This window comes from Caulobacter sp. GW821-FHT11A05, assembly GCF_058809015.1.
Map to the genome: position 1 here is coordinate 168,906 of NZ_JBXASF010000003.1, position 56,073 is coordinate 224,978.

51 protein-coding genes and 1 tRNA gene (2 of these 52 running past the window's edge) are annotated in these 56,073 nt (G+C 67.8%); 23 read left to right on the top strand and 29 right to left on the bottom strand.

Annotation, left to right across the window (positions count from 1 at the left end; translation table 11 throughout):
- Window positions 1-935: the 5' portion of a bifunctional UDP-N-acetylglucosamine diphosphorylase/glucosamine-1-phosphate N-acetyltransferase GlmU gene (glmU, locus tag AC1RSK_RS06760; protein ID WP_492906725.1), read on the bottom strand. The gene continues 403 nt to the left of window position 1, outside the view; the window shows 935 of its 1,338 coding nt (coding positions 1-935); it begins with the start codon at window positions 933-935; its stop codon lies beyond the left edge, outside the window.
- A 57-nt stretch (window positions 936-992) separates the two neighbouring features.
- Here glmU and AC1RSK_RS06765 point away from each other — a divergent pair, with 57 nt between their 5' ends.
- Both AC1RSK_RS06765 and AC1RSK_RS06770 read left to right on the top strand, forming a co-directional pair.
- A complete protein-coding gene (locus tag AC1RSK_RS06765) occupies window positions 993-1,703 on the top strand; it encodes an HAD hydrolase-like protein (RefSeq protein ID WP_492906727.1) in 711 nt (236 codons plus the stop codon).
- A 30-nt stretch (window positions 1,704-1,733) separates the two neighbouring features.
- Window positions 1,734-1,808 (top strand) — tRNA-Val (locus AC1RSK_RS06770).
- 21 nt (window positions 1,809-1,829) lie between these two features.
- On the opposite strand, the gene AC1RSK_RS06775 is transcribed toward AC1RSK_RS06770, so the two are convergent.
- Window positions 1,830-3,380, bottom strand: coding sequence for a winged helix-turn-helix domain-containing tetratricopeptide repeat protein (locus AC1RSK_RS06775; RefSeq protein ID WP_492906728.1), 1,551 nt, complete (start codon window positions 3,378-3,380; stop codon window positions 1,830-1,832).
- Window positions 3,381-3,513: 133 nt separating this feature from the next.
- Here AC1RSK_RS06775 and AC1RSK_RS06780 point away from each other — a divergent pair, with 133 nt between their 5' ends.
- The 6 genes from AC1RSK_RS06780 to AC1RSK_RS06805 all read left to right on the top strand — a co-directional run bounded on the left by AC1RSK_RS06780 (window position 3,514) and on the right by AC1RSK_RS06805 (window position 7,405).
- A complete protein-coding gene (locus tag AC1RSK_RS06780; RefSeq protein WP_492906730.1) occupies window positions 3,514-4,341 on the top strand; it encodes an alpha/beta fold hydrolase in 828 nt (275 codons plus the stop codon).
- Window positions 4,342-4,368: 27 nt separating this feature from the next.
- Window positions 4,369-5,124 (top strand): SDR family oxidoreductase, encoded by a 756-nt coding sequence (locus AC1RSK_RS06785; RefSeq protein WP_492906732.1) that lies wholly within the window; start codon window positions 4,369-4,371, stop codon window positions 5,122-5,124.
- 36 nt (window positions 5,125-5,160) lie between these two features.
- Window positions 5,161-5,808: a glutathione binding-like protein gene (locus AC1RSK_RS06790; protein ID WP_492906733.1), complete on the top strand. Its 648-nt coding sequence runs from the start codon at window positions 5,161-5,163 to the stop codon at window positions 5,806-5,808.
- A 251-nt stretch (window positions 5,809-6,059) separates the two neighbouring features.
- Window positions 6,060-6,386, top strand: coding sequence for a hypothetical protein (locus AC1RSK_RS06795; protein WP_492906734.1), 327 nt, complete (start codon window positions 6,060-6,062; stop codon window positions 6,384-6,386).
- A 38-nt stretch (window positions 6,387-6,424) separates the two neighbouring features.
- Window positions 6,425-7,105 carry a metallophosphoesterase family protein gene (locus tag AC1RSK_RS06800; protein ID WP_492906736.1) on the top strand — a complete coding sequence of 227 codons (681 nt, stop codon included), beginning with the start codon at window positions 6,425-6,427 and terminating at the stop codon, window positions 7,103-7,105.
- 39 nt (window positions 7,106-7,144) lie between these two features.
- Entirely contained in the window at window positions 7,145-7,405 is a 261-nt protein-coding gene (locus AC1RSK_RS06805) for a hypothetical protein (protein WP_492906737.1), read from the top strand.
- On the opposite strand, the gene AC1RSK_RS06810 is transcribed toward AC1RSK_RS06805, so the two are convergent.
- Both AC1RSK_RS06810 and AC1RSK_RS06815 read right to left on the bottom strand, forming a co-directional pair.
- Window positions 7,359-8,663 carry a glucoamylase family protein gene (locus AC1RSK_RS06810; protein ID WP_492906739.1) on the bottom strand — a complete coding sequence of 435 codons (1,305 nt, stop codon included), beginning with the start codon at window positions 8,661-8,663 and terminating at the stop codon, window positions 7,359-7,361. The genes AC1RSK_RS06805 and AC1RSK_RS06810 overlap by 47 nt on opposite strands.
- A 1-nt stretch (window position 8,664) precedes the next feature.
- A complete protein-coding gene (locus AC1RSK_RS06815) occupies window positions 8,665-9,852 on the bottom strand; it encodes an aspartyl/asparaginyl beta-hydroxylase domain-containing protein (protein ID WP_492906740.1) in 1,188 nt (395 codons plus the stop codon).
- An 80-nt stretch (window positions 9,853-9,932) separates the two neighbouring features.
- On the opposite strand from AC1RSK_RS06815, the gene AC1RSK_RS06820 reads away from it, so the two are divergent.
- Window positions 9,933-11,345 carry a Mur ligase family protein gene (locus AC1RSK_RS06820; protein ID WP_492906742.1) on the top strand — a complete coding sequence of 471 codons (1,413 nt, stop codon included), beginning with the start codon at window positions 9,933-9,935 and terminating at the stop codon, window positions 11,343-11,345.
- Here the strand turns inward: AC1RSK_RS06820 and AC1RSK_RS06825 are convergent.
- Window positions 11,322-13,091, bottom strand: a complete 1,770-nt coding sequence (locus AC1RSK_RS06825) for a DUF4153 domain-containing protein (protein ID WP_492906743.1) — start codon at window positions 13,089-13,091, stop codon at window positions 11,322-11,324. The genes AC1RSK_RS06820 and AC1RSK_RS06825 overlap by 24 nt on opposite strands.
- A 151-nt stretch (window positions 13,092-13,242) precedes the next feature.
- On the opposite strand from AC1RSK_RS06825, the gene AC1RSK_RS06830 reads away from it, so the two are divergent.
- Genes AC1RSK_RS06830 through AC1RSK_RS06845 form a run of 4 tightly spaced genes read left to right on the top strand, consistent with a single transcriptional unit; the run spans window position 13,243 to window position 16,740 of the window.
- The gene (locus AC1RSK_RS06830) at window positions 13,243-14,358 is read left to right on the top strand and encodes an MlaE family ABC transporter permease (protein ID WP_492906744.1); all 1,116 of its coding nucleotides are present in this window, start codon (window positions 13,243-13,245) and stop codon (window positions 14,356-14,358) included.
- On the top strand, window positions 14,355-15,197 hold the full coding sequence (locus AC1RSK_RS06835) for an ABC transporter ATP-binding protein (RefSeq protein ID WP_492906746.1): 843 nt from the start codon (window positions 14,355-14,357) through the stop codon (window positions 15,195-15,197). The genes AC1RSK_RS06830 and AC1RSK_RS06835 overlap by 4 nt, the downstream gene beginning before the upstream one ends.
- Window positions 15,197-16,135: an MlaD family protein gene (locus AC1RSK_RS06840; RefSeq protein ID WP_492906748.1), complete on the top strand. Its 939-nt coding sequence runs from the start codon at window positions 15,197-15,199 to the stop codon at window positions 16,133-16,135. The genes AC1RSK_RS06835 and AC1RSK_RS06840 overlap by 1 nt, the downstream gene beginning before the upstream one ends.
- Window positions 16,132-16,740 (top strand): ABC-type transport auxiliary lipoprotein family protein, encoded by a 609-nt coding sequence (locus AC1RSK_RS06845; protein WP_492906750.1) that lies wholly within the window; start codon window positions 16,132-16,134, stop codon window positions 16,738-16,740. The genes AC1RSK_RS06840 and AC1RSK_RS06845 overlap by 4 nt, the downstream gene beginning before the upstream one ends.
- Window positions 16,741-16,793: 53 nt before the next feature.
- Here the strand turns inward: AC1RSK_RS06845 and AC1RSK_RS06850 are convergent, their stop codons facing one another.
- The 3 genes from AC1RSK_RS06850 to folD all read right to left on the bottom strand — a co-directional run bounded on the left by AC1RSK_RS06850 (window position 16,794) and on the right by folD (window position 20,035).
- Window positions 16,794-18,200, bottom strand: a complete 1,407-nt coding sequence (locus AC1RSK_RS06850; RefSeq protein WP_492906751.1) for a D-arabinono-1,4-lactone oxidase — start codon at window positions 18,198-18,200, stop codon at window positions 16,794-16,796.
- Entirely contained in the window at window positions 18,200-18,544 is a 345-nt protein-coding gene (locus AC1RSK_RS06855) for a c-type cytochrome (RefSeq protein ID WP_492906752.1), read from the bottom strand. The genes AC1RSK_RS06850 and AC1RSK_RS06855 overlap by 1 nt, the downstream gene beginning before the upstream one ends.
- A gap of 597 nt (window positions 18,545-19,141) precedes the next feature.
- Window positions 19,142-20,035, bottom strand: coding sequence for a bifunctional methylenetetrahydrofolate dehydrogenase/methenyltetrahydrofolate cyclohydrolase FolD (gene folD / locus AC1RSK_RS06860; protein ID WP_492906753.1), 894 nt, complete (start codon window positions 20,033-20,035; stop codon window positions 19,142-19,144).
- A gap of 137 nt (window positions 20,036-20,172) precedes the next feature.
- Here folD and AC1RSK_RS06865 point away from each other — a divergent pair, with 137 nt between their 5' ends.
- The 3 genes from AC1RSK_RS06865 to ligD all read left to right on the top strand — a co-directional run bounded on the left by AC1RSK_RS06865 (window position 20,173) and on the right by ligD (window position 25,092).
- Entirely contained in the window at window positions 20,173-21,354 is a 1,182-nt protein-coding gene (locus tag AC1RSK_RS06865; RefSeq protein WP_492906754.1) for a vWA domain-containing protein, read from the top strand.
- Window positions 21,355-21,480: 126 nt separating this feature from the next.
- Window positions 21,481-22,356, top strand: a complete 876-nt coding sequence (locus AC1RSK_RS06870; protein ID WP_492906755.1) for a hypothetical protein — start codon at window positions 21,481-21,483, stop codon at window positions 22,354-22,356.
- 51 nt (window positions 22,357-22,407) lie between these two features.
- Complete coding sequence (gene ligD, locus AC1RSK_RS06875) at window positions 22,408-25,092, top strand: DNA ligase D (RefSeq protein ID WP_492906756.1); 2,685 nt, start codon at window positions 22,408-22,410, stop codon at window positions 25,090-25,092.
- 123 nt (window positions 25,093-25,215) lie between these two features.
- Here ligD and ku read toward each other — a convergent pair whose 3' ends face one another.
- The 3 genes from ku to AC1RSK_RS06890 all read right to left on the bottom strand — a co-directional run bounded on the left by ku (window position 25,216) and on the right by AC1RSK_RS06890 (window position 31,528).
- Window positions 25,216-26,022: a non-homologous end joining protein Ku gene (ku, locus tag AC1RSK_RS06880; protein WP_492906757.1), complete on the bottom strand. Its 807-nt coding sequence runs from the start codon at window positions 26,020-26,022 to the stop codon at window positions 25,216-25,218.
- Window positions 26,023-26,074: 52 nt separating this feature from the next.
- Window positions 26,075-28,459: a TonB-dependent receptor gene (locus tag AC1RSK_RS06885; protein ID WP_492906758.1), complete on the bottom strand. Its 2,385-nt coding sequence runs from the start codon at window positions 28,457-28,459 to the stop codon at window positions 26,075-26,077.
- Window positions 28,460-28,690: 231 nt separating this feature from the next.
- A complete protein-coding gene (locus AC1RSK_RS06890; protein WP_492906759.1) occupies window positions 28,691-31,528 on the bottom strand; it encodes a calcium-binding protein in 2,838 nt (945 codons plus the stop codon).
- Window positions 31,529-31,631: 103 nt separating this feature from the next.
- Between AC1RSK_RS06890 and AC1RSK_RS06895 the strand changes: the two genes are divergently transcribed.
- Window positions 31,632-32,465: a hypothetical protein gene (locus tag AC1RSK_RS06895; protein WP_492906760.1), complete on the top strand. Its 834-nt coding sequence runs from the start codon at window positions 31,632-31,634 to the stop codon at window positions 32,463-32,465.
- Window positions 32,466-32,542: 77 nt separating this feature from the next.
- The gene (locus AC1RSK_RS06900) at window positions 32,543-33,202 is read left to right on the top strand and encodes a TetR/AcrR family transcriptional regulator (protein WP_492906761.1); all 660 of its coding nucleotides are present in this window, start codon (window positions 32,543-32,545) and stop codon (window positions 33,200-33,202) included.
- 7 nt (window positions 33,203-33,209) lie between these two features.
- On the opposite strand, the gene AC1RSK_RS06905 is transcribed toward AC1RSK_RS06900, so the two are convergent.
- Window positions 33,210-34,004, bottom strand: coding sequence for a Coq4 family protein (locus AC1RSK_RS06905; RefSeq protein WP_492906762.1), 795 nt, complete (start codon window positions 34,002-34,004; stop codon window positions 33,210-33,212).
- 84 nt (window positions 34,005-34,088) lie between these two features.
- Between AC1RSK_RS06905 and AC1RSK_RS06910 the strand changes: the two genes are divergently transcribed.
- A complete protein-coding gene (locus tag AC1RSK_RS06910) occupies window positions 34,089-34,301 on the top strand; it encodes a ribbon-helix-helix domain-containing protein (protein ID WP_492906763.1) in 213 nt (70 codons plus the stop codon).
- On the opposite strand, the gene AC1RSK_RS06915 is transcribed toward AC1RSK_RS06910, so the two are convergent.
- Entirely contained in the window at window positions 34,279-34,503 is a 225-nt protein-coding gene (locus AC1RSK_RS06915; protein ID WP_492906764.1) for a hypothetical protein, read from the bottom strand. The genes AC1RSK_RS06910 and AC1RSK_RS06915 overlap by 23 nt on opposite strands.
- 245 nt (window positions 34,504-34,748) lie before the next feature.
- Between AC1RSK_RS06915 and AC1RSK_RS06920 the strand changes: the two genes are divergently transcribed.
- Window positions 34,749-37,088: a UvrD-helicase domain-containing protein gene (locus AC1RSK_RS06920; RefSeq protein WP_492906765.1), complete on the top strand. Its 2,340-nt coding sequence runs from the start codon at window positions 34,749-34,751 to the stop codon at window positions 37,086-37,088.
- Between the two features lie 63 nt (window positions 37,089-37,151).
- On the opposite strand, the gene AC1RSK_RS06925 is transcribed toward AC1RSK_RS06920, so the two are convergent.
- The 4 genes from AC1RSK_RS06925 to AC1RSK_RS06940 form a co-directional block, all read right to left on the bottom strand.
- Window positions 37,152-37,484, bottom strand: coding sequence for a DUF3850 domain-containing protein (locus AC1RSK_RS06925; protein WP_492906766.1), 333 nt, complete (start codon window positions 37,482-37,484; stop codon window positions 37,152-37,154).
- 2 nt (window positions 37,485-37,486) lie between these two features.
- On the bottom strand, window positions 37,487-40,438 hold the full coding sequence (locus AC1RSK_RS06930) for a hypothetical protein (protein ID WP_492906767.1): 2,952 nt from the start codon (window positions 40,436-40,438) through the stop codon (window positions 37,487-37,489).
- 7 nt (window positions 40,439-40,445) lie between these two features.
- Window positions 40,446-41,048 (bottom strand): class IV adenylate cyclase, encoded by a 603-nt coding sequence (locus AC1RSK_RS06935; RefSeq protein ID WP_492906768.1) that lies wholly within the window; start codon window positions 41,046-41,048, stop codon window positions 40,446-40,448.
- A gap of 99 nt (window positions 41,049-41,147) precedes the next feature.
- Complete coding sequence (locus AC1RSK_RS06940; RefSeq protein WP_492906769.1) at window positions 41,148-41,651, bottom strand: SDR family NAD(P)-dependent oxidoreductase; 504 nt, start codon at window positions 41,649-41,651, stop codon at window positions 41,148-41,150.
- A gap of 125 nt (window positions 41,652-41,776) precedes the next feature.
- On the opposite strand from AC1RSK_RS06940, the gene AC1RSK_RS06945 reads away from it, so the two are divergent.
- Window positions 41,777-44,716, top strand: a complete 2,940-nt coding sequence (locus AC1RSK_RS06945; RefSeq protein WP_492906770.1) for a hypothetical protein — start codon at window positions 41,777-41,779, stop codon at window positions 44,714-44,716.
- Between the two features lie 61 nt (window positions 44,717-44,777).
- On the opposite strand, the gene AC1RSK_RS06950 is transcribed toward AC1RSK_RS06945, so the two are convergent.
- The 3 genes from AC1RSK_RS06950 to AC1RSK_RS06960 all read right to left on the bottom strand — a co-directional run bounded on the left by AC1RSK_RS06950 (window position 44,778) and on the right by AC1RSK_RS06960 (window position 47,099).
- Complete coding sequence (locus AC1RSK_RS06950) at window positions 44,778-45,227, bottom strand: anthrone oxygenase family protein (RefSeq protein WP_492906771.1); 450 nt, start codon at window positions 45,225-45,227, stop codon at window positions 44,778-44,780.
- Window positions 45,228-45,452: 225 nt separating this feature from the next.
- Window positions 45,453-45,941 carry a hypothetical protein gene (locus tag AC1RSK_RS06955; protein ID WP_492906772.1) on the bottom strand — a complete coding sequence of 163 codons (489 nt, stop codon included), beginning with the start codon at window positions 45,939-45,941 and terminating at the stop codon, window positions 45,453-45,455.
- Window positions 45,942-46,298: 357 nt separating this feature from the next.
- Window positions 46,299-47,099, bottom strand: a complete 801-nt coding sequence (locus AC1RSK_RS06960; protein WP_492906773.1) for an esterase/lipase family protein — start codon at window positions 47,097-47,099, stop codon at window positions 46,299-46,301.
- A 164-nt stretch (window positions 47,100-47,263) separates the two neighbouring features.
- On the opposite strand from AC1RSK_RS06960, the gene AC1RSK_RS06965 reads away from it, so the two are divergent.
- Window positions 47,264-48,757 (top strand): WS/DGAT/MGAT family O-acyltransferase, encoded by a 1,494-nt coding sequence (locus AC1RSK_RS06965; protein WP_492906774.1) that lies wholly within the window; start codon window positions 47,264-47,266, stop codon window positions 48,755-48,757.
- On the opposite strand, the gene AC1RSK_RS06970 is transcribed toward AC1RSK_RS06965, so the two are convergent.
- The 7 genes from AC1RSK_RS06970 to AC1RSK_RS07000 form a co-directional block, all read right to left on the bottom strand.
- Window positions 48,754-49,926 (bottom strand): acetyl-CoA C-acyltransferase, encoded by a 1,173-nt coding sequence (locus AC1RSK_RS06970; protein ID WP_492906775.1) that lies wholly within the window; start codon window positions 49,924-49,926, stop codon window positions 48,754-48,756. The genes AC1RSK_RS06965 and AC1RSK_RS06970 overlap by 4 nt on opposite strands.
- Before the next feature lie 216 nt (window positions 49,927-50,142).
- Window positions 50,143-51,882, bottom strand: coding sequence for an N-acyl-D-amino-acid deacylase family protein (locus AC1RSK_RS06975; protein WP_492906776.1), 1,740 nt, complete (start codon window positions 51,880-51,882; stop codon window positions 50,143-50,145).
- A gap of 213 nt (window positions 51,883-52,095) precedes the next feature.
- Complete coding sequence (locus AC1RSK_RS06980; protein WP_492906777.1) at window positions 52,096-52,716, bottom strand: ATP-dependent Clp protease proteolytic subunit; 621 nt, start codon at window positions 52,714-52,716, stop codon at window positions 52,096-52,098.
- Entirely contained in the window at window positions 52,704-53,102 is a 399-nt protein-coding gene (locus AC1RSK_RS06985) for an SRPBCC family protein (protein WP_492906778.1), read from the bottom strand. Before AC1RSK_RS06985 ends, AC1RSK_RS06980 begins: the two co-directional genes overlap by 13 nt.
- Window positions 53,099-53,413, bottom strand: a complete 315-nt coding sequence (locus AC1RSK_RS06990) for an ArsR/SmtB family transcription factor (RefSeq protein ID WP_492906779.1) — start codon at window positions 53,411-53,413, stop codon at window positions 53,099-53,101. Before AC1RSK_RS06990 ends, AC1RSK_RS06985 begins: the two co-directional genes overlap by 4 nt.
- 53 nt (window positions 53,414-53,466) lie before the next feature.
- Window positions 53,467-53,988 (bottom strand): GlcG/HbpS family heme-binding protein, encoded by a 522-nt coding sequence (locus tag AC1RSK_RS06995; RefSeq protein WP_492906780.1) that lies wholly within the window; start codon window positions 53,986-53,988, stop codon window positions 53,467-53,469.
- A 74-nt stretch (window positions 53,989-54,062) separates the two neighbouring features.
- Entirely contained in the window at window positions 54,063-54,533 is a 471-nt protein-coding gene (locus AC1RSK_RS07000; protein WP_492906781.1) for a hypothetical protein, read from the bottom strand.
- A 126-nt stretch (window positions 54,534-54,659) separates the two neighbouring features.
- On the opposite strand from AC1RSK_RS07000, the gene AC1RSK_RS07005 reads away from it, so the two are divergent.
- Entirely contained in the window at window positions 54,660-55,562 is a 903-nt protein-coding gene (locus tag AC1RSK_RS07005; RefSeq protein ID WP_492906782.1) for a sulfotransferase domain-containing protein, read from the top strand.
- On the opposite strand, the gene AC1RSK_RS07010 is transcribed toward AC1RSK_RS07005, so the two are convergent.
- Window positions 55,549-55,728, bottom strand: coding sequence for a hypothetical protein (locus AC1RSK_RS07010; protein ID WP_492906783.1), 180 nt, complete (start codon window positions 55,726-55,728; stop codon window positions 55,549-55,551). The genes AC1RSK_RS07005 and AC1RSK_RS07010 overlap by 14 nt on opposite strands.
- A 224-nt stretch (window positions 55,729-55,952) precedes the next feature.
- Window positions 55,953-56,073, bottom strand: the end of a protein-coding gene (locus tag AC1RSK_RS07015) for an SDR family NAD(P)-dependent oxidoreductase (RefSeq protein ID WP_492906784.1). The gene runs 653 nt beyond the window's last position; 121 of the gene's 774 nt are visible here — the last part of the coding sequence; its start codon lies off the right edge, out of view; the stop codon is at window positions 55,953-55,955.

A 56,073-nucleotide genomic window follows, 5' to 3' on the forward strand; every position in this document is an offset into this window, starting at 1 on the left:
CGGGCATAGGGACCGACGATGGCGCCCGGCCGCACCACGGCCCCTTCGACATGGCTGAAGGCGCGGATGGTCGCGCCGGCTTCAATGACGGCCTTCGGTCCAAACACCACGTTCGGCTCGATCACCGCCCCGCCGGCGATCTGCGTATCCCAGGACAGGAACACCGTCTCCGGCGCCGCCATCGACACGCCCTGGGCCATCAGCTCGGCCCGCCGCCGCTGCTGCCAGAGGTATTCGGCCCGCGCCACGCCCATCTGGTCATCGGCGCCCATGACCGCCGTCTCGCTGACGAAGGCGACGCCGACCCGCGCGCCGTCCGCGTTGGCCACGCCGACGACGCCGGTGATGTAGTACTCGGACTTGACGTTGTCGTTGTCGACCCGGGCCAGCCAGTCGAACAATCGCCCCGCCGGCCCGACCAGCATGCCGCTGTAGCAGGCCCGCACGGCCAACTCCTCCGGCGTCGCGTCCCGCGCCTCGACGATGCGCAGCAGGCGGCCGTCAGCGTCCTGGATCATCCGGCCGTACAGCGCCGGGTCGGCCGGCTCGAAGGCCAGCATGGTCAGCGCGCCCGCGCCGAACAGCGGCTCCAGGTCGGCGGCGGTCAGCAGCGGGCAGTCGGCGTTGGTGACCAGCACTTCGCCCTCGAACCCGGCCAGGGCGTCCCTGGCGCAGAGCACCGCATGGGCCGTGCCCATCGGCGGGTCCTGGATGGCGACGGCGGCCTCGCCCAGCCGCGCCGCCACATGGGCATTCACCGCCGGACTGTGGGTCCCGCAGACCACCACGATCGTCTCGCAGCCAGCGCCCTGCGCCGCATCGATGGCGCGGTCCAGCATGGTGCGGCCGCCCACCTTGTGGAGCACCTTGGGGGTCGGCGATTTCATTCGCGTCCCCTGGCCGGCGGCCATGATCACGGCGGCGCGCTTGCTCATTGAGTCGTCCTGGAAGCCCGTTGCATTGGAGAGCGGTTTAGCCGAAAGCCCGTCGCGATGCATAACCCGAATGACCTGACCGGCTGGACGATCGTCTTCGACCTCGACGGCACCCTGATCGAGACCGCTCCCGACCTGGTCGGCTCCCTGTCGAAACTGCTGATCGAAGAGGGCCTGACGCCACCACCCTACGCCCAACTGCGGACGCTGATCGGGCGCGGCGGCCGCTGGATGGTGCAGCAAGCCCTGGAGAAGGTCGGCGTGCTGCCGACCACGACCCAGCTGGACGGCCTGTTCGAGCGGTGGGTGACGCTCTACCGCGCCGGCATCGCCAACGAGAGCCACCCCTTCCCTGGCGCCCTCGCGGCCCTGGACGCCCTGTCCGCGCGCGGCGCCACCCTGGCGATCTGCACCAACAAGCGCACCGCGCTGTCGGTCGCCCTGTTCGACGCCCTGGGCCTGACCTCGCGATTCGCCGCCATCATCGGCGCCGACCTCGCCCCCGCCCCCAAGCCGGACCCGCGCCACCTGCTGCTGGCCATCGCCGAGGCCGGCGGCGATCCGGCCCGCTCGATCCTGGTCGGCGACACCGAGAGCGACACCTTTGCCGCCCAGGCGGCCGACGTCCCCTGCATCGTCGTCGACTTCGGCTACAGCCAGACGCCGGCCGCCGAACTGGGCGCCGCGGTGGTGATCAGCCACTTCGACCAGCTGGCGGCCACCGTCACCGACCTTGCCGCTTGCACGGCTTCGGCCGGGTCGCTATAGACCCCGCCTTCCTGGCCCAATCTGTTTTGGGGATGCGTAGCTCAGCGGGAGAGCACCTCGTTCACACCGAGGGGGTCACAGGTTCAATCCCTGTCGCATCCACCATTCCCCGTCCCGTTCAAGAGATCACTCCGGCAGGCCGGCCTTGCGCAGGCCGTCGGCGAACAGGCTGGCGTCTTCCGGCCGCCGGAAGGGCAGCCAGACATTGAGGCCGGCCAGCCGCATCGCCGGATTGAACGCCCGCGCCTGCCGTAGCGCGATCTCGGCCTCGTCCACGCGCCCACCAAGCGCATGGCTGGCGGCGACCACGGCGCCGGGCAGGACCAGGGCCGGCGCGTCACGAACCCCTTTCGCCGCCCAGGCCGTCGCCTCATCGAAGCGTCCCGCGATCAGGTGCGCCAGGCCGACCCCGGTCTTCATGCGAAACAGCTCGGAATCGAGCGGGCTCAGCCGCATCGCATGCTCGAAACGCCGGATGGCCTCGTCGGGCTCGCCCCTGAACAGACGCAGATAGCCGCTGAGAAACCAGGCCGTGGCCAGGTTGGGGTCGAGCGCCAGCGCCCGGTCCAGAAAATCGACCCCGGCGTCCAGGTCGCGGTTCAGATGGGCCAGCGCATGACCGCCACGGGCCAGGGCGACGGCGTCGCCCCGTCCCAGATCCACCGCGCGGCGGGCCAGGACTGGCGCTTCTAAGGCCTCCCCCGGGCGATCGTCCATCCAGCCGTTGAGACCCAGGGTGAACAGGCACCAAGCGGCCATGGCGTAGGCGGATGCGTACCCGGGATCGAGCGCGATCGCCTGGCGGAAACAGGCCAGGGCATGGTCCAGGTCTTCCCGGCCGCCGGCATGGAAGCCGGCCATGCCGCGCAGGTAGTGGTCGTAGGCGTCGAGGCTCTCGGTCGGCTTGCGCTTGGAGCGCTCGATCTCGGCGCGCTCCAGCTGCGGTTCGATCGCGCCGACGACGCTGGCCGTGATCTCGTCCTGAAGCTGGAAGATGTCGTCGAGCGCGCCTTCATAGCGCTCGGCCCACAGGTGGCCGCCGGTCGCCGCATCGATCAGCTGTCCGGTGATGCGCACGCGGTTACCCGCCCGGCGCACGCTGCCTTCGAGCACATAGCGGACGCCCAGGTCGCGGCCGACCTGCGTCAGGTCGACGGCGCGGCCCTTGTAGGCGAAGCTGGAATTGCGGGCGATCACGAACAGCCAGCGGATGCGCGACAGGGCGGTGATGATGTCCTCGACCATGCCGTCGGCGAAATAGTCCTGCTCGGTATCGCCGCTCATGTTGGCGAACGGCAGGACGGCGATCGAAGGCTTGTCCGGCAGAGCCAGGGTGGGCGCCGGAGCTGCATCCGCCGGACCCGCCGACGCCTCGGTGACCTCGCCAACGAAGCGGAAGCCCTTGCGGGCCACGGTGCGGATGAATTTCTGGTCCTGGCCGTTGTCGCCGATCGCCGTGCGGGCGGCGTTGATATGGCTGGTGATCGTCGACTCGCTGACGATGCGTCCGCGCCAGACCGCGTCCAGCAGGTCGTCCTTGCTGACGACCCGCGCGCGGTTCTCGATCAAGTAGGCCAGGAGGTCGAAGACCTGCGGGCCGACGGCGATAGCGCCGGTCGGTCGCCTGAGCTCCCGCCGCTCCAGGTCGAGCCGGCAATCTCCAAACAGCCACTGCATCGGCGCTCCCTAGCATGGCCGCGCCAAGCATTTGGACGAATTTTGGACCTTGCTTCAAGGCCGGCGCAAGGACCGTCCCGCGTTCCCGGCGCAACCTCCCGCATCGAAGGCAAACCACTGCGGAGAGTGTTTCGTGAGCACCATTCAGACCCAGGACGGCGCGGAGATCTTCTACAAGGATTGGGGTCCCAGGACCGCGCAACCCATCGTCTTCCACCACGGCTGGCCGCTCTGCGGCGACGACTGGGACACGCAGATGCTCTTCTTCCTGAAGCAGGGCTACCGCGTCATCGCCCATGATCGCCGCGGCCACGGCCGGTCCAGCCAGACCGCCGACGGCCACGACATGGACACCTACGCCGCCGATGTCGCGGCGCTGGTCGCCGCCCTTGACCTGCGGGACGCCATCCACGTCGGCCACTCGACGGGCGGCGGCGAGGCGGCGCGCTATGTGGCGCGCCATGGAGCCGAGCGCACCGCCAAGCTGGTGCTGATCGGGGCGGTGCCGCCGGTCATGGTCAAGTCGGCCTCGAACCCTGACGGCACGCCCATCGAGGTCTTCGACGGGGCCCGCGCCGGCGTCGCGGCCAACCGCGCCGACTTCTATTGGGGCTTCATTGTCCCCTTCTACGGCTTCAACCGCGAGGGCGTCGCCGTGAACGAGCAGCTGCGCCTCAACTGGTGGCGCCAGGCCATGATGGGCGGCGCCTTGCCGCAATACGAGTGCATCAAGGCCTTCTCGGAAACGGATTTCACCGAGGACCTCCGCGCCATCGAAGCGCCCGTCCTCATCCTGCACGGCGACGACGACCAGATCGTGCCGATCGCCGACTCGGCGCTGCTGACCGCGGAACTGGTGAGGCGCGGCACGCTGAAAATCTACCCCGGTCTGCCGCACGGCCTCTGCGCCACCCACCCGGACCGGGTCAACGCCGACCTGCTGGCCTTCTTCCAGGCCTGATCACCCCAAACCGCAAAGGAGACTGACATGAAAATCGTCGTCATCGGAGGCAGTGGCCTCATCGGCTCGAAGCTCGTCGCCCTGCTGCGCGAGCGTGGAAACGAGGTCATCGCCGCCTCGCCGAACTCGGGCGTCAACACCCTCACCGGCGAGGGCCTGGCCGAGGTGCTCAAGGGCGCTGACATCGTGGTCGACGTCGCCAATTCACCGTCGTTCGAGGACCAGGCCGTGATGGACTTCTTCACCACCGCCGGCCGCAACCTGCTGGCGGCGGAAGCGGCGGCGGGCGTGAAGCATCACGTGGCGCTGTCGATCGTCGGCACGCAGCGGGTCACCGACAGCGGCTATCTGCGGGCCAAGGCCGCGCAGGAGACCCTGATCAAGGCCTCGCCCGTCCCCTACTCGATCCTGCAATCGACGCAGTTCTTCGAGTTCGTCGAACGGATCGCCCAGGGCGGCCTGGCCGACAACGTCTATCGCCTGTCGCCGGCGTTGATGCAGCCGATTGTCTCGGACGAGGTCGTCGCGGCCCTGGCCGACGTCACCCTCGGCCCACCGCTGAACGGCACGGTCGAGGTCGGCGGTCCCGAGGCCATTCCGCTGGACGAGCTGGCCCGCGAGGTTCTCGCCGCCCGCCAGGACCCGCGCCAGGTCATCGCCGACGCCCACGCCCGCTATTTCGGCGCCGAGCTGAACGACCAGTCGCTCGTCCCCGGCCCCGGCGCCCGCCTCGGCTCGCTGAAGTTCGCCGACTGGCTGCGCCAATCCATCAGCCCCGACTGACCCCCTCAACCCGCGCGACCGCGCCGGAGACCCGTCATGAAACTCTATTTCGCCCCTATGGCCTGCAGCCTGGCAGACCACATCGCCCTGCTCGAATCCGGGCGGCCCTTCGAAACCGAAGCCGTCGATATCCACAGCAAGCGCACCGCCTCCGGCGGCGACTTCCGCGACATCAGCCCCAAGGGCTATGTGCCGGCGCTGATCCTCGACGACGGCCAGCTGGTCACCGAGAACATCGCCCTGCTGGACTGGATCGCCGATCAGTATCCGGCTCTGCGGCCGCCCGGCGCCCTGGGCCGCACCTGGCTCCTGGAGATGCTGACCTACGTCTCGACCGAGATTCACGGCGCCTACAAGCCGCTGTGGCACGGCGGGACGGAGGCGGAAAAGGCCAAGGCCCGCGAGGCCGTCGCCAGCCGGTTCCAGTTCGTCGCCACGCAGCTGCGCGGAGACTATCTGTTCGGCGACACCCTCAGCGCCGCCGACTGCTACCTCTTCGTCATGCTCCGCTGGGCCGACCGGTTCGACATCGCCATGCCGGAGACCCTGCGCGCCTTGAAGGCCCGCATGGAGCAGCGCCCCTCGGTGCAAGCGGCCCTCGCCCAAGAGGAGCCCGGCAAGCACGCGCCGGATCAGCCTTTCTCCGTAACCCATCCGGAGTACGCGGACGTCGTCGACGGTTGACGCCGATCGGTTGACGAGAGGGAGCTGTGTCAACCGGACGAGACAGGGATGGCGAACGCGGGGTTTTTTCCGGTTTCACCCCGCGGCCAACGAATAGGCAGGCGAGCGTCCCACCTGTGCGGCTTTCTCCCAGCGGCGTGCATGCCCCATGCGCGCCGCTGTCGGCCGCTTCGTCGCAGCGACGCAACGTCACGTTCCCAGGTTCCCGCGCTGGCCTACAATGCGCTTCGGATTGGATCGGGGGACCCAGGGTGCTGCAGTGGTATTGTGTCATTCGTCATCCGGCCGGTCCGACGCCGGTTATCGGCAATGATGAAGCGCGCCACTGGTTTGGCCTGTCGCGGGTGCTGATCGACCGCACCGCCAGGGACAGCCGCACGCTGATCGAGGTCCGCGCCTACCGCGATCGCCGCCAGGCCGAGACCGACGCCATCGCCGGCAGCGCTCAACGCCGCGCCGCCGCGACCGCCTCCCTGGTCGAGGTCACCGCCTGGTTCCCCTTCCGCGCCTGCCTGCGCAGCCTGAAGCCCGCCTTCCGCCGCCCGATCAGGCTGCCGTCGGACCGGCTCGCCGCCTAGCCAACCCGTCGGCCGGGGCGCAGAATAGCCTCTGGCCCATGCGCGTCCTCGACCTGCCCGCAACAGAGATCACCTACGCCATCGGCGACATCCATGGCCGGCTGGACCTGTTGCAGCGCGCCTTCGACTGGATCCGGGCCCACGCCGGGTCGCGAAGCTTCCAGGTCGTCTGCCTGGGCGACTACGTCGATCGCGGACCCGACAGCCGGGGCGTCATCGACTTCCTCAGGCTCAATGCCAGCGGGGCCACGCTGACCTGCCTGAAGGGCAACCATGAGACCATGATGCTGGAAGCCTTCGAGGAGGGTGAGTGGTCCTTCTGGCTGACCAACGGCGGCCACGAGACGATGGTCTCCTATTCGGACACCGTGCCGCCCGAACATCTGGACTGGGCGCGGAACCTGCCGATCTGCGCCCGCGACGCCGACCGGCTCTATGTCCATGCCGGCCTCATGCCGGGGCTCGACCTGAGGGACCAGGACGAGGACGTCTGCCTGTGGATTCGCGGCCGGTTTCTCAATGCCGAGGCCGACGACCTGCCCGGCCACGTCGTCCACGGCCACACGCCCCAGCATGCCGACAAGCCCCAGATGGCTGAGCCCGAGCGCCTGCCCCACCGCACCAACCTCGACACCGGCGCCTGCTGGACCGGCGTGCTCGGCGTTGGGGTGTTCGAGCCCGGCCGTGCGCCGCCGATCACCGTGATCGGCATCCGCTAACCGGCGGAAACATCCGCGCCCGGATGGCGTTGAGCCTGGATGAGCGACCATGGCCCCTCCCCCTTCGTCCTGAAGACCACCGGTTATCTGATCTCCAGCTTCAGCGTCCTGGCGCTCGGCGTCGCTGCCTGGCCGGGCGCCGAGGAAGCGGGCCTGCTGCCCTGGCTGGTGCTGGGCATGGCCGGCTCCGCCGTCGGCATGGCCTGCCGCTGGACCAGCTACCTGCTCGACAAGCAACGCGCCGAGCGGGAGGCTAGAGCCAGCCCCCCTGGAAGCCGGCCCGTTCCAGGCCCCGTCTGACCACCGGCTCCTCGCGCATCAGCCGCCAGATCAGGCCGCTGCGATGGTTCTCGATCATCGCCACGATCGGCCCCTGGTCGATGCCCAGCATGTCGCGGCTGACCCAGCCGGTCAGCGGCTTGACCTCGCCATGGTCGGGCGGCGCGCGGTCGACCGAGGGGTTGAAGGCGTCCTGGAAACCGTGCGGGCCGTAGATGGCCGCCCCATGGTCCTCGATCATCCGCCGCAGGGCCGGCGTCACCGCCTCCGGCGCGAACGGCAGCGAGGCGGCCACCGCCGTCGGGGCCAGGGTGCCGTCGTCGAAATCCCAGGCCCCGCGCGCCCAATAGGCCTTGAACGCCTTGAGGCTGAAGCCGCGCAACCGCTGAAACTGGCCTGGCCCGTCGCAGGCGGTCAGGCCCCAGGCGTCCTCGCCATAGCCGTTCCAGCGGCCGGGATTGTCGCGGGCGTAGGCCTGCTGGGCCAGCACGGCGCGGCGGCTGTTCTCGAAATAGTCGAGCCCGGCCTCGCGCATGAAGCGGTCCTGGACGCCCCGGAAGTCGATCCACAGCTGGCTGTACTGGTGTCCGAACATCGGGCCGAAGGCCAGATGCGGCGCGGGATTGCCGGTCCAGCTCTTCGGGTAGCTGGCGCACCAGGCTTCCCAGGCGCTGGCCGGGACCGGCGAATCCTCCGCCCCCAGCGCCAGCACATAGAGCAGCATCGCCTCGTTGTAGCCGCCCCACTCATGGGAGATGAACCCCGCCTCCGGCCGCCACCCCATGCCGAACCGGCCCGACGGCCGCAGGAGAAAGCCCCAGTCGACCCGGGCCATCAGCCGCCCGGCCCGCTCGCGGATCTCGACCTCGGCCGGAACGGGCCCGTCGAAGTAGCGGGCCGCCGTCAGCGCCCCGGCCAGCATCAGGGCGGTGTCGATGGTCGAGAGCTCGCAGGTCCCGGCCCGCAGGCCCGTCTGCATGTTGAGGAAGTGGTAGAACCAGCCCCGCGTCCCCGACACGCCATCGGCGGCGTCGCCCTGCGGCGCGCTCTCCAGGGTGCGCAGGGCCCGCATCGTCATGTCGGCGGCATTGGCCCTCGGCAGCCAACCCCGCGACGCGCCCACCGTCCAGCAGGTCAGGGCGAAGCCGACGGCGGCGATGGAACAAGCCGAGGGCGTCGGCCAGCGGTCGGCGGTCAGGCCCGAGGTGCGGTCGGTGGCCGCCACCAGCCCGGCGAAGGTGCGGGCCTGGATCTGGGCGATCAGCTCCTCGTCGGTCACCTCAGACGCCCCATCCTTGACGAGAGGGGCCCGCTGGCCCGCCGCCGTAGGCGTCAACGGCCGCGAACAGGCCGGCGACCATGGCCCGCTCGGCTTCGCTCAGCTCGGGGCGCCAGACGTCGAAGATCAGGATGATGCGGTCCTCGCCGCTGTCGTTCCAGGCCTCGTGCTCAATGGTGTCGTCGAACAGCCAGGCCTCGCCTTCCCGCCACTCTCGCGTCTCATTGCCGACCCGAAAGCCGCATTGGCCGGGCACAATCAACGGCAGATGGCCGATCAGGCGGGTGTTGATGAAGCCGTTGTGCGGCGGAATCTTCGCCCCCGCCGCCAGCCGCGAGAACAGGATCGACGGCGTCCGGCCGGCGATGCCGCAAAGGGGCAGCCTCTCCATCGCCGCCATGGTCGCCGGGCAGCGGGCGACGATGTCCGCCACCGGCTCGCCGTCGCGCCACAGGTAGAGGGCGCTCCAGTCGGCGTTGTCGCGCATGCCGTGGCCGTCGTCGAAAGGCCGGTCGGACTGGCTCTTCACATAGGGGCTGAAGGCCGCTCCATCCTTGAGCAGCGCCACGAGCTCCGCGCGGATGGCCGGCGCCGCCGCCTCCAGGCCCTCCAGCCAGGGAAACGGTTCGCGGCCATAGAACTGGATCTGCGGCAGGCCTGGGAAATAGTAGTGCCGCGGCTCCTGCAGATAGACCCGCTTGCGGCCCAGCATCAGCTCGACCGACTCCCGGAAGCGCTCCCCGCCCGGCCCCTCGGCGGCTGGGCCAACGGCGCCCAGCAGATGGCGTTCGTAGTCGGCGGCGTAGGCGTCGCTCATCGCCTGGGCGCGGCGCAGCTCGGCGGCCAGCTCCGGCGGCAGCCGCTCGGCCGGCGGCGACATCCGCAGGGCCTGGCGGCAGAAGGCGGCGGCGGCGCGGGCGTCGCCGGCCTCGGCGAAATGGTCGGCCTTCATCATCAGGCCGCGCAGGTGACGCGGATCGAGCGCCAGCAGCCGGTCCAGCGCCGCCAGCTTGCCCTCGCCGTCGCCCAGCCCCCGGCAAGCCACCGCCAGTCCCAGCCAGACCGGCCCGTCGGCCCGGCCGGTGGCGACGATCTTCTCGAACAGATCGCGTGCCCCGGCGAAGTCGCCCCGGCCCAGGGCCTGGGCGCCGGACTGGGTCAGCAGGCGGGGATCGATGGTCGACGACATGGGCCGATAAAGCGGAGCCACGGCCGTCCGGTCAACGGCCAAGGTTTGACATCGACGTCGGCTGGTCCGACATCCCTCCCATGACGACCGACACCCCTCGCCATATCCACTTCATCGGCATCGCCGGGGCCGGCATGAGCGCCGCCGCCCTGATGATGCGCGACGCCGGCCATGTCATCGGCGGCTCCGACGAGGAAGCCTTCCCGCCGATCAGCACCTATCTCGAGACCATGGGCATCCCCTTCCGCCGCACGCTCTCGGCCGACAACATCGGGCCGGAGATCGATCTGGTCGTACTGGGCGGCAGCGCCAAGCTGGCCGGCCAGGGCAATCCCGAGTTCGTCGAGACCCGCCGACGCGAGATCGAGATGACCGGCTTCCCGCAGCTGGTCGCGCAGCAGACCCAGGACCGCGACGTCACCCTGGTGGCTGGCAGCTTCGGCAAGTCCAGCTGCACCGCCCTCCTCGCCCACATCCTGCGCGAGGCCGGCAAGGACCCGGGCTACATGATCGGCGCCATCCCGGCCGGCGGCGGCCCGACCGGGGCCTGGGGCACGGGCCCGATGATCATCGAGGGCGACGAATACATCGTCAGCCAGTCCGACCGCCGCTCGAAGTTCATGCTCTACGACGTCGACCACCTGCTGCTGACCTCGCTGGTGCACGACCACCTCAACGTCTTCCCGACCTATCCGGAGTACGAGGCGCCGTTCCGCGCCCTGCTCGCCCGCCTGGACGCCGGCGCCACCCTGGTCCTGCGCGACAGTCCCGCCCTGCGCGCCATCGTCGGCGAAAGCAAAGCTGCGCCGGTCTGGTACGGCACCGCGCCCGGCGAGGGCTGGTACTGCCAGGACGTCACCTTCGGCGAGACCTCGCGCTTCACCCTGGTCTCGCCGGCGGGGCGCCGTCTGGCGCTGGAGACCCAGCTTCTGGGCGCTCACAACATCGAGAACGTGGTCGGCGTCGCCGCCTTCCTGCTGACCCGCGAGCTGGTCACCGAAAGCGAGCTGCAGTCCGCCGTCGCCTCCTTCCTCGGCATCCGCCGCCGGCTCGACCGCCTGACCACTGTCTCCAAGGTCCCGGTCATCGAAGGCTTCGGCTCCTCCTACGAGAAGGCCCGCTCGGCCATCGAGGCCATGCTGCTGCACTATCCCGGCCGGCCGCTGGTGGTGATCTTCGAACCGCATACCTTCAGCTGGCGCAACGCCGAGGGCCTGGCCTGGTACGACACCGTCTTCGACGACGTCACCCGTGTCATCGTCATCCCGCCCCCGACCCACGGCGCCGGCACCCACGAACAGCTGACCCACGCCCAGATACTGGCCCGCATCAACGCCGCCGGGGTTGCCGCCGTCGGGGCGACGACGCCCAGCGAATGCGAGGCGGCGCTTTCAGAGCTGACTGGCGAGGAGGTGGTGTTGCTGCTGTCCTCCGGGCCGCTACTCGGACTTCCCGCCAGCCTGCCAGCGCTATTGGACGGGCGGTTTGGCTGACAAGGGCGGCGTGACCGGGCAGGCGTTGTCGGGCTCGACCGTCAGCACCAGCCCGTTCACCACCATCTCCCGCCAGGGGCTCGACCGGGTTTCAACCTGGCCGCCCCGGAGAGCCGCCCAGACTCCCTTGTCATCTTTGCAGTAGGGCGCCTCGACGTCGCCGCGCTTCTGCCAGCCCTTGGCCGGGTCGAATTCCAGCACATCAACCCGACGGCCATAGTATCGGATCAGAGCCTCGTCCCGGCCATCGCCGTTGATATCGTACAGGAAGAGCTCGCAAGGTTCGTTGTCCCTGGCACAGCCGGCGTCGACCAGTTCGAACCATTTCGGCTTGAGGGTCTCGGGCATGATCTTGCCGGCCGGCCAGACCTTGATGTCGGCCAGCGGCTGCTGGTTCTCCGGCTGGACCACTTTGGGCGTGCCTTTGAACTTCTGGACCTGCACGGCCCGGGCGAACCGGCCGATGTCGCCGGGGTCCTTGGCAAGCTTGGCCATCGCCTTCTCGCCGAACCGCCCGGCTGAGAACTTCAGATACTCGAAGTCGAAGTCCGCCGGCTTGACCTTGCCCGCCTGCAGCCGCGCCACCTGGCTGTCGACCGACAGCCGCACCGGATCGGCCAGCGGCGTCAGCAGGGCCAGCAGCACCGCCAGACCGACGAAGCTGGTCGCCACATTGGTCGGCTCCAGCCGGCGCATGACCGGGCCGGGCATGACGGCGGCCAACGCATAACCCACCGCATAACAGGCGCCGACCACCACGAAGGCGACGGCGATGATCCGCTCGATGGTCAGGCCGTACTGGCCGATCCGCAGCCACAGGGCGTAGGCCGCCAGCACCGTCAGCGGCAGCAGCAGCACACTCGCCAGCCGCATGGCCCAGCGTAGCGCCGCCGGTAGCGGCTTTTCGCGTCCGCCGTCCTGGTAGGCGGCATTGATCAGCAGGATCAGGCTGGCCCCAGCCCCGATCAGGATCATCGAGGCGTTGCCGGTGTTCCACAGGGGTTTGAGGCCCGTGAACGGCAGGGCCAGCAGGAAGGCCAGCGTCAGCCCGGCCAACAGCGGCAGCAACCAGCCCAGCAGGGTCAGGGCCACCGTCCGCACCCCCTGGATCAGGCCAACCCGCACATCGGTCAGATGCACGGCCGCCGCAAAGGCCAAGGCGGTTGCGGGAATGGCGAACCAGCGCTCGCCGATGATCTCGGAGACCAGCTTGACGCCGATCATGCTGAACAGCGCCGCCCCCAGCTGCAGCACGCCCCAGAAGATGCCGGTGAAGGCCCCGGCCAGGGCCAGCTGCACGCCATGCTTCCAGGCGACGTCGAAATAGGTCGGATAGCTGGCGATCCGGCCGCGATCCCGCGCCGCCGCCACGATCAGGCTATGGGCGACGAACAGGCCGACCAGGACCGCCAGCATGACCAGCGGCGAGGGAATCGTCTCGAATCCCTTGAGCCCGCGATAGCCCTCGACCCAGCCGATGGCGGCGATGACCAGGGCGGCGGCAGTCGCCCAGACGATCAGGGCGTTGCGCTTCAGCGCGCCCAGGCCGCTGAGCACCACCGGCCCGACGCCCAGCGCCATGACCAGCAGGGCGATGAACAGCGGCCGGTCGGTCGCCGGCCAGATCTTCTGCTCGGCCGCCTCCGACAGCCCGAACAGCGCCCCACCCTGCACCAGCCCAACCGCCAGCCGCGTCAGCAGCAGCCGGCGGCCGGCCGCGGCGTCATGCTCGCCATCCATGCTCATTTTCGCGTATCCCCTGTGTCCCGCGAGCCTCTCCCGGCGCTCGCCTACGAGCAAGTGCGCATTCCGTGCAGACCCTTTGGCGCGAAAGCCTTTGCGGCGAGCCCGGCGCATGGCACTTTCCGGCGCCCTAGGGAAAACCGCTAAACCGTCCATGCCCAACCCCGCCGAATTCACGATGCAGCAGGGTGAGCATGGGTCGACGGCCGTGCTGACCGGCGACTGGATCGCCGAGGCGCTCGACGACGCCGGCCTGCGGCTGGCCGAGACCCTGGCGCATTCGAAAGCCGTCTCCCTGGACATGATGCGGATCGGCCGCTGCGACACGGCTGGCGCCTACGCCATCATCCGCGCCGCCGACGGCCGCGAGAGCGCCGGCAAGCTGCTGGCCCGGCCCGAGACCGAACGCCTGCTGCACCTGGTCGGCGAGGCGGTTCAGGCCGAACCCAGCCCGCCCCGCCAGCACCGCGGCTTCTACGACCTGCTGGTCCGCATCGGACGTGGCGTGGTCAACATCGGCCGCGACCTCTACGAGACCCTGGTCTTCCTCGGCCACCTGCTGACCTCGGCCGGGCGGGCCATCACCAACCCCCGCAAGTTCCGCGTCGCGCCGTTCGTCTCGCTATGCGAGCGGGCCGGCCTCGACGCCATTCCGATCGTCGCCACCACCACCTTCTTCATCGGCGCCGTCGTCGCCCTGCTCGGCATCAACACCCTGCGGGCCTTCGCCGCCGAGGTGCTGGTCGTCGAGGCCACCGGCATCTCGGTGCTGCGCGAGTTCGGCATCGTCATCACCGCCGTGCTGCTGGCCGGCCGCTCGGCCTCGTCCTTCGCCGCCGAGATCGGCTCGATGAAGATGAACCAGGAGATCGACGCCATGCGGGTGATGGGGGTCGACCCGTTCGACGCCCTGGTCCTGCCGCGCTTTCTGGCCCTGCTGGTGACCATGCCGCTGTTGACCTTCGTCGCCGACCTGGCCGGGCTGGTCGGCGGGCTGGCCGTCACCTGGGGGCTGCTGGACCTGTCGCCGACCTTCTTCTGGCAGCGGATCGTCGACAACGTCGGGGCCACCCATTTCTGGGTCGGGGTCTCCAAGGCCCCGGTCATGGCCATCGTCATCGCCGGCATCGGCTGTCGCCAGGGCATGGAGGTCGAGGGCGACGTCGAGAGCCTTGGCCGCCGGGTCACCTCGGCGGTGGTCCAGGCCATCTTCGCCATCATCCTGCTCGATGCCCTGTTCGCGCTCCTCTACATGGAGCTGAACATATGAGCGACCAGACCACCACCGACGCCAACGACGCCTCCCTGGTCGAAGACGGCCTCGACGCCGGCGCGCCGCCGATCGAGGTGCGCGGCCTCTATTCGGCCTTCGGCGACAACGTCGTGCACGAGGACCTCGACCTCATCGTCAAGAAGGGCGAGGTGCTGGGCGTCGTCGGCGGCTCGGGCACCGGCAAGTCGGTGCTGCTCAACACCATCATCGGGCTGAAGGAGCCGGACGGCGGCGCGGTCCGCATCTTCGGCCAGGACATCCAGCACGCCAGCCGCCGCAAATGGTCGGCCATCGAGCGCCGCTGGGGCGTGCTGTTCCAGCAGGGCGCCCTGTTCTCCTCGCTGACGGTGAAGGAGAACGTCGCCGCCCCGCTGCATGAGCACACCGACCTGTCCCGCTCGGAGATCGACGAGCTGGCCGAGCTGAAGATCGCCCTGGTCGGCCTGCCGCCGCGGGCCGGCGCCCTCAAGCCGTCCGAGCTGTCCGGCGGCATGCGCAAGCGGGCGGGCCTGGCCCGCGCCCTGGCCTTCGATCCGGAGCTGTTGTTCCTCGACGAACCGACCGCCGGCCTCGATCCGATCGGCGCCGCCGCCTTCGACGACCTGATCAAGGACCTCACCCACAGCCTGGGGCTGACGGTGTTCATGATCACCCACGACCTGGACAGCCTCTACACGATCACCGACCGCGTCGCCGTGCTGGCCGACAAGAAGGTCGTGGCCGTTGAACCGGTCCATACACTTGAGCATTCCGAACACCCCTGGATTAGGGAATACTTCCTGGGTCCACGCGGGCGCGCCGCGCAGGCGGCCCGGCAGGGGGGCACGAGGGTCTGATGGAAAGAAACGCCAACTACGCTCTGGTGGGCGCGGCCTCGCTGCTGCTGTTCATCGCGGCGATCGTCTTCGTCTTCTGGCTGGCCCGCCTGGGGTTCAACAAGAACTTCGACGAGTACGATGTGCTGTTCGTCGGCCCCGTGCGCGGCCTGACCGAGGGCGGCGAGGTGCATTTCAACGGCATCAAGGTCGGCGACGTCTCCCGCATCGCGCTCGACAAGCGCGACCCCAACCGCGTCATCGCCCGGGTCAAGGTGACCAGCGACGTGCCGATCCGCGAGGACAGCTACGCCACCCTGGAGCCGCAGGGCATCACCGGCATCAACTACATCCAGATCACCGCCGGCGACCCGGCCAAGCGCCTGTTGAAGGACACCGTCTCGCCCGGCGAGGTGCCGGTCATCCGCACCCAGCGCAGCGCCCTTTCCGACCTGCTGGCCGGCGGCGGCACCGTGCTGACCCGCACCATCGAGGCCCTGGACCGCATCAACCGCGTGCTCGGCGATGAGAACATCAAGACCTTCGGCGCCGCCCTCGACGACCTGCAGGCGGTCACCGCCGAGGCCCGCGAGCAGAAGGAAATCCTCGCCGACGCCCGCCGCGCCCTGGCCACCTTCGAGGAGACGGCCAAGGCCTATACCGCCCTGGCCAAGGACGGCCAGACCTTCATCAACGGCGACGCCAAGCAGTCGATGGCCAACATCGACGAGGCCGCCAAGAAGGTCGACAAGGCCGCCGCCGACGTCTCGGCCGTGCTGCAGAAGCTGGACGGGCCGGTGAACGACTTCGCCACCGAGGGCCTGCCGCAGCTGACCAACGCCATCACCACCCTGCAGGGGGCCGCCGAGTCCCTCGACCGGCTGGTGACGGAAGCCGAGAAGAGCCCGCAGAACCTGGTCGGCAAGCCGCCCGCCGAGAAGAAAAAGGTGAAGCCGTGAGGATCAACCTGCTCCGCGCAACAGCCGTCGCGGCCGTCGCCGTGGCCCTGTCGGGCTGCATCACCCTGTTCCCGGAGGCCGAGCCGGCCAAGCTCTACCGGTTCGAGATCAGCGCCCCGTCGGAGGTCTCCGCCAAGACCTTCGACGTGACGCGGGGCCCGATCGCCTTTGACCGCGCCGCCGCCAGCGACGGCATCGTCACCGTCACCAACGGGGCCATCGCCTACATCGACAGCGCCCGCTGGGTGGCGCCGGCCCAGCAGATCTTCGAGGAAGAACTGGTCCGCGCCTTCCAGGCCGGTCCCGCCCGGCTGATCGGCCGTGGCGAGATGGGCCAGAGCGACTGGCTGATGCGCCTCGACGTCCAGCGCTTCGAGGCCGACTACCGCAACGGGCCGGAGGGCGCGCCGGTGGTGCTGGTCGAGATCAAGGTCGCCCTGACCCGCAACGTCCGCGGCGGCCAGACCTATGAAACGGTGCTGAAGAGCGAGGTCCAGGCCAGCGAAAACCGCGTCAGCGCGATTGTGCCGGCCTTCAACCAGGCGGTGACGAAGACGCTCACCGACCTCAACACCTGGGTGGTGATGACGGGCGGCGGGCGCTGACGGAAACAGGGACACATTGAATTTGCGAGCAAATTCAATGTGTCCCTTCTTGCTCACGCCAGATCAAACAACCCCGTCAGGTACGGATTAAGCATCCGTCCCTTCGGATCCAGCTCCCGCCGCACCGCCAGGAAATCCTTCCAGCGCGGATACAGCGCCGCCAGCCGTTGGCCCTTCAGGCTATGCAGCTTGCCCCAGTGCGGCCGGCCACCGGCCCGCTGGAAGATCGGCTCGATCAGTTCGAAGAAGAAGGCGTAGTCGTCCTTGTACCAGGCATGGACGGCGACCGAGCCGCGCGGGCCGCTGCTGAACGGCGACAGCCAGGCGTCGTCGGCGGCGATGCGGCGCGCCTCGATGGGGAAGAAGACGTCGCGGCGCTCCTTCTCGATGACTGCCTGCACCTCTTTCAGCGCCGCCAGCTGGGTCTCCGGCGGCAAGTGGTACTCCATCTCGTTGAAGCGCACCGGCCGCTCGGTCGACAGCAGCTTCCAGCCCTCGTCGATCGCCGTTTCGGGCTTTGTGCCGCCCAACAGCAGGCCGGCCACGGATTTGCGCACCCCGTTCGACCAGCCGAAGGTGTTGCGCAGCATCTTCAGCGCCTCGAGGAAGGCGTCGTCCTGGCTGGGCGGCGGGGCCAACGCAGGCTCGTCGGTCTCGTCATGGGTGACGTTGGCGGCCAGGCCCGTGAACGGGATGGCGAAGAACTCGTAGTTGCGATGCGCCTTCCAGCGTTCCTCCGCCTTGCCCAGCGTCTCCTCGAACGGCTCCAGCCAGACCCGGCGGCGCAGGCGGCGGTTGGGGCCGGTGCGCAGCTTGGCCTGGGTGATGATCCCCAGCGCCCCCAGCGACACCCGGGCGGCGTCGAACACCTCCGGCCGCCTCCTCGCGTCGCACTCGACCGTCTCGCCGTCGGCGGTGACCAGGGTCAGGCCGGTGACGTCGCCATGGATGGCCGGCAGGCTGATCCCCGTGCCGTGCGTCGCGGTCGAGATCGCCCCGGCCACCGACTGCTTGTTGATGTCCGGCAGGTTGGCCATCGCCCGGCCCCTGGCGGCCAGCGCCGGGCCGAGCGCGCCCAGCCGCGTCCCCGCCTTCACGACCGCCGTATCGCCCTCCCAGCCAACCACCCCGGCCAGGGCGTCGAGCGACACCAGCGTGCCGTTGGTCGCCGCCAGGGCGGTGAAGCTGTGCCCCGCCCCGACCGCCCGGATCGGCCCCTCGGCGGCTTTCAGCCCCACCGCCAGCTCGACCTCGTCCTTGGGGGCCAGCCGCTGGGCCGGATAGGCGTTCTGGATGCCCGACCAGTTGCGCCACAGCATCCGCCCCTGCGGGTTGACGGCGTCCGGCGACGGCGGCTCTGGCTTGTCGCGGTTGGCGACGACCGCCGCCCCGCCGGCAGCCAGCACCGCGCCGCCGACCCCGGCCGCGCCGATCACGATCGCCTTGCGCCGCGTGACCATCACCTGGCTCCGGACATGAACTGGATCAGCGCCTCATAGTCCGCCGCCGTACAGCCGGCGCACTGCCCGCCGGCCGGCATCGCCTTGAAGCCCTGCACCGTGTGGCCCACCAGGGTCGGCATCCCCTGCTTCATCCGCGGCGCCCAGGCGGCGGCGTCGCCGGTCAGCGGCGCGCTGGAGGCCTTGATGGTGTGGCAGGTCTTGCAGGAGGTCTCATACAGCGCCGCCAGCCTGGCGTCGGACGGAACCAGCGCCGCCGACTGCTCCGGCGTGACCGGCTTGGCCTCTGGGGAACAGGCGCACAGGGCGAGGCCGGCGGTGGCGATAGCGAGAAGTCTGATCATGCCGTCCCCTTGGGCGTGTGAGTCCACCCTTGAGCGATGGTGACACCAGCGTCGGCGGTTTTGGCAAGTGTTCCGCTAGGAGCCAGGACTATCGCGGATGCCGACAGCTGGCCAAGGCTCGGTCAGCCGCCGTGAGTGTCCCTTCTCCCGCGAGGGGAGAAGGGAGCCCAGAGGCGAACTCACAAACATCCCGGCGCGGTCATATGCGATAGCCCTGCCTCCAGGGGGAAGGGAGCGAAGGGGGGCGGCGACAGATTAAAAGCTCGCTTACTCAAAGACTTAGGCAATATGTCTAGACATATTCACCACCTCTTCGCCCCATCAGAGGCCCTCCACCGCCGCAGCGGCAGGAAGCGTTGGTCACCGTGGCGCGCTTTCGACCAACAAACCCCGCACGTCGACCAACACACCGACCAACGCCCCGGACCACATCCACACACCCCGAACCCACGCAAAAGCCAACAGGCCATGGGATTCAGCCCGTTTTTTCACAGCCCCCGGCAGACGTCGGGTTTTTCCGTTGGTCGGCGCCCCGCAGTATAATGGCTTGCCGCTTCGATAGCCGGATCGGCGAGCCACAAGGAGCGACGGTTGCCCCTAGGCGATCCCGCGCAGCCGCTTGGCCGCCGTCAGGGTGTTCTGCAGCAGGCAGGCGATGGTCATCGGCCCCACCCCGCCTGGCACCGGCGTGATCCAGCCGGCCACCTTGACCGCCTCGTCGAAGGCCACGTCGCCGACCAGCCGCGTCTTGCCCTGCGCCGCCTTCTCCGGGTCGCGCGACGGCAGGCGGTTGATGCCGACATCGATCACCGCCGCCCCCGGCTTGATCCAGTCGCCGCGCACCATCTCCGTACGCCCGACAGCGGCGACCAGGATATCGGCCTCGCGGCAGACCGCGGCCAGATCGACGGTGCGGCTGTGGGCGATGGTCACCGTGCAGTCGGCGGCCAGCAGAAGCTGCGCCATCGGCTTGCCCATCAGGTTGGAGCGCCCGATGACCACCGCCCGCTTGCCCTTCAGGTCGCCCAGGGCGTCCTTGAGCAGCATCATGCAGCCGACCGGCGTGCAGGCCGTCAGCGCCGGCAGGCCGCTGGCCAGCCGGCCGGCGTTGGTCACGGTCAGCCCGTCGACGTCCTTGTCCGGCGATATCCGCGCCACGATGCGGTCCTGGCTCAGATGCGCCGGCACGGGGAACTGCACCAGGATGCCGTGGATGGCCGGGTCGCTGTTCAGCTGGTCGATCAGCCCGAACAGCTCGGCCTCGGTGACATCGGCCGCCAGCCGGTGGGTCTCCGAATACATGCCGGCGGCTGTCGTCTGCTCGCCCTTGTTGCGCACATAGACCTGGCTGGCCGGATCCTCGCCGACCAGCACCACCGCCAGCCCGGGCGTCAGGCCGTGGCTTTCCTTGAGCGCCGCCACCTCGACCGCCACCCGTTCGCGCACCCCGGCGCCGAAGGCCTTGCCGTCGATGATGGTCGCTTCGCTCATGGGGGTCTCCGCCGGTTGGCGCGGACCTACCCCCTGGCCCGCCCGCTGGCAACGGCTGGTGCGACCTTGCGTTACGCTGGACAGCGCGGCCGCAAACCCTCATCTTCACGGTTCAAACACCCGTTCGGACGCCGCCCATGTTCATGACCTTCTTCTCAGAGCTGCGCCAGGCCAAGGTGCCGGTGACGCTCAAGGAGTACCTCGTGCTCATGGAGGCGCTCGACAAATCGGTCATCGACCGCTCCGTCGAGGATTTCTACTACCTGTCCCGCGCCACCCTGGTGAAGGACGAGAAGAACCTCGACAAGTTCGACCGCGTCTTCAGCCATGTTTTCAAAGGCCTGGAGATGGTCGGCGATGGCCTGACCTCCGAGATCCCGGCCGAGTGGCTGAAAGCCCTGACCGAGAAGTTCCTCACCGACGAGGAGAAGGCCGCCATCGAGGCCATGGGCGGCTTCGAGGAGCTGATGAAGACGCTGCAGGAGCGCCTGGCCGAACAGAAGAAGCGCCACGAGGGCGGCAACAAGATGATCGGCACCGGCGGCACCTCGCCCTTCGGCGCCAACGGCTACAATCCCGAAGGGGTGCGCATCGGCCAGGACAAGGGCCGCCACGGCCGGGCCGTGAAGGTCTGGGACAAGCGCGAGTACAAGAACCTCGACGACTCTGTCGAACTGGGCACCCGCAACATCAAGATCGCCCTGCGCCGCCTGCGCAAGTTCGCCCGCGAGGGCGCACCGGACGAGCTGGACCTGGACGGCACCATCAAGGGCACCAGCCGCAAGGGCTACCTCGACATCGTCATGCGGCCCGAGCGGCGCAACAAGATCAAGGTGCTGATCTTCTTCGACATCGGCGGCTCGATGGACAGCCACATCAAGCTCTGCGAGGAGTTGTTCAGCGCTGCCCGCACCGAGTTCAAGAATCTCGAATTCTACTACTTCCACAACTGCCTGTACGAGAGCGTCTGGAAGGACAACCGCCGCCGCGCCCAGGAAAAGACCAACACCTGGGACGTGCTCCACAAGTTCCCCAGCGATTACAAGGTCATCTTCGTCGGCGACGCCACCATGAGCCCCTACGAGATCACCTATCCGGGCGGCAGCGTCGAACACTGGAACGAGGAGCCCGGCGCCATCTGGATGGACCGGGTCACCCAGATCTACCACAGCTGCATCTGGCTCAACCCGACGCCCGAGCGCCACTGGGACTACACCCAGTCGATCGGGGTGATGAAGCAGCTGGTCGGCGACCGCATGTTCCCGCTGACCATCGAAGGCCTCGACAAGGCGATGAAGGAGCTGGTGCGGGGGCACTAATCTTCTCCCGCTCCGCGGGAGAAGATGGCCCGCGCAGCGGGCCGGATGAGGGGACCCCGCCCTTGCACCGCCTCCCAAATCCCGCGATGGTCCGCGCCAACCAATTGTAACGGGGGGCTTTTCGCCGTGGACGCAACGACCATCATCATCATTTCCATCGTCGTCGGGGTGCTGGTCGGCGCGGTCGGCGGCTTCGTGCTGTCCAGGGCCCTGTCGATGCAGGGCGCCCTGATGATCGTCTTCACGGCGGTGATTGGCGCGGCCGGCGGCGGTCTCGGCTGGTTCTTCGCCGACCACGACCTGGTTCCCAACCAGAAGTTCGCCCTAGCCCGCAAGCAGGCCGAGACCCTGCCCGAGGTGAAGACGCTGCGGGAGCACTACCCGGCCGACTACGCCAAGATGCAGAACGACATGGAGATGGTGAAGGGCAAGCGGCTTGGCGCCGCCGGCATCGCCCAGCTGGTCCATTCCAACGCCCGCACCGTGCTCAGCCGCGAGATGAAGAAGGCCAGCGACGAGAACCTGATCGCCCTGGTGAAGATCCGCCGCGACAAGGCCGAGGCGCTCGGTAAGGTCTCGCCCGCCTACTGCTACGACTTCACCCGCGGCGCCCGCCTGACCTTCGACCCCGACACCGTGGTCAGCGCCGACCTGGTCAAGCGCGAGCGCGACGCGACCGCCGCCATCCTGGAACAGGTGGCTGTCAATCCGGTCAAGGACGCCGCCGGCGCCAACCTCAACCCCGAGGACGGCGGCAAGCTGGTCGACCTCTGGTACGACGTGCAGATGAAGAACCAGATCGGCGACCAGGCCCTGGCCGGCTTCACCCCCGACGACGCCAAGATCGTCCGGCAGCTGACGGGCCGCAACATCTCGGTCAGTGACGCCAGGCGCCAGGCCCTGCTCTGCCGCTACAACATCGCCCTGCTCGACGAGACTCTGAAACTGCCCCCGGCCAAGGCCGCCACGGTGGCCCGGCTGAACGTCGGCAAGGGGCTTTAGCCAACTGCGCTTCGCCCGGGAGCAACAGCGGCTCCCGGGCGTTGTCCCGCCATGGCAAAGCGGGACCTCAAGACCTACGACAGCATGCGCGACTTCGGCGTCACCGCCGAGCCGAGCAGCCAGTCGGCGGTGCAGCCTTCCAAGGCGCTGCGCTTCGTCATCCAGAAGCACGCCGCCACCCGGCTGCACTATGATCTGCGGCTCGAATGGGAGGGCGCCTTCCTCTCCTGGGCCGTCACCCGCGGCCCCTCGCTCGACCCCGCCGACAAGCGCCTCGCCGTCGAGGTCGAGGACCACCCGCTGGCCTACGGCGACTTCGAGGGGACCATCCCCAAGGGCCAGTACGGCGGCGGAACCGTCATGCTGTGGGACCGCGGCTACTGGGCGCCGGAGCCCGGCTTCGACGTCGCCAAGGGCCTCAAGAAGGGCGAACTGAAGATCGTCTTCGCCGGCGAGCGGGTGAAGGGCGGCTATGTCCTGGTCCGGCTGCGCGGTGACAAGTTTGGACGGGGGAAGCGTAACAACTGGCTGCTGATCAAGCACCGCGACGACTGTGTGAAGGAGGGCGACGGCGAGGGCTTCCTGGAGCGCAACGCCACCTCCATCGCGTCGGGTCGGAGCATGGAGGAGATCGCCGCCGGCAAGGGCAGGCGGCCCACCGCCTTCATGACCCGCAAGGCCCCCAAGGCCGACGCCGTCTGGCGGTCCGACCCCGATCCGGAGGCCAGCGCCGAGACCGCCGCCAAGCAGGCCGGCGCGCCCAAGGCCTCGACGTCCAAACAGAAGGCCAAGGCGTTGAAAACCCTGCCGGACTTCATCGAACCCCAGCTCTGCAAACTGGTCGACCGGCCGCCGCAAGGCGCGACCTTCGGCCATGAGATCAAGTTCGACGGCTATCGCATGCAGATGCGCGTCGAGGGCGGCAAGGCGACCCTGCACACCCGCAAGGGTCTCGACTGGACGGAGAAATTCCAGGCCATCGCCAAGGACGCCACCGCCCTGCCCGACTGCATTATCGACGGCGAGATCTGCGCCCTGGACGATGACGGCTCGCCGAGCTTCGCCGGCCTGCAGGCGGCCCTGTCGGACGGCAAGACCGACAGCCTGATCTTCTTCGCCTTCGACCTGCTGGCCGCCAAAGATGAGGACCTGCGCCCCCTGCCCCTGGCCGATCGCAAGGCCCGGCTACAGACCCTGCTCGGCGAGCGCACGACGCGCCTGCGCTACGTCGAGCATTTCACCCAGGCCGGCGACGCGGTGCTCAGTTCCGCCTGCCGCATGTCCCTGGAAGGCATCATCTCCAAGGACCTCAAGGCGCCCTACCAGTCCGGCCGCTCGGCCAGCTGGACCAAGTCCAAGTGCCGCGCCGGCCATGAGGTGGTCATCGGCGGCTGGACGACGACCGGCCCTGCCTTCCGCTCCCTGATCGCCGGCGTCTATCGGGACGGCAAACTGGTCCATGTCGGCCGCATCGGCACGGGCTTTGGCAAGGACAAGGTCGGCGGCCTGCTGGCGAAGTTGAAGGCCCTGGAGATCGACACATCCCCCTTCAGCGACCGCGAGGCGCCCAGCCGGGGCGGCGGCCGCAAGCAGGGCGAGACCCACTGGGTGAAGCCGCAGCTGGTCGCCGAGATCGAGTACGCCGGCCTGACCGGCGACGGCAATATCCGCCAGGCCGCCTTCAAGGGCCTGCGCGAGGACAAGCCGGCCAGGGAGGTCGAGGCCGAGGTGGCGCCGGCCTCCACCGAACTGGCGCAGCCCAAGCCCGCCGCGGCCAAGACCGTCACCGCCAAGGCGACCAGTTCCGCCGAGGTCCTTGGCGTGCGCCTGTCCAGCGCCGACAAGCCGCTGTGGCCTGATGACGGCGATGGCGCGCCAGTCACCAAGCTGGACCTGGCCCGCTACTACGAGGCCGTCGGCCCCTGGATGATCGACCACATCAAGGGCCGTCCCTGCTCGATCATCCGCACGCCGGAGGGCATCGAGGGCGAGAAGTTCTTCCAGCGCCACCTGATGAAGGGGGCCTCTAACCTGCTGACCGAGGTCACGGTCAGCGGCGACCGCAAGGGCTACCTGCAGATCGACCGGGTGGAGGCCCTGATCGCCGTCGCCCAGACCAGCGCCACCGAGCTCCATCCCTGGAACTGCCAGCCCTTCGAGCCCGACAACCCCGGCCGCCTGGTCTTCGATCTCGATCCCTCGCCGGGCCTGTCCTTCGAGGACGTCATAGACGCCGCCCGCGAGGTTCGCGACCGGCTGGAGGAGTTGGGCCTGGTGAGCTTCTGCAAGACCACCGGCGGCAAGGGGCTGCACGTCGTCACGCCGCTCGCCAAGGTGAAGAACGGCCCCGACTGGGACGCCGCCAAGGCCTTCGCCCGCGAGGTCTGCGCCCGCATGGCCGCCGACGCGCCGGACCGCTACCTGATCAACATGAGCAAGGCCAGGCGCGAGGGCCGCATCTTCCTCGACTACCTGCGCAACGACCGCATGAGCACCGCCGTCGCGCCCCTGTCGCCGAGGGCGCGGCCCGGCGCCCCGGTATCGATGCCGCTGACCTGGACGCAGGTGAAGAAGGGGCTGGATCCGATGAAATACACGATCCGCACGGCCCCGAAGATCGTGCGCGGCATGAGCGCCTGGGAAGACTGGTGCGATAGCGAACGCCCCCTGGCGGCGGCGATCAAGCGACTGGAGCGGGAGACGAAGGCGGCGGGCGAGGCACGGATTGGCGTCTGACCATTGGAGCAGATAATCCGGGGACACTATATAGATTTTCGAACCGCCAAAGCCCGGCCCGGCAGATGCCGATGACGAAAATCTATATAGTGTCCCCGGATTATCTGCCGCCACCGGCGGTGATCAGGCCCGCTTCTTCGCCGGCGCGGTCTTCCCCTTCGCCTCCAGGCTCTTCTTCAGCGCCGCCATCAGGTCGACCACATTGGTATCCTCCGGCTCCACAGCCTTCACCCGGCGGCTCTTACCCTTCCGCTTCTCGGCGATCAGGTCGCGCAGGGCGTCCTCATAGCGGTCGTTGAACTTCGAGGGGTCGAAGGGCCCCTCCTTCTGCTCGATGATCTTCTCGGCGATGGCGACCATCTCCTTGTCGCCCTTGTGGGCCGGGATGTCGTCGAAGTAGTCGCCGGCGTCGCGCACTTCCGTGTTCGAGCGCAGCGACCAGGCGATCAGCCCCTTGCCGCGCGGCTCGATGCCCAGCAGCCGCTCGCGCTGGTGCATGACCAGCCGCGCCAAAGCCACCTTCTTCGTCTTGCCCATGGCGTCGCGGATGACGCTGAACGCATCGAGCGCCAGCTTGCCATCCGGGACCAGGTAGTAGGGATTGTCCCAGTACAGCCGGTCGATGTCCCCGGCGTCGACGAACCGCTCGATGTCGATGGTGCGGGTGCTCTCCAGCCGCACCGCGTCGATCTCGTCCTGGGTGACGACGATGTAGCTGTCCTTCTCGTACTCGTAGCCCTTGACCAGGTCCTTGCGCTCGACAGGCCCCTTGTCGGGGTCGGTCGGGATCATCCGGATGCGGTTGTGGGTGTCCTTGTGCAGCAGGTTGAAGTGCACCTCGCCGCTGGCCTGGGTCGCCGTGTAGAGGGCGACCGGACAGGTGACGAGCGACAGGCGCAGGTGGCCTTGCCAGGTGGGGCGGGCGGGCATGGCGGGTCTCCGGTTCGCGGAGTCCAACGCCCGCCCGTCTCTGGGGTTGCGGTCAGTACTTGGCCCGCAGGGTCAGGCTGACGGTGCGGTCCTCGCCCGGCGTGCCGACGATCAGGCCGCTGTTGCCCGAGACGACGGTGATGTTCTGCACATACTCCTCGTCGAAGGCGTTCCGGACCAGCAGGAAGGCTTCCCAGCCGCTGTCCGACTTGAAGCCGGCGCGCAGGTTGACCAGTTCATAGGCCGGCAGCCGGGCGTACTTCGACACCGCCGAGTCGGCGAAGTAGGCCGAGCGGAAGTTGGCGTCGACGCCGAGGTAGGCCTCGCCGACGAACTTGCCGACCGTCAGCTCCTGCCGGTATTCGCCGCCGAACGCCCCGGCCCACTTCGACACGCCCGGCAGTTCCTTGCCCGACAGGTCGCAGGCCGCCGTCGCCGTGCCGATCCGCTCCAGCGGGCAGGGCCCGTTCTCGAAGCTGTCGTACTGGGCGTCGGTGTAGGCGAGGTTGCCGTAGAAGGTGAAGCCGCCGATCGACCGGGTGGTCAGGTCCAGTTCGACCCCGTTCAAGGTCACCTTCTCGGCGTTGGCCAGGTAGCCGCGCAGGGCGCCGGGGCCGGTGTCGACGACGTTGGCCTGGAAGTTCTCCACGTCGGTGGCGAACACCGCGGCGTTGAGCACGATCAGCTCGTCGAACAGCTGGGTCTTGATGCCGGCCTCGTAGGTCGTCACCTCCTCGGGCTTGACCACGGCGCTGACCAGCGACGGCGTTCCGGCCGCCGTGTTGGGGATGCCGGCCATGTTGATGCCGCCCGACTTGAAGCCCTGTGACCAGGTTCCATAGAGGTGGATCTTGTCGGTGAGGTCATAGGACACCGCGATCTGGCCCGACCACGACCCGTCGCTGGTGTCGGCCGCATAGGCCTGCGGCCGGGCGATGCCGAGGCGGCGGTTGATCAGCACCGGATCGGCCGTCACCAGCCCGCCGGAGGTGGTGGCGATGTATTCGCCCTCCTTCTCTTCCTTGGTGTAGCGGATGCCCGGGGTGATGCGCAGCTTGTCGGTGATGTTCCAGGTCAGCTGGCCGAAGGCGGCATAGCTGGTGGTGTCGATGGTCGAGTCGTTGAACACCTTGTAGCCGTCCAGCAGGGCCGGCGGCGTCACCGTGCCGGGCAGCAGCCAGTAGGTGGCGTCGGCGCCGTACTCGGTGATCCCGTGGGTGGTGATGTTCTGGTCGTAATAGTAGAGGCCCGCGGTCCAATCGATGGTGTTGGACCCGTTCGAGCTCAGCCGGATCTCCAGGCTGTCCTGCTTCTGGTGCGAGGGGTTGGCCGACTGGCGGGTGACGTCGAGCGCGGTGTAGTCGCGGTCGTTGCGCGGTTCCCAGTCCCACTCGCGGTGGGCGCCGATGGCGGTCAGGGTGGCGAAGCCAAAGTCATAGTCGGCGGTCAGGGCCAGGCCGCTGAGCCATTGGTCGGCCTGGATGTCGCCGTCGACGTCAGCCTTGCGGTCGAAGATGTTGGTGCTGGCCGGCGCATAGCCCTTGCCGGCGGCCAGGGCGGCGTACTGCTGGTTGGCCGGCTTCAAGGTCGTCCCGACCTTGTAGAACAGCTGGGTGCAGCATTCCGGCTGCTGGGCCGTGTAGTCGGCGGCGAAGCGCAGCAGCAGCTTGTCGGTCGCCTGCCAGTACAGCTGGCCGCGGACGGTCTCGCTCTCGCGGGCGTTCTGGTCCTTCTTCTGGACAGGGTTGTAGACGTCGCCGTCGCGATAGGTGGCCACCGCCGACAGCCGGAAGGCCAGCACGTCCTTGACGATGGGGGCGCTGACCGTGCCCTTGAACTGCTTGAAATCGTAGCTGCCGAAGCTGGCTTCGACCCGCGCCTCGAGCGCGTCCAGCGAGGCGTCCTGGGTGACGATGTTCAGGGCGCCGGCCGTGGTGTTCTTGCCAAACAGCGTGCCCTGCGGCCCGCGCAGCACCTCGACCCGCTCGATGTCGATGAAGTCCGACAGCGCGGCGCCCGGCCGCGAGTTGTAGACTCCGTCGATATAGATGCCGACGCCCTGCTCCAGCCCATCGTTGGCCAGGCCATAGGAGGCGCCGAGCCCACGGATGGTCAGGGCCGTGTTGCGACCGTTGGGCGACAGCACCTGCAGGGTCGGCACCAGCTGGGTCAGCTGGCTGACATTGCCCACCCCGGCCTGCTCCAGCTTGACGCCGCTGGTCACCTGCAGGGCGATCGGCACGGCCTGGGCGCTTTCCTCGCGACGGCGGGCGGTGACGATCAGTCCATCGACCGTGCTGTCGTCTGGCGCTTCGGCGACGGCAGCGGCGTCCTCGACCGCCTTCTCGTCGGCGGCGAAGGCCGCGGGTCCGGCCATCAGGCAGGCGGCGCCGGTCAGCAGCAGAAGTTTACGCGACAGGCGATTGCGAACGGCCATGGCCAGTATCCCCAACCGTGCGCGCCGCCCCCATGGCTTCGCGTTCGGTGTGGGACTGTTATTATTCCTACTACATCGATGGGTATTAAGCAGTTTTTCTAAAGGCGCCTTTATCATGCCCACGCGGGCGGGCGTTTAGGGGCGATCCGGGACACCGACCGCTCGGGGGGTGAGCGGGACGGAAGGACCGCCGCCAGGACGCCCGCCCGCGCGGGCACAGTCGGCGGATGGCTACAGCAGCCACCCTCCGACTCCGGCCGGCTCGGCGCCGGTCAGCACCACGCCACCGGTCGCATCGCCGGTGATCTTGACCTGCAGGTCGATCTTCCTGTCGCCGTCCACGTCCAGCCGCAGCAGGGTGGTGTCCGAGGCCGCCACATAGGTCAGCGTCGCCTGCCCGGCATGGCCGGTGAAGGCGGAGACGAAGGCGAAGGCCTGGTCGCCGGCCAGCGCCGCATCGGCGTCGATGCCCGACAGGTCGATCCCGTCACCCTCCGCGAACGACAGGTCGAGAATCTGGTCGGTGTCCGTCGCGCCGCCCAGGCCGCTGGCGTGGATGGCGTCGTCGAGGAAAAGGAAGCTGTCCGCCCCCGCGCCGCCGCTCAGGCGATCGCCGCCCGTCCCGCCGTCCAACCGGTCGTCGCCGTCGCCGCCCAGCAGGCTGTCCGCCCCGCCGAGGCCCGACAGCAGGTTGCCGCCGGCGTTGCCGGTCAGGGTGTTGGCCTGGGCATTGCCGGTCCCGTCCAGGTCGGCCGCGCCGGCCAGGAACAGCTGCTCGACGTGGTCGCCAAGGGCGTAGTCGGCGCTGGCCCAGACCTTGTCGATTCCGCCGGTCGCGGTCTCGACGATCTCATCGCCCGTGGCGTCGACCCAGTAGGTGTCGTAGCCGTCGCCACCCATCAGGACATCGTCGCCGCTTCCGCCATCGAGCAGGTCATTGCCCGCGCCCCCCTCCAGGATGTCGGCCCCGTCCGCGCCGTTCAGCGTGTCGGCGCCGTCCAGGCCGAAGAGGTGGTTGGCCCCGGCGTTGCCGTCGATCACGTTGTTGAGGGCAGTTCCCGTCCCATCGATGTCGGCGAGGCCGATCAGCGTCAGGTTCTCCAGTCCGATGCTCAGGGCAAAGCTGGCCAGGGACTGGACGGTGTCCGTGCCGCCGACCACGGCCTCGACGACGACGTCCCCGGGATCGTCGACATGGTAGGTGTCGTTGCCCGCCCCGCCGATCATGAGGTCGGCGTCGGCCCCGCCGTCCAGCACGTCGTTGCCCGCCCCGCCCTCCAGCCGGTCAATGCCGCCGCCACCGGTCAGGATGTCGTTGCCCGAGCCGCCCAGCAGCAGGTCGTCGCCGCCCCGGCCGCTCAGGGCGTTGGCGGCGGCGTTGCCCGTGATCGTATTGGCCGAACCGTTGCCGTTCCCGATGAGCGCCCCGGTCTGCAGCACCAGGTTCTCGATCTCGCCGCTGATCGTGTAGTCGCAGCAGCTGTAGACCGTATCGAACCCCTCCCCGGACAGTTCGACCAGCAGGTCGCCCGGGTTCTCGACGTAGTAGACGTCGTTCCCCGTCCCGCCTTCCATCGTGTCGACCCCGACTCCGCCGATCAGCCGGTCGGCGCCGCCCAGGCCATACAGGTGGTCGTCCGCCGCCCCGCCGGTGATCTGGTTGTCCAGGCTATTGCCGGTCAGGCTCTGGGCCCGCGCCGAGGTTCCGACAAGGCGTTCGACATTGGCCGTCAGGATGTAGCTCGACCGCGCCGTCTCGACCGTATCGGTCCCGCCGCCCACCAGTTCCACCACCAGATCGCCGGCATTGTCGACCACATAGGTGTCATTGCCCGCCCCACCGGTCAGGCCGTCGGCCCCGGCGCCGCCGTCGATGCGATCGTCGCCGCCCGCGCCCTTCAGGTTATCGGCGCCGGCCCCGCCGATCATGGTGTCGGCGAAATCCGTGCCCCAGAAGTCGTCAGCATCGCGGCTTCCCGCCAGAGTCACGCCCGCGTCCCGCGGATCGACGATCGCGGTCCGGACCAGCGCTCGGTCATCGTCAGTGGCTGAGACCACGACCCGCCCATCGGCGAGCATGGCCAGCGACGGCGCCACCAGTCGGCGGTCAAGCCCGGATTCGCCCCGCAGCACCTCCAACGGGCTGTCCAGCGCCTGGCCGTCGGCGTCGAACCGCTGCAGCCACACATGGCCGACAGCCTCACCGTCGAAGGTGGTCGAGGCCACGACGAAACCGCCGTCCGGCAGACCCAGCACATCCAGGAAGGTTCCGAAGATGACTCCGCCGATGATGGCGGGCCCGACCGTGATGGCGGCGCCCACCGTCCCGCCATCGGCGTCGTAGCGCTGGGCGTAGGCGACGCCGGAGGTGATCCAGGTCAGCACGAAGCCGCCGTCCTCCAGCGCCGCGGCCTGCGGGGCAAAGTTGCCGGTGGCGCCGATCTCCGGCAGGGCCAGCTCAGCGGTGCGCGGCGTGCCGTCGGCCTCGAAGACCCTGGCCTGGGCGCCGAGGTTGGAATCCCGCCAGACCATGGCGAAGCCGCCGTCCGCCAACACCGCGATCGAAGGCGTAAGCTGCACGCCGGGAATGGTCTCGTTGGCCCGGGCCGGCTGGGTCGCTTCCGAGCCGTCGGCCTCGAAGATCTGGAAATAGATATTGCTCGAGGTCGGGTCGTCGGCGGTGATCGTCGCCTGCCAGGCCACAAGCAGGCGCCCGCCATCGAGCGGCTTGGCGTCGACGAACTGGCCGCCCAGGGAAAAGGGGAAGCTGATGTCCTGGATGACCTGGCCGTCGTCGCCGATCAGCAGGATGTGGTTCAGGCCCGCGCTGGCGTCCGCCAGGAAGACGACGGGCCGCCCGTCGCCGTTCAGCGTCACCACCGGCGGGCGGGCGCCGGCCATGATCAGCGTCGTATCGCCCGCCGCCACGCCGCCGCTGGCGTCGAAGCGGCGCCACAGCACGCCGGCGCCGGCATAGGCCATGGCGTAGCCGCCGGTCGGCAGGGCGCCGACGGTCTGGTCGCCGCCGGCGAAGGTGGTCTGGGCGGACCAGAGGGTCAGGGCAGGCATCGGATCGTTCTCCAGAAGCGATCCGTCCCAATGACCCCACATTGTGGCCCCGTGAACTGTAGAAAACTGCTAGTCTACCCGAAGTGAGGGGGGCCTTACGCTCATGACCGCCGCCGAAAGTTGGCAGACCACCAGCGTTCTGACGCCGCAGCGCATCGCCGCCGCCCGCGCCCACCCTCGGTTCCGCGACGCCGTCCTTGCTCTGGCCCGCACCAGCGTCGCCACCTACAGCGGCCACCCCCTGCTCAACATCGTCGCCTCCGACCGAGGCCGGTTCGTCGTCGCCATGCTGATCGCCCGGCTGCACCAGGAGGGCCGGCTGACCCCCGCCAACCTCAAGCAGCTGGCGGCGCGACAGGGCTTCGCCAGCCCCGGGCGCACCGCCGCCCTGATCGCCCTGATGCGCTGGGCCGGTTACCTCGCCACCGAAGGCGACGAGCGCCGCCTGAGCCCGACCCCGAAGTTCTTCGCCGCCCACCACCAGCGCACCACCGGCGAACTGGCCGCCGTCGGCCACGTCAGCGAGGCGGCCCGCAGCGTCAGCCAGCGGCTCGCCGCCGACGACGCCCTGCTCACTCGCTTCCTGGGCGCCCTCTGCCGGCAGTTCGACAGCGGAGAGCGGCTGATCGACCACGCGCCGCAACTGGAATTCAGCATCGAGCGGGTCGGCGGTTTCCTGCTGCTCAACGACCTGATGCTGCGCGCCCGCGAGACGTCCGCGCCGCTGGAGGTTTCGATTTCCGGGTACGCCCGCCGCTTCGCCATCTCCCGGCCGCAGGTGCATCTGGTCCTCCGCCAGGCGGCGGAGCACGGCCTGATCGAACGCCTCGGCGGCCAGGTGCGCGTCCTGCCGGCCCTGCTTCGCGCGCTGGACGACTTCTTCTCGGCGGTGATCGTCGCCAACAGCCTGGCCGCCGAAGAAGCGCTCGGCGTTTAGAACGGCTGTTTTATCGCCCTTGCCTAATTCCGCGCCGGCCGTAATGCTCCGCTTCCTGTACGGAAGGGTGGGTAGACGTGAGTCAGATCGAAAACGGGGCGCCGGAGGCGACCGGCGAGGCGGAGGCGGCCACCAAACAGCTGGTCTTCAACGCCGCCGAGCGATTGTTCGCCCTCCACGGTTTCCAGAACGTCTCGGTGCGCGACATCACCGCCGAGGCCGGGGTCAACCTGGCCTCCGTGAACTACCATTTCGGGTCCAAGGACAGCCTGCTGTTCGAGATCTTCCGCCGCCGCACCACCGAGCTGAACCGCGAACGGGCCCGGATGCTGCACGAGGTCACCGACGCCCATGCCGGCAGCCCGCCGGTGCGCGAGATCCTCACCGCCCTGATCGCCCCGCCCCTGCGCTGGCTGGACCCGGCCAACGACCGCCGCATCTCCCTGCAGTTCCTGATCCGCGCCCGCAGCGAGGGGGCCGCCGAGATCAAGGAGGTGCTGTCGACCGACGTCTCTCACCTGAAGCGCTTCAGCGACGCCCTGCTCAACGCCCGGCCGGACCTGGCGCCGGAGGAGGTCTACTGGCGGCTGCACTTCGTGCTCGGCATGATCCACCAGAACCGCTTCATGGAGATCGACCGCCTGCACGTGCTGTCGGAAGGCCTGACGCGCGAGGACGACATCCCCGCCCTGCAACGCCGTATGGTCGACTTCGCGGCGGCGGGATTCGAGGGCTGACCCCCGGTCAGTGCGTCGTCGAGGTTTCGGCGAACACCCCGTCGCGCAGCTCGGCCGGGATCGACAGATAGACCGTCGGCGGCTTGATCCCCAGCCGCGCCCGCGCCGCCTCCAGATCTTCGGCGAACAGGGCCGGATAGTCGACTTCCGGCAGCCAGGCGGCCGCCTTGCCGTTGTTCCAGGCCTGGCGGATGGCGGCGCGATAGGGCTGGCCGTTCCTGGCCTTGCCGAACTTGTCGCCCGCCGCGATGGCGATCACCGCAAAGCCCAGGCTCCGCGTCTGCTGATACGAGAACGCCACCAGGCAGGCCTCGCCCAGCGCGTCGGTGCGATAGCCGCTCAGCACATGCCAGATGTCGTGCACGTCGCGCAGCCGCCGGCCGTACCAGGTCAGCGGATGGGCAGCCTCGACCTGGCTGTCAGCCGTCTGCTCGCTGATCTCCTTCAAGCCATCGGCGGTGAAGCCGCGCTCGTCCATATGGGCCAGGTAGGCGGCGCCGACCGTGCCGGGCGCGAAGCTCTCCAGCCAGGCGCGGTCCATCAGCCGGTCGTTGAGTTCGTCCCGCTCATAGGCGATCCGCCCGCCCTGCGGCGTCTTCAGGAGCCGCGCATAACCGTTGGGCAGCGCCTTGCCGGCCAGGGCCCGCATCAGGTCGAACACCGCGGCGGTGTCCTCCTTGTCGGCCATCAGCCGGCTGACGGCCTTGAAGGCGCGGATCGGCTGCAGCCGCATGGTCTCGCCCTTGCGGAACTCGACTTCGGGGCGTTTGGCGGCGACGATGGAGGGGCTCATGGCGTTCATGTGTCGAATCCCGGGGGAGGAAGGTTTCGGCAGTGGTCGCGCCATTTCATATGTTAACAGTGATTAGATGGCAAGGGGGCCAAAATGCCGCGCCTGCAAAAACGCTCGGTGTCACTCACCGGCCACGCCACCTCCCTGGCCCTGGAGCCGGAGTTCTGGGCCGTGCTCGACACGGCGGCGGCTGAGGACGGGGTCAGCACGGCGGCGCTGATCGTGCGCATCGACGCCGGCCGCGGCGAGCGGCCGCTGGCCTCCGCCTGCCGGGTGTTCGCCCTCAGCCGGGCCGCGCGGGGCTAGGCACGGGCAGCGGTTCGGGGTTCGGCGCCGCCGGCAGCTTCGGGGTCCTGGGCAGCTGCACATCGATGTCGGCCCGGTTCGGCAGGCTCGGCGTATTGCCGCTCCACACCGCCCAGCCGATCAGCAGGGCGAGGATGAACACCACCCCGAACAGAAACGTCGTGAACCTCCCTGCCCCGTGATGTGACCTGACATGGGCCATGGCGTGGTCTCCTTGTGCAGGGAGAAAACGGTTTGAGCCGAACGGCGTTCCGCTGGCGCCCTACCCCAAGCTCCGATCACCCCGACGAACGTCGGGGCCCAGCTGGCAAGCCGTGCAAGGCTTTGGCTCTGATCAGCGCTGCCCCCAGCTCCGCCGGCGGACACTGGGCCCCGACTTTCGTCGGGGTGATCGGTTTGAGGGTGGGCGCCCTCCCCGCCCGAGCTTGTGCTACATACGTTCCCCTGATGCCAGAATCTCCCGCCCCCTCTCCGACTCCCAAGATCTCCGACCTCGCCCGCGTCGATCGCGATCCCGGGGCCCCCGACTACCGTGACGGCCTCAACCCCGAGCAGCGCGCCGCCGTCGAGGCCACCGAGGGGCCCGTCCTCGTCCTGGCCGGGGCCGGCACCGGCAAGACGCGCGTGCTGACCACCCGCCTGGCCCACATCCTGGCCACCGGCCGCGCCAAGCCGTGGGAACTGCTGGCCGTCACCTTCACCAACAAGGCGGCCCGCGAGATGCGCGAGCGCATCGCCGCCATCATCGGCCCCAGCGCCGAGGGCCTGCGCTGGCTGGGCACCTTCCACAGCGTCGCCGCCCAGATCCTGCGCCGCCACGCCGACCTGGTGGGCCTGAAATCCAGCTACACCATCCTCGACACCGACGATCAGGAACGGCTGATCAAACAGGTCATCGAGGCCGCCGACCTCGACCCCAAGCGCTGGACGCCCAAGGCCCTGGCCGGCCTGATCGACCACTGGAAGAACCGCGGCTGGACCCCGGACAACCTGCCCCCGGCCGAAGGCTCACACTTCGCCAACGGCAAGGGCGAGACCCTCTATGCCGCCTACCAGGCCCGCCTGCGCACGCTCAACGCCTGCGACTTCGGTGATCTGCTGCTCCACAACATCACCATCTTCCAGAAGCACCCGGACATCCTCGCCGACTACCACGCCCGCTTCCGCTACATCCTCGTCGACGAGTACCAGGACACCAACGTCGCCCAGTACCTGTGGCTCAGACTGCTCGGCCAGGCCCGCCAGAACGTCTGCTGCGTCGGCGACGACGACCAGTCGATCTACGGCTGGCGCGGGGCCGAGGTCGACAACATCCTGCGCTTCGAGCGCGACTTCCCGGGCGCCCAGGTCATCCGCCTGGAGCGCAACTACCGCTCGACCAGCCACATCCTGGCCGCCGCCAGCGGCCTGATCGCCGCCAACAAGGGCCGGCTGGGCAAGACCTTGTGGACCGACGCCGACGGCGGCGACAAGGTCACCGTGCGCGGCGTCTGGGACGGCGAGGCCGAAAGCCGCCTGATCGGCGAGGAAATCGAGCGCTGGAAGAAAACCGGCCGCCGCTACAAGGACGTCGCCATCCTGGTCCGCGCCTCCTTCCAGATGCGCGCCTTCGAAGAGCGTTTCGTCATGCTGCAGATCCCCTACAAGGTGATCGGCGGCCCCCGCTTCTTCGAGCGGGCCGAGATCCGCGACGCCCACGCCTACCTGCGCCTGATCCAGTCGCCCGACGACGACCTGGCCTTCGAGCGCATCGTCAACGTGCCCAAGCGCGGCATCGGCGACACCAGCGTCCAGAAGATCCTCACCCTCGCCCGCCACCACGGCGTCAGCGCCATCGACGCCTCCCGGGGCCTGGTCAACACCGACGAACTGGTCGGCAAGACCCGCACCGCCCTGGCGACCTTCGTCCGCGACATCGACCGCTGGACCGCCCAGCTGCAATCGGGCCAGACCGACCACGTCCGCCTGACCGAGACCATCCTGGAGGAGAGCGGCTACACCGACGCCCTGCGCCTCGACAAAGGCCCGACCAGCCAGACCCGGCTGGAGAACCTCAAGGAGCTGGTCCAGTCGATGGGCCAGTTCGAGGCCCTCGGCGACTATCTCGAGCACGTCTCCCTGGTCATGGACCTCGACCGCGGCGGCGGCGACGACAGCGTCCAGATCATGACCCTGCACAGCGCCAAGGGCCTGGAGTTCCCCCTGGTCTTCCTGCCCGGCTGGGAGGAAGGCGTCTTCCCCAGCCAGCGCAGCCTTGACGAGAAGGGTGAGAAGGGCCTGGAGGAGGAGCGGCGCCTGGCCTACGTCGGCATCACCCGGGCCCGCGAACAGGCCCGCATCAGCTTCGCCGCCAACCGCCAGGTCTACGGCCGCTGGACCAGCCAGCTCCCCAGCCGCTTCGTCGACGAACTGCCGCCGGATACCGTCGATGCGGCGTCGGAGACGGGTTACTACGGCGGCGGCCCCGGCATGAGCCAGCCCACCACCAGCCGCTGGGACGCCGACCACACGTTTGGGCAGGGCTACAGCTCGCCGGGGTGGAAGCGCGCGCAAGCCAGAAGCTACCAGGGCAGCCACCCCGGCCGCCAGCAGGTCATCGAAGGCGAAGGCCGCCTGGTGGCGGTGTCGGCCCCCGAGAAGGAGAGCGCCTACGCGCGGGGGGACAGGGTGTTCCACATCAAGTTCGGCTACGGCGCGGTGGTGGCCGTGGAGGGGAACAAGCTGACGGTGGCGTTCGAGCAGGCGGGCGAGAAGAAGGTGATCGACAGTTTTGTGGAGCGGGGGTGAGGTTCCGGACACTGCGACATGCGTCCGGACGGCCAAACAACGCGGCCAAGTGCCAAGAGGCATCTAACGACTGACTTGGTTCCGCGTGGAAACCGGCGCTCCAACCCCACTTACGTCCAAGAGCTCCACGCTAAGTATGCAATGCTGCTCGTCGAGCGCGGCCCCAAAGAAAGCGCAAGGCACAGAAGCTGAAGTTATATACGTAATTCTTGCCGTCGCAAGACGGCCAGTGAATGCATTGGCCACCGGGTCCCACTCTTTGTACAGAACCACATCTCCAACTTGAAACCGACGGTCGTCGGCGCGCCGTAGATCATGGCGCTTCTCGCCTCGTATGAGCGGCTCAAAGAACGCGGGCCAAGATTTGACTTCGTGGTTCGGAGAGTTGCTTTGCATATTCAGACTTCCATCGCGCGTTCGCGCACGGTTGAAGACGACGCGCGGCGACGAAGATCGGCCGGCATATAGTCACTAAGGAACGCAAGAAGCTCTTGTCGAAACAGCCTCCAGGCTTGGATCGTCGGAGACTGCAGGTTCTCAGCCTCCATTGCTCCCTCGCCATGGAAATAGGCCGCTACTAGGTGCCAATTGAGGGATGCGCCGTAAGCCAACATGCCTCTCCCTGCCTCCTCGAGAAGCAAATTCTCGCCGCTGTATTTGTGGAGAATGTCATAAGCAACTGCCGCATGCACCTCAGCCGCAGACGAGGCGTCGGAGCGCTCGATAAGAATATCAAAAATATCAGATATTATGCCCCGAAGAGCCGGGTCTGCGGCGTCCGAACTACCTATGCCCTCTAGCAACCCCAACAGGAGTTCCGGCGGATATGAAGATAATCCAGAGACAACCTCCGGAAGATGACTCAAAGCTTGAACGGCAAACCGGTACGCAACCTGCTGCCTCAACACAAAGGGCGAATTGTCAGCACACGACTGGATAATGGCAACAACTTCATTGGCAGCGTCTATTACACTCCTAAGGCCCTGTGCGACTTCCCATCCAATGCAATCACCTAACCATAGTGCGAGCGATGCCTGTTGCAGAGCGGAGTAGCCGCCGTCAGCTATAGCCAGTCGGGCGACGGACAATGTGGCTTGAGGTAGCGCCCACACCGATCGGAAACTCTGCCGGAGGCTACGAAGAATGCCTTGATTATCCAATAGCGACACGGTCAGAACAGCAAGCAACGTCAGCTTCCTCGACCGTGCCTGAAGAACCTCCTTGGCAAGAATGAGTTCTGAAAATCCGCCCAGAGATTTAAAAAAATCTCCGTCCTGCTCTAAGACATCAGCTCGGCCAAGAAGTATAGATACCGCCTCATCCAACCCACATAACGTATACGGATTCAGGGATCCCTCTACGGCTCCATAAATTCGACGTAGATCGAATTTACCGACCAAGCCTGTCCCGGCCCAATCCAGCGCGTCTAGGCAGATAATCAAGACGAACAAACCGAGTGCTAACCTCGATTCGTCCGTGTCGCCTTGGTCTATGTGATTATAGATTCGCTCTTCAAGAAATGCGCTCGACGGTGCGCCGGTGACCAAAAACTCATATATGCTCTGCGGGACACGGGGAGCTACGGTATTCCCAATCACTGGGAATGGCATCGAGAGGTTCAACTCAAATCTTATCGAAGTCGCGACAACCTCTTCCATTACATCTGCACACCGCGCATTTCCGTAGAAGATTGTAGTTATATTTCTTTCCACAGATGACGAATCTGCAATATTCTTGTACTGATCTAAATCCGCCTCAGAAATCATCGGGCAAATCAAAATATTTCCGCGGTACTCGTCCGTTACAGACTCGCGCGCCGACAACGCCTCATAAGGTGTGATTCCTTTTGCACAAAATACGACCCGCCAATAACGTTGCGGGTTGTCGAAGATCAATGATCTTGCAACATTGAGCGCCGCGAAGAAACCGTCGCAAAAATGCTCCCCACCAACTCCTGTGGTTTGTGTTCTAACCACAAATGCGGCCGCTGGCACAACTTTCGTTGTCGACAAGAGGTAATCTTCGTACGCAATACCTTCATCTCTTGCCGAAATTGCGATGCGGGTGGGATTCAACACCCCTAGTCGACCGGACCAGACCTCTGGAGGACCGCGCTCAAAGGCACCATCCCACCAATGCGGTTTCAGGACTAAATCCTCCAAAACCGCGTCCAGAAGACCTCGATCTTGCTGGGCGTTAAGGTCACGGGCTCGCCAAAGATCTAGATTTTCAGGAGCGATCAGTCTGCGCTTTACTTCCTCCCAAGTTCCACCACGCGCGGCACCAGGCTTCACTTCGATTATATCAAAACTGGTGTTCAGGTAGGCTCGAACGTTGCGTACCAGTTGCGGCCGACGCCCCCATTGGAGAAGCGGCGGTACCGGCCCAGCTACGACTGGGAGGGCTAGCATGGCCAACGGCGATCCGGCCTTCGCGACCTTGACGACAAGCTGCTGGGAATCAACCTGTACTTTTACGAGTTGATGCGCGGCCCAGTGAAGCCAAGACTGGCGAGCAGAGCCAAGTTCAGTCGGTCGTTCATCTAGCTCCCACTCGTCCGGCGGACGCACAAACCGGCCTTCGCCCATGTCTGCGAGGTCACAAAGACAAAGGACGGTCGCAGCGGTCATGGCGGTTGGGCCGATATCGTTCGACCAAAGATCGCCCCAATAGTCGACCAGCGAAATTTCCCCCTCCAGTCCCTCGATGCCCGACGCAAAGCTGTAGTTGCAGATCGATGCATCGCTTAGCCAGATTGAAGACGGATCGCCGTGAGTCTGGCATATTCGCGCAAGCAGTATGGCAATCAGATAGGGAGTTTCATCCGGCCAATCCTCGCTCATCTGAGATTGCCAGAATGCCGTCCAATTCGCCGTTGAGCTCGAACCGCCCGATTTTAGCGGTTTGATGAGGGTCCTCTCAATATACTGTAGAGACCTCACGTCATGGCCACGGCGCTGCTGTTGACTGTATCTCAAGTTTCGATCGCCGAGAGGCGAAACATCGTTTCGGACGCCCATTCCAATGTCGTGAAGGACAAAGGAGCAGTAAACAAGGAGTAGACATCCCACGGTGCCCAATGGGCTTTCCTCGGGGATACTACTCTTCCAAGTCTTCATTAAATTGAGCGCAAATTTTCCGAGCCTAAGGTGGTGTTCAGGACCATGCCCTGCAAACATCACTGTCTGTTGATCTGCCTGGACCGCCGTCGAATACGCGGCATCGACGATGTCCTGAAAGGCATCAATAGCGACGTTTTTATAAGGGAGGCTTGGGCCGTCGTCGCAAAATAACTCGACGGCTTCCCGAAAGGCCCCTACGAGCGCGATTCCTGCGCTACTTCTTTCCACCATTTACTTAACCAAGCATCAAATCTAGGCGGCCAAGTCGCGAGTCATGTTCAAGTTCGAATTGAGACTGAAGATCGGCTACGGACTGCCCTTTTTTCTCGGCTTCGGCCTCGAACAACTCTTTCAGCCGGAAATTGCGGAACTCGACCCCCGGGCAAATCACTTCCAACAGCGGCGCTATTTCCGCCTCTTGTCCCTCAGCCTCCATCAGACACCCAATGATCGGCCACTCATCGAACGTAACTTGAATCCCATTTCGCCTAAATACTGACCGAGTTTTCGGTATCCGAAATAATTCCGGATAGCCCAGCGCCTCTAGTAATTGACGAATTGGATCGACCTGGTTCTCGGCAAGAGGGACATTTATTTCTATGCGCCGACTGAAAGTTTCATCGCCTTGAAAGTGACCCTTGTAGGTCAACTCGGCTTTTCCGCCTTCACTTCGAATACGGATTTTCTGTCCTGAACGGAACAAAGATCCATCCGGCAAGTCGAGCATCGTATCGATTTGTTCAACCGACGGTTCTTCAACGAAGCCGATGGCCACCAAGCGTGACTGAATCACCTCTCGATCTTGAACAACGGCTCGGGTTTCAATTTCTTGGCCCATCGGTTCAACCCTCCCACACCGGCGGAGAATGTCGCGTAAATAGCGCAACGTCTAGCCACTCGCTGTGGACGAATTTTGATGCAAAGGTCGCTGTAGTCCCTACTCCACCACCTCCTGTATCCGCCGCACCATCTTCAACACCGTCGCCCGCGGCATGAACCGCGTCAGCCACGCCGTCCGCGCGTTGCCCTTGCCCGTGATCACCACCGGCCGGTTGCGCTTCCAGCCCTCGTAGCCGGCCCGGGCCACCGGTTCGCTGCCCATCACCTCCGCCGTCTTGCCCAGGCGCGTCCTCCCCGTCCCCGCCCGCGCCCGGAACTCGCTCTTGGTCGCCCCCGGGCACAGGCAGCTGACCCGCACCCCCGAGTCCCGCGCCTCTTCCCAGAGCGCCTCGGAGAGCGACAGCACGAAGGCCTTGGAGGCGTAGTACATGGCCATGAACGGCCCCGGCACGAAGGCCGCCATCGAGGCGACGTTGAGCACCCCGCCCCGCCCCCGCGCCAGCATCCCCGGCCAGTAGATGTGGGTCAGCTCGGCCAGGGCCCGGTCGTTGAGGTCGATCATCCCCAGCTGGTCGGCCCTGTTGGATCCCGCGAACCGCACGACCGCCGCCGCCCCATAACGAACATTGTTCGGTCATTGTCGCGCCGCTTCGACTGCATTAGCCTCATCGTTGAAAGTCGATAGACACCCGCACACCGTGTCTCGGCTTCAAAAGGGGGAAAGCAATGTCCGATCAATCCAAACTGCTGCTGGCCGCCGACAAGGCGCTCAAGCTCGCCGACGACCTGGCCCTGCTGAAGGCCCTGGCCGAAACGGTCAAACACTGGGACGAGCTGCGCAAGAAGATCACCGGCGCCACCACCGCCGAAGCCCTGCTGACCCAGATCATCACCGACCTGAACAGCGCCGAGGTCAAGGCGGCGTTCGAGGCGCTGAGCCTGGGCGACACCTACGGCGACCTGAAGGCCTTCCTCGGCAAGCTCGGCGACGCCGCCGGCCAGATTCCGGACAAGTACAAGGCGCTGCTCAATCCCCTCGACCATTTCGCCCCGGGCGACAGCAAGGCCGTGGTCGACTGGTCGATCACCCGCTCCGACAAACTGCCGACCGACAGCGACCAGTATTCCCTGACGCTGGGGGCCACTGCCCGCGTCGGCTTCAACGCCGCCGCCAAATGGCCGGGCGGCGATCCGGCCCCCGCCAAGCTGCTGAAGATCGGGGCCAGCGGCGAGGTCTCGGCCGGCGCCAAGGTCAAGGTTCCCTACAGCTTCGGCAGCGTCGCCGGCGGCGCCTCGGGCACGGCGACCGCCGCCCTCGACTACTATTTCAACGCCCCCAACACCCTCTACGCCCTGGCCGTGGCCGAGCGGCTGAACGACCTGGTCAATCCCTTCGACCTCGACGCGCTGTGGGACGGCTTCGACGACCAGAAGGCGGCGCTGGAAGGGATCGTGGTCGGCTTCGGCGGCGCGGCCAACGCCAATTTCGAGGTCCTGTTCGGCGACTCCCAGACCCTGGGGGCCGGGGTCAAGGCCGACTTCGGCTTCAAGGTCGCCGTCACCGCAAGCCTCAAGAGCACCTACGCCCTGACCCTGCGGCGGGCCAAGGCGGCCGACGGGGCCCGGCTCATCCATGCCGCCCTGACCCGCGACAAGGTCGAGGAATCCAAGGTCACCGCCGGCCTGACCCTGGCGGTCGATGTTGCCGCCCTGACCAAGCCGGTGGTCGCCGCGATCAAGACCGCCGTCGGCCGCTGGGACGCGGCGCTGGAACCCATAAAGCCCCTCCTCAGCCCGGGGACCTGGCTTCGCCAGAAATTCCTGACCGAACTGGAAGAGGCGCTCAAACCGCTGGTCGAGAACGAGTCCCTGCGGGCCGCCATCCTCGCCGACGCCAACGGCGCGGTCGGGGTGGGCGACGTCGCCAACGCCGAAGTCGTCAAATGGCTGGCCGACCAGGTGACCACCGCAATCGACAAGGCCTCCGTCCTGGCCAACGGCAAGGCTGGCACGGCCATCGACCGGGTCATGGCCGAACTGGCCGCCGCCCTGCCGCTGCTGACGCCCCTTCTGGCCGAGGCCGGCATCGATCCGAAACTGAAACTGACCACGGTCGTCGCCGAACAGATCGCCAAGGTCGAGAAAGAGCTGAAGGACGCCCTCGACAAGCTGTTCGCCGACCCCAGCCAGGACGTCGCCGCCGCGCTGAAGCGGGCCGGGGCGGCGGTCGAGGGGGCGGTGACCAACGCCGACAACGCCCTCAAACCCGTCCGCGACCTGATCACCAAGTCCGACAAGCTGTTCCACGACATCCTGGCCAAGGCCGAGGAGGCCGCCAAGCAGAAGGTCACGGCCCGGGTCTATGCCGAGGAAACCCGGCTGGCCAAGGACGTGCTGGAAATCGCCGGCGACTTCAGCGCCGTCACCAGAGACTCCCGGGCGGTGTTCGAGGACCTGACGCGCGGTCGCCTGCAGCCGCTGGTCAAGCTGCTCGAACGCCCGGACGAGATCGACGGCTTCAAGCTGCAACGCGACAAGTCGAGCCTGAAGCGCTTCAGCTCGATCAAGAGCGGCGAAGGCTTCGAGATCGCCTTCCTCAACTTCGCCAACCTGTCCTACGCCAAGCTGATCAGCGCCGACACCTCCGTGCAGGTCGATGGCCTGGGCAACGTCAGGGTCGACCTGCACGGCAAGCTGGTCAAGAATCTGACCTTCCTGACCAAGGAGCGCTCGGCCAGCTTTGTCGAGGCGAGTTCCATCGTCCTGGCGGCGGCGGCGGGCCATGTTCCGGCGACCGCCGTCCCGGTCCTGGAGATCGGCGTCGGCGCCAGCTATGCGGACAAGAAGCTCGACTGGTCTGAGGTCAAGGACTTCATCGAAAGCCTGACGGCGGCCAAGCTGCTGTCCAACGACGCGCTTGAGGAGGCCAAGACGGTCTTCAAGCGCTGGCGAACCGCCGCCGGCGGCAAGATCGACGGCGACGTCTCGGCCAAGCTCCGCCTGACCGGCGACAGCATCAAGACCCTGCTTCAGCTTCAAAGCCGCAAGGACGGGGCCCTCAACCTGGCGGCCAGGAAGCACATCGCCAAGGTTGGCGTGGCCGCGCTGGACGAGGCCGACGCCATCGAGAACAAGCGGTTCCTGGACGGCGCCGAGAAGGTCCTTTCCCTCACGCCCGGCCCCAAGACTGTCCCGATCGAGGATGCGGTCGTCGTTCGGATCCCGCTGCTGGCGCCCGTCAACGAAGCGCCGCCGCCCGGAAAGATTCCAACCATCTTCAACACGCCGCCGGTCTATCTCGGCGGCGGCGACGGGCAGCGGAACTATGTCTACTTCCTGGCCCAGGCCTTCGGCCTCAGCCAGCTCATCACCCTGATCGACACCATGGGGGACATCTATGAGTCGGTGCCGGCCGCCTTTGGCGAGACCAGCTGGACGAAGGACCAGTACGAGGACGCCCAGCAGGTGATCCTGTCGGCCAGCGACTTCTGGATCAACATCGCCGACGACCTGACCAGCCTGTTCAAGGGCGATGTCGGCAGCCACACAGCGGCCTTGATGCGGGTCCTCGCCGACCTTGCGAAACTGCCCCGGCCTGGCGGCGTGACCCTGACCCTGACCAACCGGTCCACCGGCGGGCCGCCGGAGATCGTCGTGATCAAGTAGGGTGAGGCGCGGAAGCAGGGACGCACGCCACCGTCTCGCATGCGGTGCGTCCCTGCTTCCATCAGCCCCAGACCGCCCCCGTCGCCAGGCCCCAGGCGAACAGCGCCGCCGCCGCCGTCCCAAGCCCGCTTCGCACCGCGTGCAACCTGCCCCATTGCCGGAGCAGCTGGCGGCTCACCGGTCCCGCCTCGGCCTCCGCCATGGCCATCAGCCGCTTGTTGACCGGCATGATGACCAGCATCGTGAAGGGCCAGTTGGCCAGCAGGACCAGACCGCCGGCCAGCAGCCGCCAGTCCCTCAAGCCATACCAGGCGACCAGGCCGGCAAGCCCGCCGAGCACGGCCAGCCCCGCCTGGATCGGCAGGGCCCGCTTGTAGCTGGGTTGCCACTGGGCCAGCAGGGGCCCGTCGGCCAGGGTCAGGCGGGCGGGCTGCTCCACCAGGGTGATGTACAGGGCCGCGCCCGCGAACAGGGTGGCGAGAACGAGGGCGGCGACGGACAGGATGATCATGGCTTTCTCCTCTGGGCGAGGAGGCGCAGGACACGAGCCTGGCGCCTCCCCGATGGAACTCGGGTTGACGCCGTGGCTGGGAAGAACCCGTTGCAAACGGGCGCAGGAGCTACCGACCTGCTACTCTATTTCCGGCCTGCCCAGGGTGACCGTTTGGCCGGCGAAGATCAAGGGTCCCGCAGTTTATGGGACCGCCCGCGATGGCGGGCCCGTCGGGCTCGCGCCTCAGCCGCTGAACGACTCCGTCTCGGCCGCGTAGATGCAGGTCATCGCCTTGCGCCGTTCGGCGCTCCGGGCCTTGGCGTCGCCGAACAGGGCCGCCTTCAGGTCGATCTGGACGGTCCCCGAGCCGGGCGCCTTGGCGTTCCGGCCGCTGCCGAAGCAGGTCCAGGTCGAGACCCCCGGCTTCACCGGCCGGGCCACGATCACCACCGGCCGGGCCCGGTCATCGACCGGCCGGGCCGACACCCGCTGGTGGACACAGGCCGCCAGGTCGGGCGCGGTCAGGCAGCCGCCGGCCTCGGACTTCGACAGGTCCGAGGGCGCCCGGAAGAAGGCGTTGGCGGTGGTCATCGCCTCGAGCAGCGCCCGGCTGGTCGCCTCGGTCTCCTCGTCGGGAGCCACGACCAGCAGCTTGTAGCTGGGCGGCATCATCGCCCCCGCCGCACCCGGCAGGGTCAGGGCCAGAGCCAACGCCAATCCGATCCGCTTCATGCCCACGCCCCCGATACCGACCGGCAATCTGCCACAGCCGCCGGCCGGCGCAACCTGGCCCAGGCCTCGGAAAATGGCCCGAAAGACGTTGCTGGAGGCGACCAAATCGTCCTCCGGAGAATATGTCTAGACATATTCAGGGCCCTTTTGGACCGCCGGCCGACCTCTCCGCGAGCCCGTTGGTCAGCCCGGGCACGGGCCGACCAACCGTTGGCAACACCGGACCTACGGCGCACCCACGCCGAGGCCACCCGGCGCCGACACCCGACCAACCCGCTAACCTACGCAATTTCAATGACTTGCCGACCTACAGGGTCGCCATTCGGGGTATAATGGAGGCCGCTTCGATAAGCTGGCCTACTGCAGGTGCCCCGAGAACGGATAGACCGCCGCCCGCCAGCCCGCGCCACGCTCGAACGGCTTCCACGCCCCCTCGGCCTGGGCCAGCCGGTCGGCGACGGCGAACAGCACCGCCGGGTTGACCCCCAGGCCGCAGTGGCTGCCCAGCACCTCGATGTTGTCGGTCGTCGGGGCGGCCCGCTCGATGCAGTTGCGCCAGGAGACCACCCCGTCGCCCTTGCTGAAGATGGCGGTCGAGGGCACCGGCGGCGGCTCGCGGCTGGCGGCGATCCGCGCCTGCATCTTGGCGTCGGAGAGCTTCTCGCCGGTGATGTGCTGGTAGATCTTGACCACGTTGGAGGCGGTCGGCTCGCCGGTGAAGGGCGAGCCCAGGGTGATCACCTGCCGCACCTTGTCGGGCGCCCGCTTGCTGAGCTCCCGGGCCATCACCCCGCCCAGGCTCCAGCCGATCAGGCTGACCTTGCGGCCGCTATCCTCGGCGATCCGCTCCAGCCGCTCCATCAGCCGCTCGCCGTTGCGGCCGATCGAATGGGGCCCGAGGTTGTTGCCAAGCTCCCAGGCATGGGGCTCGTAGCCCAGATCGCTCAGGTATCGCCGCAGCAGCTTGGTCGACAGGTCGCCGGCGATGAAGCCCGGCATGACCAGCACCGGATGGCCGTCGCCCTTGGGCGCGCGCTTCAGGAACGGCGCGGCGACCAGGAGGGTCGACATCTCGAAGGCGGCGCGATGCACCTCGGTCAGGGCCAGCAGTCTGGACGGGCGCTTGATCGGCGCATCGGCGGCGGCGGCAACGGTCATGAGATCTCCCGACTCCCCTGTTTTCGGGGATTTCCGCCCGACGGTAGGACGGGTTCCCTGCTCTTTGCAAATCTTCGGCCATGGACAGGGTTCCCCCAAGGCAACACAGTGAGGTCCAGGGATCATCGAACCGGCGTCAGACCGGTCGTGGGAGAGACAAAGCCTTGGAACAATTGAGCAGCCTCGACGCCTCCTTCCTGCATCTGGAGACGCCCGAGACGCCGATGCATGTCGGCAGTTTCCTGCTGCTCGAGCTGCCGCCCAAAAGCGAAGGGGGGGACTACGACGGCGATTTCTTCGAGGCCGTGCGGGCGATGATCATCAACCGCTCGCACATCTCCCGCGTCTTCCGCCACAAGCTGGCCCAGATGCCCTTCGACCTCGGCGACCCCGTCTGGATCGAGGACGACGACGTCGACTTCGACTTCCACATCCGCCGGGTCATCCTGCCCAAGCCCGGCACGATGGAGCAGCTGGAGACCCTGGTCGCCCGCCTGCATTCCACCCTGCTCGACCGCAGCCGGCCGCTGTGGGAGCTCTATGTCATCGAGGGGCTGGAGAGCGGCAACGTCGCCACCTACTTCCGCGGCCACCATGCCGCCGTCGACGGCAAGGCCGGGGCCGAGCTGGCCCAGGCCCTCTACGACACCACCCCAACCCCGCGCGTCTTCGAGACGCCCGACCGCTCGCGGGCCGGCCGCTACCAGCTGGGCGTCGCCGAGATGGTCGAGGCGGGCCTGACCAACGCCCTGCGCACCTATGTGAAGGTCGGCAAGTCCCTGCCCGGGGCGATCGGCGGCCTCGGAGCCCTGGGCAAGGAGTTGGTGGCCGGCGGCGACCTGAAGGGCAAGCTGAAGGCCCTCGTCCCGCCGCCGCGCACCCTGTTCAACGTCTCGGTCACCAACCAGCGGTCCTACACCGCCTTCACCCTGCCCCTGGCCGACGTCAAGGCGGCGGCGAAGTCCCGCGGCGGCACACTCAACGACGGGGTCCTGGCCATCTGCAGCTCGGCCCTGCGCGGCTTCCTGAGTGAGCGCGGCGCCCTGCCCGACAAGGCCATGGTCGCCGGGGTGCCGGTCAGCCTGCGCGAGGCCGGCGACGCCTCGGCCAACAATCAGGTCTCGGCCGTCACCATCAGCCTGGCCAGCGACCTCGCCGACCCCGCCGCCCGGCTGGACGCCATCATCGCCTCCGGCGAACAGTCCAAGAAGCTGCTGCGGGCCGGCAAGAAGCTGATCACCACCGACTTCCCGGTGCTGGGTTCGCCCTGGCTGATGAGCGGCCTGGCCACCTTCTACGGCCGCTCGGGGCTGGCCGACCGCGCCCCGCCGACGGCCAACGTCGCCGTCTCCAACGTGCCGGGGCCGCCCGTGCCGCTGTACCTGGCCGGGGCGCGGCTGCTGACCTTCTATCCGGTGTCTCTGCCCTATCACGGCATCGCCCTGAACATCACGGTGCAGAGCTATGCCGGCCAGCTCGACTTCGGCCTCACCGCCTGCCGCCGGGCCCTGTCGCACGCCGAGATCCGCGCGCTGGCGGGCCACTTCCACAGGGGGTTCGAGGAGCTGATCGGCCTGATCCCACCCAAGGCCGAGGCCCCGGCGGCCGAAAAGCCGCCGAAGGCCAAGGCGAAATCGAAGGCGAAGGTGAAAGCCTAGTAGATCTCGAACAGCCCGGCGCCGCCCTGGCCGCCGCCGATGCACATGGTCACCACGCCCCACTTGGCGCCGCGCCGCTTGCCTTCCTGCAGCAGATGGCCGGTGCAGCGCGCCCCGGTCATCCCGAACGGGTGGCCGATGGCGATGGAGCCGCCGTTGACGTTGTACTTCTCCGGGTCGATGCCCAGCCGGTCACGGCTGTACAGGCACTGGCTGGCGAAGGCCTCGTTCAGTTCCCACAGGTCGATGTCGTCGACCTTCAGCCCCTGGCGGGCCAGCAGGCGCGGCACGGCGAACACCGGGCCGATGCCCATCTCGTCCGGCTCGCAGCCGGCGGCCGCCCAGCTGACGAACCGACCCATCGGCTCCAGGCCACGCCGCTCGGCCTCCTTGGCCTCCATGACCACCACCGCGGCGGCGCCGTCCGACAGCTGGCTGGCGTTGCCGGCGGTGATGTACTTGCCGGGGCCCTTGACCGGCTGCAGCGAGGCCAGGCCTTCCAGCGTGGTGTCCGGCCGGTTGCACTCGTCGCGGTCGACCACGTAGTCGACGATGGACTCTTCCTTGGTGACCTTGTCGACCACCTTCATCCTGGTGGCCATCGGCACGATCTCGTCCTTGAACTTGCCCGCCTGCTGCGCCGCCGCCATGCGCCGCTGGGATTCGAGGCTGTATTCGTCCTGGTATTCCCGGGAGACGCCGTAGCGCTCGGCGACGATGTCGGCGGTGTCGATCATGGCCATATAGATGGCCGGGGCGATGTTGAGCAGTTCCGGGTCGTTGGCCGCCGCCCCGCCGGCGCCGCCGCCGGGAATGGAGATGCTCTCCACCCCGCCGGCCACGACGATCTCGCCGCCGTCGCCGCGGATGTGGTTGGCGGCCATGGCGATGGCCTGCAGCCCTGAGGAGCAGAAGCGGTTGATGGTCACCCCGGCCGTGGTCACTGGCATCCCGGCCAGCAGCGCCGCCAGCCGGCCGATGTTGGCCGCGCCATGGGCGTTGTTGCCGAGGTAGCAGTCCTCGATGTCCTTCGGATCGACCCCCGACTTGGCCACCGCATGCTTGATGGCGTGGGCCGCCAGGCTCATCGGCGGGGTGACATTGAAGCCGCCGCGACCCGCCTTGGCGAGACCGGTGCGGGCATAGGAGACGATGACGGCTTCACGCATGGATAGTCCCTCCCAAGGGTGTTGTTGTTGATTGGCCGGCAGGATCGGCCAGCAGGCAGCGAATTTCCAGAGGGTTCTGGCCGCCCCGGTCAGCGCAGCCGATAATCCGGGGACACTATATAGATTTCCGTCGATGCTGGTGAGACGGCGGCAGGCGTGGCCGGAAATCTATATAGTGTCCCCGGATTATCGGCCACCGGCGGCTGGGGTTGCCCCCTACTCCGCCGCCATCCGCGCCTCGATCCCCTGCGGTCCTCGGATCAGCTTCCCGGGCATCGCCCCGGTCGCCTCGCCTTCCTCATAGGTCACGACGCCGCTGACCACGGTGGCCACATACCCCTCGGCCCGCTGGATCATCCGCCGTCCGTCGGCCGGCAGGTCGAAAACCATCTCCGGGGCCAGGATGGCCAGCCGCTCGAAGTCGATGACGTTGACGTCGGCCTTCATGCCCACGGCCAGCACGCCCCGGTCGTTCAGCCCGTACAGCCGGGCGGTGTCCCGCGTCTGCATGGCCACCACCTTCTCCAGGCTGAGCGTCGGGCCCCGCTTCCGGTCGCGCACCCAGTGGGTCAGCATGTAGGTCGGGAAGCTGGCGTCGCAGATCACCCCGCAGTGGGCCCCGCCGTCCGACAGGCTGAGCACGGTGTTGGGATCGTGCATCATCGCGTGGATGTGGTCGAAGTCGAACTGGGCGTAGTTGAGCAGCGGCAGGTAGATGTAGCCCTTGCCGTCCAGCTCCATCAGCATGTCGTAGACGATGGCGTCCGGCGCCTGACCGGTGCGCCCCGCGATGGCGGCGATGGAATCCTCGGCGCGGGGCTCGTAGTCGAGCGAGCCGTCCGGCTGCACCAGCCGGAACATGCGGTCGAAGCCGCCGGTCATGATGGCCCCCAGCGGCCCCATCTTCCTGCTGGGATCGGCCAGGATCGCCGCCCGCACGGCCGGGTCCTTCAGCTTCTCCAGCCGCAGCTCGAACGGCAGGTCGGCGATGTCGCGGTAGGTCTGGCGTCCCACGAACGGATGGATGGTGCTGCGCCAGCCGAGCACCAGCCCGGTCGGCCGGCAGGCAATCTGGGCCGTCACCGCCGCCCCCTGGGCTCGCGCCTCGCGGGTCAGCTCCAGCAATTTCACCCAGTTGTCGGGCCGCATCGGCGACTGCAGCAGGCTGTAGGTCACCGTCACCCCGGTGTCGGCGGCCATGGCCTTCATCCAGGCGAACTCGTCCTCGGCCGGGGCCATGTCGGAGCTCATCTCGAAGACGCCCGGCCCGACCGCCGCCATGGCCTTGCCGATCGCCAGCAGCTCATCGGCCCCGGCATAGGTGCCCGGCATTACCTCGCCGTCCTTGGCCGTGTGGACGATGGTCCGCGAGGTCGAGAAGCCCAGCGCCCCGGCCGCCACGCCCTCGGCGACGATGGCCGCCATGGCCGCGATGTCTTCCGCCGTCGCCGGCTCGTTATGCGCCCCGCGCTCGCCCATCACATAGGCCCGCACGGCGCTGTGCGGCACATGGGTGGCGATATCCAGCACCCGCTTCTGGGCGTCGAGGCTGTCGAGGTACTGCGGGAAAGTCTCCCAGGTCCACTGGATGCCCTCGGCCAGGGCGGCGCCGGGAATGTCCTCGACCCCTTCCATCAGCTCGATCAGCCAGTCGTGCTTGTCCGGCTTCACCGGCGCGAAGCCGACGCCGCAGTTGCCCATGACCACGGTGGTCACGCCATGCCAGCTGGACGGCGACACATAGGGGTCCCAGGTCGCCTGGCCGTCGTAGTGGGTGTGGATGTCGACCCAGCCCGGGGTGACGATCCTGCCGGCCGCGTCGATCTCACGCCGGCCCGCGCCGACGCCCTTGCCGATGGCCGTGATCACCCCGCCGTCGATGGCGATATCGGCCTCGAAGGCCGGGCTTTCGGTCCCGTCGACCACCCGCCCGCCTCGGATCACCAGGTCATGCATCGCCGTCTCTCCCACGTCTTTGGCGGGATCATGCGCGCTGCTGACGTGCGCGGAAAGTATGACCCGACGTCAGGCGGCGATAACGATAATCCGGGGACACTATATAGATTTCCGGCCGCGCCTCAGGCTGAGGCCGTCAGCCCCCGACGGAAATCTATATAGTGTCCCCGGATTATCCGCCGCCGACGGCGGAAGCCTCCCCCACGGCCGTCATCAGGCAGGCGAGACGGCCTCACCCTCCTCCCGCGTCGACCACACATGGTCCACGAGCCCCCAGGCCTTGGCTTCCTGCGCGTCGAGGAAGTTGTCGCGATCCAGGGTGGTCGCCACTTCTTCCAGGGTCTGCCCGCAATGGCGCGCGTACAGTTCGTAGATCCGCTGGCGCATCTTGATGATGTCCTCGGCGTGCCGCGCCACATCCGAGGCCTGGCCCGAGAAGCCGCCCGAAGGCTGGTGCAGGACGATCCGCGCGTTCGGCATGCAGACCCGTGATCCCGGCTCGCCGGCCATCAGCAGCAGCGAGCCCATCGAGGCGGCGAAGCCCATACACAGGGTCGCCACCGGGCTCTTGATGTACTGCATGGTGTCGTAGATCGCGAGGCCGGCCGTCACCACCCCGCCCGGCGAGTTGATGTAGAGGCCGATCTCCTTCTTCGGGTTTTCGGCCTCCAGGAACAGCAGCTGGGCGCAGATCAGGCTGGCCATGCCATCCTCGACCGGCCCGTTGACGAAGATGATCCGCTCGCGCAGCAGCCGCGAGAAGATGTCGAAGCTGCGCTCGCCCCGGCTGGTCTGCTCGACCACCATCGGCACCAGGTTCATCAGGCCGCCCATTGCATCCTCCAGCCGCCGGTTCCGACGGGATCCATGGTCAGGGGCGCCGGCAGGCCGCCTTGCGTGACGAAGCCATCGTGGGTCAGCCGCAGGCGGACCCCGCCCTCGACGCCGGGCTCCAGCGCGAAGGTCACGACGCTGTCGACCTCGCCTTCATGCCAACCAAGCCGCAGCAGCCGCCCTTCCTCGATGGCCAGCACCTCGCAGTTGGCCATGGCGTTGTCGTTGGCGACCCCGGGGGCCCCGCCAACAGTGAACTTCGCCCCGACCACGGCGCGGAAATCGTTCGGCCCCAGCCACCGCGCCAGCAGGGCCGGCGTGGTCAGCGCCCGCCAGACCTTGTCGGCGCTGTCCTCCAGATCGAAGGCGAGATCGATATCCCTCATTCGCCCATCTCCTTGAGCACGTCTTTCAGGGCTTCCACCCGCTCGGGCCAGAAGGTGCGGTAGCGCGCCACCCAGGCCTCCAGGCCCTCCAGCGCTCCCGGCGCCGCCCGGTACCAGGCCTGCCGGCCCTCGCGCCGCTCGGCCACCATGCCGGCGGCCCGCAGCACCGCCAGATGCTGCGAGATGGCAGGCTGCGAGACGGAGAAGCCGCGGGTCAGGTCGGAGACAGTCAGTTCGGCCGCGCTCAGCCGTTCGAACACCGCCCGGCGGGTCGGGTCGGCCAGGGCGCGGAAGATGTCGGCGTCGGGCATGACGCCATTCATAAGTTGATACTTATGGAATCGTCAAGCCCGCCGAAACCGCCTCAGGGCGCCTTCACCGCGGCTGTCCCGGCCCGGGCGACCTGGCCGTCCTGGGGCCCCGAGCCGCCGCTGGCCCCGATAGCCCCGACCACCTTGCCATCGACGACGATCAGTTCGCCGCCCTCGATGGCCAGGGCGCCGGTGAACACCGAGTTGAGGTTGCCGGACTTGACCGCATCCTGGAAATCCTTGGACGGGCGGCGGAACAGGGCGGCGGTGCGGGCCTTCCGCTCGGCGACGTCGACCGAGCCGTACTGGGCCCCGTCCATCTTCAGGGTCAGCACCTCGGCCCCGTTCGGCTCGACGATGGTGAGGACCATGGTCCAGCCGTTCTTGCGGGCCTCGGCTTCCGCCGCCGCCGCCACTGTCTTGGCCTGGGCCAGGGTCAGCGGCGCGCCATAGGGCGGATAGACGACCGGGGCCGGCGCTGGGGCCGGGGCCGGAGCGGCGGGCGCCTGGGCCAGGCCGGCGGCCGGCCAGAGAGCGAGGGCCGAAACGGCGGCGACAACCAGCAAGCGGACCATGGAACAGCCTCCCCGAGATATCCTGGAAACCGGTGTCATACACCGGCGCGCGGAGCGAGGCGAGACCGCCCGCCCTACTCGGCCGTCACCGTCCCGCTGGACAGATTCACCCGCACCCGGCCCACCCCCTTGGTCTGGACCGTGCCGTCGCCGCCGGCCGGGAACACCGAATAGCCGAAGGTCAGCAGTAGGCCCCGGCGCGGATCATAGCTGCTCTTGATCGACTTGAAGTCGAGGCCCGAAAAGCCGTTCTGGCCCTGCGCGCTGACCAGCCGGCAGACCAGGTCCTGCGGCTCGGCGTCGCCGGTCTCGTAGAACAGCACCAGCAGATGGCTGCTGCAGCAGGCCGGCTCGCCGCCGGTGTCCAGCCAGGCGACCCGGACCTTGCCCTGGTAGAAGGTGCGGCTGGAGGTCTCCCACGGCTCGACGATGTTCATCGCCGCGTCGGTCTGGCCGTCACAGTCGCGGACGGTCAGCGCCATCGCCGGCGAGGCCAACGCCGCCGCGCCGATGACGGCGGCCACACCGGTAAGGAACTTCGACATCGCGAACTCTCCATCGAGGGGCGGCCACTGTGCCGCAAACGGACGCGCCGCGCCACGACCGGCGAACGGCGTTCGTTGCGCTCGACGTCCCAAGCGCTAGGATCGCCAAGGACGGGGGAGAACGCCATGACCATCGACACCATGCCACGGCGGGCGCGCACACTCGACGAGATGCAGCATCTTCAGGGCCTGCTGTTCGTCGGCGACGAGATCGGCGCCGCTATCGGTTCCTATCGCCCCCTGCCCGACGACGTGGTCATCAGCCCGTTCGGCAAGTGCGGCACCACCTGGCTGCAGCAGACCTTCCACACCCTGCGCACGCGCGGCGACATGGACTTCGAGGACATCTCCGCTGTCACCCCCTGGATCGAGGTCTCCGGCGCCTGCGGCCAGGACCTCTCCGATCCCCAGCGCGCTGCGCCGCGCGGCTTCAAGAGCCACCTGGCCTGGGACGCCATGCCCAAGGGGGCCCGCTACGTGGTTTCGTTCCGCGATCCGCGCGACGCCCTGGTCTCGCTGTTCAACTTCTTCGAGGGCTGGTTCCTGGAGCCCGGCGCCGTGCCGTTCGAAGCCTTCGCCCGCAGCCGCATCGGCCATTCGGAGCGCGACTACTGGCACCACCTGATCACCTGGTGGAGCCAGCGCGACAACCCGGACGTCCTGTTGCTGACCTACGAGGGCATGACCGCCGACCCGGAGGGGACGATCCGCCGGCTGGCGGCCTTCTGCGGCATTCCCCTGGATGACGCGCTGCTGGCCCTGGCCCTGCGCAACTCCTCCCGCGCCTTCATGCTGGAGCACAAGGACCGCTACGACGACCTGATGATGCGCCGGCTGTCGGAGGTCCGCTGCAACCTGCCGCCCGGCAGCGACTCCGCCAAGGTCCGCGCCAAACCCGACGGCGGGTCGGGCGGCCTGATGACGGCGGCTCTGGAGGCCGAGTTGGAGGCGGTGTGGAAGGCCCGGGTAACGCCGGCGACCGGCCTGGCCGACTACGCGGCCCTGCGGACGGCGCTCAGCGGCCGATGATCCGGTTCTCGGGTTTGACGACAGCGGCCTCGGCCGCGTCGGCTTCGGCGTCGTATTCCTCGGCCAGCAGATTCAGCCTCTGAGCCACGTCGCGGGCGGTGACGTCGCGGGCCAGCCGCCGGCACTGTTGCGCCTTCTCCCGATAGTGCATCGCGTCCATGTCCATCGCCATCTCCACCGGGCGGCGCCCAGGAGGTCGATGAGGAAACCCGCGAAACCGTCTGTCGTTCAGCCGACGGAAAACAATTCGCCGTTCTGCGAAAGGCCGTGGCGCCTCGGCCACGCCCCTACCTGGCCATCGCGCGCCACATGGCCGCGCAGGCTGAAGGCCCGTACGTCGCCGGGACCACCGTCACTCTCCCCTTGTTTCCAGAGGAGACCAAACAGCCTTCAGTTGGCGGTGAAACCGCCATCGACGACGACTTCCGAGCCGGTCATGAAGGCGGCCTTGTCCGAAGCCAGGAAGACCACGGCGTCGGCGACGTTGCCGGGCTGGCCCATGCGGCCGAGC

Coding starts and splice junctions, on each gene's coding strand:
- AC1RSK_RS06765 (WP_492906727.1), top strand. CDS start 993: ATGCATAACCCGAATGACCTGACCGGCTGGACGATCGTCTTCGACCTC.
- AC1RSK_RS06775 (WP_492906728.1), bottom strand. CDS start 3,380: ATGCAGTGGCTGTTTGGAGATTGCCGGCTCGACCTGGAGCGGCGGGAG.
- AC1RSK_RS06785 (WP_492906732.1), top strand. CDS start 4,369: ATGAAAATCGTCGTCATCGGAGGCAGTGGCCTCATCGGCTCGAAGCTC.
- AC1RSK_RS06790 (WP_492906733.1), top strand. CDS start 5,161: ATGAAACTCTATTTCGCCCCTATGGCCTGCAGCCTGGCAGACCACATC.
- AC1RSK_RS06800 (WP_492906736.1), top strand. CDS start 6,425: ATGCGCGTCCTCGACCTGCCCGCAACAGAGATCACCTACGCCATCGGC.
- AC1RSK_RS06805 (WP_492906737.1), top strand. CDS start 7,145: ATGAGCGACCATGGCCCCTCCCCCTTCGTCCTGAAGACCACCGGTTAT.
- AC1RSK_RS06815 (WP_492906740.1), bottom strand. CDS start 9,852: ATGTCGTCGACCATCGATCCCCGCCTGCTGACCCAGTCCGGCGCCCAG.
- AC1RSK_RS06820 (WP_492906742.1), top strand. CDS start 9,933: ATGACGACCGACACCCCTCGCCATATCCACTTCATCGGCATCGCCGGG.
- AC1RSK_RS06825 (WP_492906743.1), bottom strand. CDS start 13,091: ATGAGCATGGATGGCGAGCATGACGCCGCGGCCGGCCGCCGGCTGCTG.
- AC1RSK_RS06830 (WP_492906744.1), top strand. CDS start 13,243: ATGCCCAACCCCGCCGAATTCACGATGCAGCAGGGTGAGCATGGGTCG.
- AC1RSK_RS06835 (WP_492906746.1), top strand. CDS start 14,355: ATGAGCGACCAGACCACCACCGACGCCAACGACGCCTCCCTGGTCGAA.
- AC1RSK_RS06840 (WP_492906748.1), top strand. CDS start 15,197: ATGGAAAGAAACGCCAACTACGCTCTGGTGGGCGCGGCCTCGCTGCTG.
- AC1RSK_RS06850 (WP_492906751.1), bottom strand. CDS start 18,200: ATGGTCACGCGGCGCAAGGCGATCGTGATCGGCGCGGCCGGGGTCGGC.
- AC1RSK_RS06855 (WP_492906752.1), bottom strand. CDS start 18,544: ATGATCAGACTTCTCGCTATCGCCACCGCCGGCCTCGCCCTGTGCGCC.
- folD (WP_492906753.1), bottom strand. CDS start 20,035: ATGAGCGAAGCGACCATCATCGACGGCAAGGCCTTCGGCGCCGGGGTG.
- AC1RSK_RS06865 (WP_492906754.1), top strand. CDS start 20,173: ATGTTCATGACCTTCTTCTCAGAGCTGCGCCAGGCCAAGGTGCCGGTG.
- ligD (WP_492906756.1), top strand. CDS start 22,408: ATGGCAAAGCGGGACCTCAAGACCTACGACAGCATGCGCGACTTCGGC.
- ku (WP_492906757.1), bottom strand. CDS start 26,022: ATGCCCGCCCGCCCCACCTGGCAAGGCCACCTGCGCCTGTCGCTCGTC.
- AC1RSK_RS06885 (WP_492906758.1), bottom strand. CDS start 28,459: ATGGCCGTTCGCAATCGCCTGTCGCGTAAACTTCTGCTGCTGACCGGC.
- AC1RSK_RS06890 (WP_492906759.1), bottom strand. CDS start 31,528: ATGCCTGCCCTGACCCTCTGGTCCGCCCAGACCACCTTCGCCGGCGGC.
- AC1RSK_RS06895 (WP_492906760.1), top strand. CDS start 31,632: ATGACCGCCGCCGAAAGTTGGCAGACCACCAGCGTTCTGACGCCGCAG.
- AC1RSK_RS06905 (WP_492906762.1), bottom strand. CDS start 34,004: ATGAACGCCATGAGCCCCTCCATCGTCGCCGCCAAACGCCCCGAAGTC.
- AC1RSK_RS06910 (WP_492906763.1), top strand. CDS start 34,089: ATGCCGCGCCTGCAAAAACGCTCGGTGTCACTCACCGGCCACGCCACC.
- AC1RSK_RS06915 (WP_492906764.1), bottom strand. CDS start 34,503: ATGGCCCATGTCAGGTCACATCACGGGGCAGGGAGGTTCACGACGTTT.
- AC1RSK_RS06920 (WP_492906765.1), top strand. CDS start 34,749: ATGCCAGAATCTCCCGCCCCCTCTCCGACTCCCAAGATCTCCGACCTC.
- AC1RSK_RS06925 (WP_492906766.1), bottom strand. CDS start 37,484: ATGCAAAGCAACTCTCCGAACCACGAAGTCAAATCTTGGCCCGCGTTC.
- AC1RSK_RS06935 (WP_492906768.1), bottom strand. CDS start 41,048: ATGGGCCAAGAAATTGAAACCCGAGCCGTTGTTCAAGATCGAGAGGTG.
- AC1RSK_RS06945 (WP_492906770.1), top strand. CDS start 41,777: ATGTCCGATCAATCCAAACTGCTGCTGGCCGCCGACAAGGCGCTCAAG.
- AC1RSK_RS06950 (WP_492906771.1), bottom strand. CDS start 45,227: ATGATCATCCTGTCCGTCGCCGCCCTCGTTCTCGCCACCCTGTTCGCG.
- AC1RSK_RS06955 (WP_492906772.1), bottom strand. CDS start 45,941: ATGAAGCGGATCGGATTGGCGTTGGCTCTGGCCCTGACCCTGCCGGGT.
- AC1RSK_RS06960 (WP_492906773.1), bottom strand. CDS start 47,099: ATGACCGTTGCCGCCGCCGCCGATGCGCCGATCAAGCGCCCGTCCAGA.
- AC1RSK_RS06970 (WP_492906775.1), bottom strand. CDS start 49,926: ATGCGTGAAGCCGTCATCGTCTCCTATGCCCGCACCGGTCTCGCCAAG.
- AC1RSK_RS06975 (WP_492906776.1), bottom strand. CDS start 51,882: ATGCATGACCTGGTGATCCGAGGCGGGCGGGTGGTCGACGGGACCGAA.
- AC1RSK_RS06980 (WP_492906777.1), bottom strand. CDS start 52,716: ATGGGCGGCCTGATGAACCTGGTGCCGATGGTGGTCGAGCAGACCAGC.
- AC1RSK_RS06985 (WP_492906778.1), bottom strand. CDS start 53,102: ATGAGGGATATCGATCTCGCCTTCGATCTGGAGGACAGCGCCGACAAG.
- AC1RSK_RS06990 (WP_492906779.1), bottom strand. CDS start 53,413: ATGCCCGACGCCGACATCTTCCGCGCCCTGGCCGACCCGACCCGCCGG.
- AC1RSK_RS06995 (WP_492906780.1), bottom strand. CDS start 53,988: ATGGTCCGCTTGCTGGTTGTCGCCGCCGTTTCGGCCCTCGCTCTCTGG.
- AC1RSK_RS07000 (WP_492906781.1), bottom strand. CDS start 54,533: ATGTCGAAGTTCCTTACCGGTGTGGCCGCCGTCATCGGCGCGGCGGCG.
- AC1RSK_RS07005 (WP_492906782.1), top strand. CDS start 54,660: ATGACCATCGACACCATGCCACGGCGGGCGCGCACACTCGACGAGATG.
- AC1RSK_RS07010 (WP_492906783.1), bottom strand. CDS start 55,728: ATGGACATGGACGCGATGCACTATCGGGAGAAGGCGCAACAGTGCCGG.